Genomic DNA, 57671 nt, shown 5'->3' with positions numbered 1-57671 from the left:
CCGTAAAACACGTTGTCTTGCTGTTCAAGATTTCCTTGAACCAAGGTTTCTTCAAGCCAATTCCCCCAAAGGTTATATGGATCTTCCACAAAAGGTAATGCTTGATTACTCCCCCCTGGTTGAAAAAGGCGCATTAATGCCTGTTCTCGAACCTGCCCGGCACCGCCCTCTTCACTCAGAGAAATTCGCATTTGATGACTCAAAAAGCGGTAACGATGCTCAATGGCCACACTCAAATAACGCTCTATGTGAGTTTCATCTACAGGGCCTGGAGAAACATGCCAATATTGATTTTTATCTACCCAAGAGGCTAATGATAATGCGGCTTTTCGCACCTCTAAATCGTCTTCATTTAACACGGCAAGCAATACTGAATCCCCTATCAAAGAATGCACTTGGGATTGAGCCTGAGACACAATTTCGGTTTGCGCATCTCGTGGAGCCAACTCGGTGAAATTACTATTTAGATGAAAACCAGAAGGTGTTTGCACAATAACAGCAAAAAAAAGTAAGAGACTGTACGCAATAAACAAAGCGCGACTTGCTTTTATGACAGGCTTAATATTCTCCATTTAATACTCTCTCCGTGTAACACTAGCAAACTAATTGCATTGCAAGAAATCAATGAGACGACATCGCACAAGGAAGTGCTGGAGATGAAGAAAAATAGGCGCAGTAATCACCGGGCAAATTATCATGGTGTGTTAATTGATCAAACTTAATAATGGTCTGATCTCCACTAGCACTGACAACCTTAATATGCTGAACAAAATCCCGGCCCGACAAGTGAATTTCAGAAAGCACTTTTTTTACGACAATTTGGGAGGGCTGCAAAATCAATTGCCACTGATTTTCTTGTTTTGTTTCTTCAATGGTAAATTGTTTTTCCAGTATTGATCTATTACCAGACAATAACGCCATAATGATTTCACTGATGCGACGCTCCATCATATCCGGCTTCTGAGCACTTTCTAGGGTTCCATCGGGTTTCCAAGTCAATGTTTGATCAGCCAGATACGTCACAGACCGAACAAAGGGCTTTTGGGCCTGCCATAACACCCCCTTTTCTTTTAAATAGGCAAATGTACCCTCGGTTTGGATAGGGAAAGAAAAGCCTTTTAAATGCTTCTCTTGCTGAAAACGCCCTTGGATAAATTCATCCATCACAGTATGCTCTTGCGACGCTACCGAAAAAGTCAGCGCCCAAAGTCCAAGCAGAAAGACAAACCTATTCATGATCATGAATATAATGATTCACCATGTTAATCAGTGTTTGTGGTGACTCAAATAATGTTTCACCAGATTCAATATCCACCACCATTTGCGTTGTTTGGGCTTTACTCAGCACCTCACCCGACTCGGCATCCATAATTCGATAATTCACCCGCAGTCGATTTTCCCATTCCACCAAACTGGCCTCGACGATTAACCTTTGCATAAAAACCGCAGGCCGAATAAATTTTGTTCGCATCTCAACAATGGGCCACATGTGCCCCGTCTTTTCCATTACCCTGTAATCGTAACCCAACGCTTCAAGCAGTCGGCATCGAGCAATTTCCAGGTACTTGGCATAGTGTCCATGCCATACCACACGTAATGAATCTACATCGTGAAATTCAACCACCACTTCTGTAGAAATTGTCACCACACCCATTTTATTGCTTTTCAAAGCTTATTCCCCTAACGAAGTTTTCGTATAATTAACCGAGGGATTCGTAATAACATTCCAAAAAATAATCGTGTATGCATCCAAGAGATACGAAGGTTGTCATTTAATAAATCGAAGTGAGACGCGATGTCGTCGTCATACTCTACCTGCGTTGGAATATGCCGAATTTCCAAACCCGACCAATACAGCCGTACTAAAATATCGGTATCAAACTCCATTCGACGACCAACAGCGTAGTGCTTCAGTAACGTCATCGTTTCAGCCAACGGATACAAACGATAGCCACACATGGAATCCTTTATTTGTCGAGACCAAGTATGAATCCAAACCCATACATCCGTAACCATACGCCCGTAACGCCGGTTAGCAGGCAATGATTCATAAGCGCGGTGCCCTGAGATCACATCACAAGGATGCGCCTCTGCTAAAGACATAAACAACGGTAAATCGTTAAGATCATGCTGGCCATCTGCATCCACCTGAAGTGCATGGGTAAAACCTTTTTCATAGGCAATGGCTAAACCATCACACACTACCGCCCCCTTGCCTCGATTTTGATCAAAGCGCGTCAGGCTAACATTCTGATTTGTTTGTGCTAATGACTGTAACACCTGCTGGCAAGTTTTATCACTACCATCATCCAATACAATACACGGATATCCTAACGACGTAATTACCTCAACAACGTCTTTAATCTTTAAATGGTGATTGTAAACAGGAATAATGACGCAAGGATGATAAGACTTCACGATAAGAACATCACTCTGCCGGAAGCAAACTCACCATCATCATTAAGGATGAAAAACTTGGCAAAATCAGGAGACACCATCAAGCGTATTTGAAGCTCTTCATCAGGGCGGATAGGTCGAGAGAACTTCAATCGTTCAAACCCGGTGAACTGGTCACTAACACCACACTCGTGCAGCAAATGCATTACCCAATCCAATTGAGCAACACCAGGTAAAATTTGAAAACCCTCAAAGTGTCCATTAAACCACTTAAGGCAAGAAGGCACTTTACATTGAAAAGTGGCCGATAAATGCAACGCTTGTTGACGCTCTATCTGTGAATCAATAATTTCTGGCAGTAATTGAGATGGATTGTTATAAGAAACAGAATTGATCATAAGACTCCCTAGGTCGTAAAGCCCGATACTTTAAATGACCTGGCATCCCTTACGATAATGGAAATACGCGATAGAAACAGATAAAAACCCAATATAAAAAAGGCTCAAATAGTAAAGAGCCTTCAGCAGTTAGGCCTCGCTGACCATCAGGTCATAAACAACATCCACAACATTTTGCACCGTTCGGACACTCTTAAACTCGGATGGTTCAAACCGTTTTCCAGTTAGTTGTTTCAGTTTAACGATCATGTCTACAGCATCAATGCTGTCAATGTCCAAATCACCGTACAATTCTGACTCAGGCTTAACGTCCTCTGGGGAAATTTCAAATAACTCTTCTAAAATTTCCGCCAACTGTTGAAAAATCGCGTCTTTATTTTGCATCAATTTCTTTAAATCCCATTTCTTGAGTGCCCTCTGTTCAATTATAGACAGACTGTAAAATTATAGACAGACCGTAAAACAATGACAGAAAGACACTAAAATTATCGATACGTATTTAGCTTACCAAGCATAATTCTGGCAAACACAATGTTAATCAGATCGAAAGGCGCTGCAGGTGCCATAGCTGTATGCTAATAAAATAGGCGCGCATTCTAACAAAACACTGCCATGCATTCTATATTAGTGACTTAAAAGATTGCGATAAAAATCTTCTAAGTATTGCGTCAATTTACGTGCCTGGGCGCTCGGCATTAGGTCATCATTTAGAAAGGGCTTTATTGAGATCGGCGGCAATGCATGAAACACAAAGTGAGGAGGCTGAGCCGGAATATCGTACCATTTCTGATTTTTTAGTAAGGTCGCAGGCCGACATTCAATCAGTATTGGCGTAATATCGCACTTTGCATGAACTGCAATGTTGGCCGCTCCCCGTAAAAACTTCAGAGGCTCACCTGCGCGAGTCCGAGTACCTTCCGGGAAAATGATAATCGAACTACATGCCTGCAAACTCTCCGCTGACTTGTCCAAAAACTGTGCATCAGAATTAGAAATATAACCAGCTGCCCTAATGGGGGGTAACGTAAAAAGATTGTGAAATAAACTTTCTTTCACAATACAATTTGCGTTTCGAATAATCGAGAATAAAAAAACGACATCCAATAACGATGGATGATTGGCAATAACCAAATTGCCTGGTGTTTGAAAACGCTCAGGCTCAATGATTTCATAGGTCAGTAAACCGACCAATTTCATAAAACCAATATACAGTTTAAAGGTATATCGTAATATAAAACGAGCCAATTCGTACTTTTTATGCTTATCCTGAGGAATTAAGGCATAAAAAAGATAAATCAGAGAGATTAACGCAGCAACGATTGGCCCACCCAACCCAAACAGCGCAAAAGATAAACCGGTTGCAGCAATGCGCCAGCCTCGATCAATACGTCCCCTTCCAAGGCTCGGCATAATAAGCATTGCCCCACACTGTTTCCAATTTGTCGGCGGGCATCACGGTCGTACTCGCCTGAGATAAAATCAATTGAATATTAAAGGTGAATTGAACCTACACCTTCAATCTCCACATCCAACTCTTGTCGACAAACATCCGCTTGTAAATACAATGCTGGAATATGTCCGTATTGTTCCTCTAGCTTTTTTCGAATAAGAGGGTAGTCCGCTTGATGACGAATGTAAACTTTCAACAAATCAAGTCCAAATCGAGCGTCTATTTTTTCCATTGGGTCAATCTCATTGACTTGATCAACCAATGCACTGATGTTCTCCAGGGTGAGCGCCAATTGCGCTAAAACATCCCCTTGGTGCTGACTCTCATACCCCACAATACTCGCCGTGCCTGAAATATACATATCCGCCGAGCGGGCCCAGCTTTTGTATGCAGCGCGAGCAAAAGAAGGAGCCCTTAGGCCATATTGACGAGGGTAGTGATAAGCACTGACTTGACGAGCATTCTCAACTTGAACCGACTTTTCTTTGGAGGCGATCATATAGACAATCAACTCTCCCTCATGACAGCCCAATGCTGATGCGGCGGGGAAATAACGATCTAGATATTCATGCTCAATTAACGCATTGTGGCGTCCTAAGCAAAATTGCTTATATCGCTCTTCATCCCCCTCCCCTTTATTTATATCCTTAAAGTAATTCCAAGCGCGAACCACATTGGGATAACCCCGTGAAGAAATAAAATCGAGTAATCGACTATAAGCCTGATAGGATAACTCCGTCATATCGGTGCCGGGTGTTTCGGACATTTTTACGGAAACCCAAAGTATTTCCTCATTGCACGACCAGCCAAGCCCTGTTGACTCATCAACACCGTACTCTACAGGCGTATCACTTAACCAGGCTTCACAACAATATTCATCATCAATCCGTATTAATGAGGTGGACGCAACACGAGGGTCATCGCCACAGTATTGGCCTGGCAAAAAGCTGACGACACCAAGCACACGATCGGAGCGCAATACCTCCGCTACAGATTCTTGGCGATACTCACAACGAAGTGACATAGGAATTGAAATCAAGTTAAGACCATTATCAGTAGTGAATAAAATAAGTAGTGGATAAAATAATGAATAGGTTCAAGGCGCGCCATACTACCCTTATCAAAAGAGGGATTCAATTTACTCAAACGCTACACGCTTCCAAGCACTGACGGAAAAAGTTCACTTTGAAAGCGTGTGACTTTTCTTGCGCCAAACACCGTCCTTGCTTTAACATTCGGCGTTTTTTAACCGGGTCAAATTCATGAAGGAATCATTGAAGTCGTCGTCTGAAAACGATCGCATCGCACCACACCCTGTGCTTTCTGACTACTACGAAGACGAACAGAGTCGAAGAAAGCGAGTCGATGACATGTTCGACTCCTCCGCAGAGCATTATGACTGGATTTGCAACGTCATGAGTTTTGGCTCGGGCGGCTGGTATCGCAAACAAGCATTATTGCGAAATGGATTAAAATCCGGCATGAATATTCTCGATGTCGGGGCAGGAACCGGTGAAGTCTCCCTCCTTTCCCAAGAGATTGTCGGCCAAAATGGCAGTGTAATTGCCCTTGATCCCAGTAAAGGAATGCTCACCCAGGCCAAAACCAATGGTGTCAACGTCGCCACGATGGGGCTTGGTGAAGCATTGCCCTTTCCAGATGACACCTTTGATATGTTAACCATGGGATTTGCACTGCGCCATGTGGCCGATCTCAACAAAACCTTTAATGAGTACCGACGTGTACTTAAACCCGGTGGAAAAGTGTTATTACTTGAAATTTCGCGTCCAGACTCCGCCATCCAAACTCGCTTATTAAAAGCGTATATGAAAGGTATTGTACCACTGGCCACCCGTATTTTTCGACGCAGCGCGGATGCACAAGAACTGATGCGTTATTACTGGGATACCATAGAACACTGTGTGCCACCCAACACCATCGTCGAAGCACTCCAAGCCACGGGCTGGAAAGCATCAAAGCGACATGCCGTAATGGGCATCTTTAGTGAATACACTGGTATAAAGTAATTTTTTATCGCAATTTGCAGACAGGCAAACACTTATGACTCAAGGCGCTATTACCGAACTTGAACTCGCCAACATTATTGTTGATGTATTGGATCTCGAAGACATTGAACCAGAAGAAATTGAGCCCAAAGCCGCCTTATTCGGCTCTCAAGACCCCAACGGACTTGGGTTGGACTCTATCGATGCTTTGGAAATCGCTCTCGCCATTGCTCAGAATTACAACATTCAATTAAAAGCGGACGATGAAAATAATCATGCCATTTTTAACAGCCTTTCATCGTTAACGGAGTATATCAACGCTCATCGATAAATGAGAAAAAGTGAGTTAACAGCGCAATTTCAACGACCTATATTTCAAAGGTATATGTTATAACGCGCCTTGTAATACAAATACCGCGATAAAAAGAGAGCCAGTAATGCCTTCCATTTTATTAATTGCTGGTTACCCGATTTTATCACACCTCTCGATCACGCTTGCCTATCCCATTTTGGGCTTTGTCGCATTTTTTTTGCTGATCAGCGGAATATTTTTACCACTGATTCAGCAAAAGCGCCCTGTGGCCATCGTAATTTACATCGCCTTGTTATGCATTGGTTTTGTTTGCTTTAAGGCAGGCATTCTCCATTACATTCTTTCAATACCAGCGATGGTCATTCCCATCTCGTTATTCATTGTATTTGGGCAAACCTTACTTCCCCGTCAAGTTCCCTTAGTGACCGCCGTTGGAGAATCTGCACGAGGGCCACTGACCGAATCCATGCGCCGTTACACGCGCAGAGTGACACAACTTTGGGTTGTTGTATTGGGCTCCATGGCCATATCAACAGGCGCATTCATGCTGTTTGCATCACCTAACACCTTGTCTGTGATGACCAACATTGTGAACTATCTTATAGTCAGTGGGGTCTTTGTGGGTGAATTCTATTATCGCAAGTATCGCTTTAAAGATCATAACCACCCAACGTTTTCTGAATATTTAAAGATTATTGTTCGCTACAACCCAAGAAAAGCCAAACTCCACAAATCCGGCTCAAATAGCAATAGATAACTAAGCAACGAAATTCATTTAAAAAACAACGAACCATGTCTGACGACACTATTCCACTGATTTTCGATTACACACCTGAGCAAATCATTTTGCAGCAAGGCAGTAATGTATTAACGCAAAAAAACTTGCTCGAAAAAGCATACGCACTTGCACAACAATTACCTCACAACAGTTATGCTGTGAATGTGTGCAAAAACCGAGGTAATTTTTTGTTGGGGTTTATGGCAACACTGATCGCTGGCAAAACCAGTTTGCTCCCGCCCAACTCCAATGCCTCGACCATAGAAGAAATGGCAGGAGACTATCCAGACAGCCTTCTTCTTTGTGATGAAGGGTTCGATGCACTGTCGATAAAACACAAACTCGTCACGGTGAATGCTTGGGCTACAGATCAACTTGAGCAACATTCAGGCTTTATCGAACAACCCAAAATCCCCAGTGACCACCTTGCAGTCATTGCATTTACCTCTGGCAGCACAGGAAAACCCACCGCCAATGCTAAGCATTGGCAAAAACTGGCCGGTACTGCACGCCGGTTAAGTCATCGTTTTCAATTCACTCCCCAAACCACTCTGGTAGCCACAGTGCCCTCACAGCATATGTACGGTTTGGAAATGACGATTTTGCAAGCATTACAAGGCAGGTGTCGACTCCGCGCCGAGCACCCTTTTTTTCCGCAAGATATCGTGCAACTGTTACACGACGTTAACTCTAAGGACGTGAACTCTAAGAGAGAAGGACGAACATCAAATCAACCATCAAATCAACCACTAGAACAATCATTAAAACTACGAGAGGCTGTTTTAGTATCTACTCCAATTCATTTACGCTCACTGCTGTCTATTACGGCCAAGCACATTGGGGTAAAAAAAGTCGTCTCAGCAACCGCGCCACTGTCAACTTCACTCTCTAATGAGATCGAAGCCCACCTCTCCACTGAGATTCATGAGATTTTTGGGTGCACCGAAGCAGGCAGTATTGCCACACGACACACCGTCAGTACCGATCAGTGGCAAATGTTAGATCAGCTCACCATTTCTCATCATAACGATCATGCACAGGTGGATGCCCCCTACATACCCAAGCCCATCCCCCTTACTGATCAAATCGAGATTATTACCCCTCAACACTTTCGTTTTGTCGGCCGATGTGGTGACATTTTAAACGTTGGGGGCAAGCGCCTATCATTGGCAGATTTAAATGTGAAATTATTGGAAATTCCGGGTATTTCAGACGGCTTTGCCTTCCTGCCAGACCACCAAAAAACCGGTATCGGGCGTCCCAGTGCACTGATTGTTAGCGAACTTTCGGAAGCAGAAATTCGTCAGCGCCTAGCAAAGAAAATCGATTCGGTATTTTTGCCACGCCCGATAAAAAAAGTCGATAAGATACCTCGAAACGCCACAGGAAAACCGCTTAAACACGCCATTGAGGCATTAATCACTAAGGAAAAATAATGGAAACCAGCGGCTCACTTACACTGCCCATTCCCCCAGCGCACCCCTGCTTTGCATCGCATTTTCCCGGCGACCCTTTAGTGCCCGGTGCTCTGCTTATTGAATGGATTAAAGCACAACTTACCCCCCTGCTCGAAAGGCACATTATTAACGGCATTCAAACTGTAAAATTTTTGATGCCAGTTCGACCTAACGACAAATGGGAGCTGAGCTACACCATCAAGTGGGAAAAACAACTCATCGCAATTTCCCTCTCACGCAATGAAGCCCCTACACTCAATACGGCACCACTCAATACGGCACCACTCAATACGGCACCACTCAACACGGTACCACTTAACACAATATCTGCACTGAAAGGCAATTTACGAATCAAGGAGTGTTTGCGTGGCTAACCCCGCCCCTCCCAACCGAGAGCAACAGTGGGAACAACAAGCAGAACGCAGCAACCCCTTTATGCTCAAATTATTGGTAAAAATTGCCCTGTTATTTGGGCGTTCCTTTACCAAGGTTATTCTCGCAGGCACCGCCACCTATTTTTTGTGGTTTGGGGGCGAAGCCAAGCAACACTCTAAACAGTTTTTGCAAAAGATATTACCGCGCCCTATCCACTGGAAAGACATCTGGCAACATTTTTACGCCTTTGCGCAAGTCTCTGTGGATCGACTGTATTTTCTCTCTGGCCGGCTCAAACAATTTCATGTTGAGGTTATCGGTGAAGACATCATTCGCCAACACATTGAATCACAGCAAGGTGGATTATTGTTTATCGCCCACATAGGCAGCTTTGATGCTTTACGCGCCTGTGGCGAATCCCAACAACGCTTTCCATTGTCCATTCTTCTGGATAAACAACACAACCAAACGGCAATGGAACTCATTAATACGCTGAACCCTGCCATGGCTGAGCAGATTATTGATGCACGACTGCCAGCGCCAGAGCTGGCGTTAACCATTAACGAGCGTCTACAAAAAGGTCAACTTATTGGCATTATGGCCGACCGCGCCGCCAGCGGTGATAAAACACTACCTTGCCATTTCTTGGGGGCACAAACCATGCTGCCGCAAGGGCCATGGCAACTTGCCCTGATGCTCAAAACGCCAGTCATTATGTGCACGGGTTTATTTTTAGGCAAAAACCGCTATCAATTGCATTTTCAAACATTGTGGGACGGCAGCCCTGTTCCAAGAAAAGAACGAGCAAGCAAACTGACTGAGCTCATACAACACTACGCAAACCAGCTAGAACATTATGTTAAGCTGGCACCTTATAACTGGTTTAACTTTTACGATTTTTGGTCCAATGACTCCTCTCAAAATCACTGACTATACGTTGACTACGGCTTTAGGCCGGGGAAAACAGGAAAACATAAACGCCCTTCAACAAGGAAAAACCGGGCTATCGCCCTGCCACTTCTACGATATTAAAGACCTCAACACCTGGGTGGGTGAGGTAAACGAGGTAGAATCAACAGAGCTGCCTACACATTTAAGGGCATTTACGTGCCGAAATAACCAACTCTCCGCCCTGACTTTATCGCAAGATCACTTCGCTCATCGTGTTCAAGAAAAAATCAGCCAATACGGATCACATCGTATCGGCGTATTTATCGGCACCAGTACTTCCGGTATTCATGACACCGAAAAGGCCTACTTAGAAAACGAAAATAACGGAGTCTCATTACCCGAGTGGTACAACTACTCCGGGTCACACAATATTTATTCTTGCGCGGAATTTATTCGGCAATACTTTGCGTTGAATGGGTATTCCACCGCCATATCAACGGCTTGCTCGTCATCCGCTAAAGTCTTTGCCAGCGCAGAACGAGCCATCGCCAGTGGTTTGTGCGATGCCGCCATCGTGGGTGGAGTGGATACCTTATGCCTCACCACACTCTACGGATTTAACGCACTGCAAGTGGTATCACCGGACATTTGCAAACCCTCTAATCTTAATCGACTTGGCATTAATATTGGCGAAGCCGCCGGTTTTGCATTTATTGAACCCGCCACCGAAGATGACGACGGTTTTGGAGTGTTAGGGTATGGAGAAAGCAGCGATGCCTACCACATGTCGACTCCACACCCAGAAGGAAAAGGCGCAGCACTAGCAATGCAAAAGGCGTTAAATAAAGCGCAGTTATCCGCAGCCGACATCGACTACATTAATTTGCATGGCACCGGAACACCCGCCAACGATTTATCCGAATCTAAAGCCATCGTCTCTGTCTTTGGCAGCCAAACCCCTTGCAGTTCTACCAAAGGCTGGACGGGCCACACATTGGGCGCTGCCGGTATAATCGAAGCCTTATTCAGCCTATTCACCTTGGAAAATCAATGGATTCCCGCCAGCTTAAACACCGATAACATCGACCCGGACATTATGGCGAACATCAACACACTAAGTCGTGATACTCGTGTGCAATACACACTGTCGAATTCGTTTGGGTTTGGGGGAAGTAATTGCAGTTTAGTGTTGGGGGCTGTCAATCGATGAACGTGTTTATTAATCAAGTTGCTGTCGCCACACCTGGATTACACAACTGGGAAGTGGCTAAAAACGTCTTTAATAGCAACACACCCTTTGAGCCTGCGCCGCTCGAAAAATACAAACCGCAATTGCTCCCTCCTAATGAAAGACGGCGGGCCACGTCCCTCGTTCGATTGGCTTTTCAAGTCTGCGAAGCAATCGCAGACCACACTGACAACAACCTTGGTCAAACTCAGACTGTCTTTGCCTCTTCCGGCGGCGACTACCAAATTATTGACCAAATATGTCGAGCGTTATGCAAACCAGAACGCATGGTATCGCCTACACAATTTCATAATTCGGTGCACAATTCTGCAGCCGGATATTGGGGCATCGCCACACACTCACCGGCACCCTCCACCAGTATTTCGTCTCATGATTTCAGTTTTGCAGCAGGCTTACTCGAAGCCGCCGCCATTACCTGTTCAGAAAACAGCGATACCCTCCTGGTTGTATACGATACACAACCGCCGGAGCCCATTATTTTTAAACGGCCAATCACTCTGCCTTTTGCCACCGCGCTCTTATTCTCACCTACGCAATGCGACAACACGATTGCCAAGGTGGAACTTTCTCTTTCGCCCGAAAAAAATGACCCTACCCCTTGCAAACACCCAGAGGTCGAACTGTTAAGATCACAGAATCCAGCAGCACGGAGCCTGCCATTATTGGAATCGTTAGCCACCCTGCAGCAAGGGAGCCACCAAATAATCAAACTTGCCATGATGGGCGAACAAACACTGGCCCTTCACTGCGAGAAACTGTGATGACCTCAAGCGATAATCAACCTCATTCACAATCACCTTTAACCCGAGAAGCCATTGCGGCATTGTTGCCGCACGGGAATGAGATGAGTTTAATTGATCGTATTTTGCAATGGGATCACCACCGTATCGTCTGTTGCACAACCAGTCATTTACGATCAGATAACCCTTTATTAACCGACGGCAATACCCTAAAGACCTCTATATTAATGGAATATGCCGCGCAAGCTGCTGCTGTTCATGCGGGGCTTATTAATTCCAACCTTGGATTAACTCGCCCGGCTTACATTGGCGCAATAAAAAATGTGGAATGGCATTACGATGAAGTACCCAATGAACCCAACGGGGTTTTAGAAATTGCTGTAAACACCGAGCTTTGTAATGCAACGGGTGCAATTTATGATTGCACCATTCACTATGGCCTCGCCCAGAAAAAAACGGATGAAAAGGATGCCCCAAACACGGAAAATAGCGCACCCGATTTAATGGAAAACACAATACCAATAGAGAATAAAACACTTCTCTTAACTGGTCGCCTGGTATTGGTAATTCCACCACAGTAATTGACCACCTTCATTTTTTACACAGCTCATACTCTAAACGCGAGCAGCCAGCCGATCTATCCACCACACCTAATTGCGAATACATCGGCTTTAAGTCACTTTTGCGCACAAAAGTGACCGCTCAATAGCCTAAAGTGGCTCTTCCTCTAATACCTTTGTACTTTTGTTATAGCGATAAACCGTGTCGCCCAGAATTAAGCCGGGGAATTGATCCGAATTACCAAAATCCCATATGGTCTCATCCCAATCTTCATACAACACACCCACATTACACACCGCATTTGGGCTTTGAGGGTATTTCAAGTCAACATACCGTGCACCAAAAACAGACTGCTCAGTAATGGCAGCCGGGCCATCCATTTCACCAATACCTGGAAATACGCCCCTTTGGTTGAAATGATAATTACCAGAAAAAAATGCCTCCGGCGGGCTTAAGTCATCACGCCACATTAACGAGCCAAAAAACCCGCCCACTTTTTTACCCAATGTGGCGGTATTCGTCCGCACTGCGGTCAACGATAAGTTATTCAGGAGAGCATCATTCGTTATAAAACTTTCACTAATAAAACGCCCAATAAATCCGCCGATGTATTCCTCACCGATGACTTTACCTGCCACCATATTATTTTGAATACGGGTGTGCAAAATATTCTCTACAAAAAACCGACCGATAAGGCCGCCCACACCCGTTTTCCCTCCCCTAACATCTCCTATAGCAATGTTTTTTTCGATAACGGCAGGAACCGGCTCAATACCCACCGCATTATAACAACCGGCAATGCCTCCTGTTGCCGAATGACCGGAGATTGATCCGTAACTAATGTTCTCTTGCCATTGTGTATGCAGATACGCCCCCTCAGCAAAGTGCCCTCCAATGATTCCTCCTGAACAGCTTCCTCGCGAGTGTACATCCGTGAAAATTCGATTATTAACGGCTGAGAAAAAACCTTCCACCATAAAGCTCCAACCGACTAAGCCACCAGAAGAGCCACCACGAGCCAAAACAGAGCCCATCACCTGATTGTTATTCAGTTTCAAAGACGCGGCAAAACCGAGCCCCTCTCCAACAATCCCACCTGCACTGAAGCCCGCTTCTAAATCGACATTCACAATATTATCTCTAATTTCAACTCGACCACCTTCCGAATTAAAATCATAAAAATAACCGATCATTCCGCCCACTATACCGCCACCTGAGGCAGTCACATCAATATCGTTATTGTTAATCTGTACCAGCAAAGCATGGTCATTGCGAATGGAACCAATAATACCCGCCGCATTGTCCAATTCACTGGTTACCGAAACGTTTATTCGGCTGCGTGTAATAGACACATAATTTCGAGCCACATACCAAGGATCGATAGTTATTTCACCAATAACCCCTCCGGTATTCAGCCCCCCATTGACAACCGTCATCAAGTCCAGCTCATCCAATTGAATGGCAACACGATTTAAATAAAAACTGCCTTTTAAATCCACTTTACCAATTAACGCACCCACATTAGTTTCACCACTCACGCCTTTATCATCCGTGCTAACAGAGAGGTTGCGAATAAACCGATGAATATCTCCTCCCATCACTATCTCACCAGACTCACCGATGGTGGTGACCACACCCAATAAACCAATATTTTTTCCTTGCGTTTCTACATCATCACTTTTTCGATGAATGTATAAGCCAGATATACGGTGACCATTCCCCTCAAAACTGGCTTGAAATCCATTGTCTTGCGTACCAATAGGTAACCACCCATTGTTGGAGCCATCTCCATCATAATCGTAATAATCATCCTCTGATGAAATAATGCCATCGTTATTCGTATCAAAGGATAAGTCGGCCACCAATTCGTACCCAAAACACCCGGAGCTCGGGCACCCCTGCTGATAGCGATTCCCTGAAAAATCCACCAACGCCGTGCCCAACATGTCATTTCTCATCCAATCCAATTGCTCTAAGGTGGCGATCTCGATTAAGCCATCACCATCACTGTCTACGGTGAGATTACTGTGCGATGCATAAACCAAACCACTCAAAAAAACAAAAGAAGCCACAACAAAAATAAACTTAAGAAAAGAAAGCGTGCGCTTTTTTACACTTATAAACATGATTAATTTCCTTATTTAAAGCGAAAGACCATTTCAAATATCACTGTCGCTATTGCTACACCACACTCTAATCAGCCAGACTGAAAGCAATAACAAAGAGACAATAAATTCGAACCTAAAAACGCCATTATCAAAATTACGTTTAAAAAATGAAATGAGGGATCTAAACCTACATCATCTCCTCTTCCAATGTTTTTATTTTTTTATTGTAGCGATAAACAACTCCATCAATAATCAAACCTGGGAATTGATCCGAGCGCCCAAAACTCCATACCTTTTCATCCCAGCTTTCATACAACACACCAGCATCACACCAAGCATTTGGGCCTTCTGGGTATTTTAAATCTACATATCTTGCACCAAATACAGACTGCTCTGTGATAGCCTCTGTGACAGTACCTAAGCCGGGGGCATTAAGCTCTCCAACACTGGGCAAGAACCCTCTTTGATTGAAATGATAATTGCCAGAGAGAAAAACTTCTGGTGTACTCACATCATCACGCCACTGCAATAGCCCAAAGAATCCACCGGCGCGTTCACTCGCTTTAATCCTCACAGCCATTAACGATAAATTATTAACAAAAACGTCTTTTATAGACGATTCTCGGATGACAAAACTCCCAACAAATCCACCAACAGCTTGTTTTCCAATAATAAAATCATGAATGACTTTTTTCTCAAAAACCCTCCCTGCCACCATATTATTATGAATACGAACCCGCAAAAAAGTATCCTCATAGGAACCTTCTTCAGAATAATCCCCCTCCAAAAAACTCCCCATAAATCCACCCACGCGATGCTCGCCCCTGACATTTCCTACAACGATATTCCTCTCCATAATCGAAGAAGCAACAGGCTCTGTATGATATGCCTTGTAACACCCGACAAGGCCACCGGTGGAAGAACCACCAGAGACGGTTCCATAACTTATGTTTTCTTTCCAATGCGTGTGTACGTCTGCTCCTAAAGCAATATGATCCCCCACTATCCCCCCAGAACAACCTAGTTGGGCGTATATATCACTGAATACTCGATTTTGATAAGCATCGAACCTACCCTCTAGTAAGTAACTCCATCCAATGAGCCCTCCTGCGCTACTCAATGCGGTTACAGAACCCATAACGATATTTCTGCCCAACTCAAGATTCGCCGCAAAACCCACGCCCTCCCCAATCACTCCACCTGCAATTCGCTTCGAATCCAAATGCCCATAGAGGGTATTGTCAATAATTTCTATTTTTCCACCCGCCGATTGATAATCATCAAAATAACCAATCACACCACCTGCAGACCCATTCCCCAAAGCAGCTACTTCAGCCTCAATATCATTATTTTTAATCAACGCGGTCAAACGATGATCATTGCGAAGCAATCCAATCATACCCGCCGCATTACCTATCGTACTGTTTAAGGCAATCGAAATCTGACTTTCTGTAATGAATAAAAAATTATTTGCGACATACCATGGCTCAATAAGCACCTCACCAATAATGCCGCCAACATCCACTTCACCATTCACAAACCCGATAATATTTATGTTCTCTAAGTCAACCAGAGCCGTCGTTGAATCGTCACTGCCTTCAAAATTCACTTTTCCAATTAACACACCCACATTGCTTACACCACTCACGCCCTTTTTAGCTGTACTCACGGAAAGGTTCCGAACAAACCGGTTTATACTGGCGCCCGGTAATCCACTGTCAGAATTGGCTTTCGTCGTTACCACACCAAATAAACCAATATTTTTCCCTTGCGTCTCTACATCATCGTTTTGACGGTGAATATACAAACCTGAAATGCGATGACCATTGCCTTCAAAATGAGCTTGAAACCCATTCTCTAATGTACCAATAGGCAACCAGCCACTGTTGGAACCATCACCGTCATAGTCGTAATATTCATCTTCTGGAGAAATCACACCATCATCATTGGTGTCAAACGATAGATCAGCCATTAATTCATACCCAAAACACCCTGTGCCTGGGCAACCTTCTTCATAACGATTTCCAGAAAAGTCCACCAATGCGGTTCCGAAAACATTATTTCTCATCCAATCTAACTGCTCCAAGGTAGTAATATCGATCAAGCCGTCACCATCGCTATCTACAATAATGTTATCAACGACAATTTTATCAACAACAATGTTATCAACAACAGTGTTATCAACAACAATCTCACTGTGCGCAGCACTCATAAAACAACCAAAAGGAGACAAAAATACGGAAAGAAAAAAAACAGAAAAGAGAGGGCGGGCAGTATTTTTCACACAGAGAAACATGGCTCACTTCCTTATTTCATACAAAAGAACATCCTAAAGACAACGATGACTTCAGTTGCCATCCCCTTCTTTCAGCAGCCCAACTCAAAGAAATAACAAAGGGACAATACTATTCGAGCTCAACAACCTGTATTGCACAGGAAGACGTGTTGTGCCGGTAGGCGATAATAACACAACAAACAAAATAAAATGTTTTTCTAAATGACAATACTCTCACGACTCAAATAACAAATCAGAATTTGAATAGAGCAAAAAAGTCGGCATGTCCACTACGAAACGTAAGAACACGCCAACCCATTCAACAACCCTTCTTCATGTGAAGTTATTTTTTAAAATCTACATCGCCTCTTCTTCCAATACATTTGTGCTTTTATTGTAGCGATAAATCACACCCTCTATAATCAACCCTGGAAATTGATCTGAACTTCCAAAACTCCATATATCTTCATCCCAATCTTCATACAGCAAACCAGCATGAGACATTGAATTAGGAGACTGAGGGTATTTCAACTCCACATATCGAGCCCCCAAAATAGACTCTTCTGTAATGGGAAAAGAACCATCAACAACCCCAATACTCGGCAATCCCTCTCGTTGATTAAAATGATAATTACCAGAAAAGAAACCTGCAGGATCATAATCCAAATACTCGTCTCGCCAAGTTATCAATCCCAAAAAGCCACCAACCTCATTGCTACCTGAAACACCCTGATGCTTCACCACGCCCAAAGACAAATTATTCGAAAAATACCCGAAAGGTAAAATATTCTTGTTAAAAAACTGCCCCACAACCCCCCCGACATTTTCCGCACCACGGATTTTGCCTGCAACCAAATTGTTCCTAATGAAGGTATACGTGTTCGCCAAATCGAATGCAGAGGAACCAAAGGAACCAAAAGAGCCGATAAGCCCTCCCGCATCGCCCTTTCCGATCACATTGCCTACCGAAATATTTTTCTCGATAACAGACTCTGTTGTATATTCATCAAAAATGTTAAAGCAACCAGCCATGCCTCCTGTTGCTGCCCCACCAAAAACCGAACCATAGATAATATTTTCCCTAATATCAGAATGTAACCCCCCAAAACCCTGTACTATATGTTTACCAAAAATACCACCTGCACAGTCTTTTCTTGCAAAAGTATCCGCAAATACGCGATTACCACGAACAGCAACCAAGCCCTCACTTACATTATCCGACCCAAGTAACCCACCAGAGTGTTTGCGCCCTGTGACCACTCCCGAAACCACATTATCATTAAGTATCAAATAGGTACTAGTACCCCCCATTTCACCAACAATTCCTCCTGCAACCCCCATGCTTCTCACATTGACCTCAAGCTGATTTTTCTCAATATCAACAGTACCATCCTCACCCTCAAAATCGCCCAACAAGCCAATAAAGCCTCCGGATGCTCCCACACTCAGGTTATTCACTGCGGCAGCAACCTTATTATTATTGATCGATATACTTAAGGCGCTATCGTCGCGAACCTTACCGATAATGCCACCCACATTACCGGTTTTCCCTATTACCGATACATCCATATTACTATTGGAGTAGGTGAATACTTTTGGAGTAAATTCATACGTATTTATCACTATCGACCCAACAACACCTCCCGTATTTTCCTCTCCCGTTACGGCAGCTATTATATGTACTTGATCTAAGTGAATATGGACAGAACGCCAATCTAAGAAACCTTTAAAGTCTATTTCACCAATCAATGTGCCAACATTCCGATGACCTTTTACACCCTGACCATCAGTGTAAACCTCAATATTTTGAATAGACTGAGTTCTGGCCCCCTCTATCAATATTTCATTACTGTCATCGGGTATCGTCACCACACCGAACAAACCAATATTTTCGCCTTGTGTTTCTATATCATCTTGTAAACGATGAATATAGACACCAGAAATACGGTGGCCATTACCTTCAAAGCTAGCTCGAAATCCATTTTCTTTCGTACCAATAGGCAACCAACCATTATTTGAGCCATCCCCGTCGTAATCATAATATTGATCAGCGGAAGAAATCACACCATCACCATTAGTATCAAACGATAAATCCGACACTAATTCATAACCATAGCAACCGGAAAGCGGGCAACCTTTTTCATATCGGTTTCCTGAAAAATCCACCAATGCCGTTCCCAGCATGTTGTTTCTAATCCAGTCCAGATGTTCAAGGCTTTGTATTTCGATAAGGCCGTCATGATCACTGTCTACAATGACATCATTCTGACCCGCCACCGATGCAGCTGAAACCACACTAGCCATAAGGAAAGTAAGAACTAAAAAAACGACAAAATAAGGAAATGAAAATCTTTTTATATTGGAAATCATGGCAAATACCTTTGCATAATAGGAGGGAATATCTCAAACACCACAAGCCTCATACTGCATACACTCAAGCTTGAAGCAGACCAAATACAAAAAATATAACGCTAAAACCAGAAGATAATCACAAAATACAAAATTACCTTATCATAAAATTACCAGAATAATATTTTATAGGTGCCAAAAAAAACACACAGCAATAAAAAAGAACTTCAACAAAAAAAGCCGACATACCACTACAAAGCAATGGCAGTCGACTTCTTTAAATTAAAAAAAGTTTCACATAGGTAAGCAATTTCCTGAGGAACCTACATCAACTCTTTCTCCAATACTCTTGCGCCTTTATTATAACGATAAATTATCTCTTCTATTATTAATCCTAGAAATTAATCCGAGGTTCCAAAATCCCACACCTCTTCACCCTAATCATTCATCCTGATTTTGATACAATACTCCCGCACCACATAATGAGCCAGGGCCTTCCGGGTTTTAAATAGCGGAATAACCTGCAGTCCAGCTCCTTAATAACTACAGATTCATAATGTTAGAATGAGATCTGAAGGTGAGTCTTGATGATTTGCGACATATTTTTAGAAATTACATTCATGACTCAAGCTCAGGTATATTACCTGCAACATTACCCAAAGGGACATCGCCCGATGATTTTATCGCACCAAGGATTTGATTATTATTTACCTCAACAACCGATGTATCTGTGTTATAAATTGCACCAGAAATGCCTTCGGCATTGCGACTAAATTTTTCACATCAAAACTTTTCACATCAAACCGAATGGTATTATCACTCAAAATAAGGAATTAAAAACCGTCTTCAAAATAGATAAATGTATAAAAATTCGAATTCATATTGGCACGTAAAAAATCAGAGGGCGCTTATTTCTACACCAATCGCTTTAAGCTTCAAACTAGAAGCCCAAATTCGAATAACACTAAAAATCGAACAAAGATAAAATATTGAACAACACTAAAAGAAGGACTGCAAAGAAAGGAGTATAAATTTTAAAAATCCAGACAAAATAATAAACATAAAGAATTAATCATACCGTTTATTGGGGCTATTCTCGTCCAACGATTTTAAATACTTCAATTTTTCCGAGATTTTTGCCTCCAATCCTCGGCTTGTTGGAAAATAATACTGTCGGTCTTTTAATGCTTCTGGAAAATAATTTTCACCCGCTGCGTAAGCCTCTGGCTCATCGTGAGCGTAGCGATATTCTGCTCCGTAATCTAACGATTTCATTAATTGAGTGGGGGCATTTCTAAGATGTAACGGCACGTCAAAACTGGGCAACTCTGAGACATCTTTTCTCACTTGCTTAAAGGCAGAGTAGACTGCATTACTTTTCGGGGCAGAGGCCAAATACACGACCGCTTGCGCAATGGCCAACTCACCCTCCGGGCTGCCCAATCGTTCGTGAGTTTCCCAGGCATTAATGGCCAATTGCAATGCTCTTGGGTCTGCATTACCAATGTCTTCCACTGCCATACGCACCACTCGGCGTGCAACATAAAAAGGATCACATCCGCCATCCATCATGCGCATACACCAGTAAAGTGCCGCATCAGGGTGACTACCACGTACTGATTTATGCAAAGCGGATATTTGATCGTAAAATTGATCGCCACCTTTATCAAAACGACGCACATCCGCCACCATCACTTCGCGAACCACTGCTTCTGTAATGATTCTTGCACCATCAGCGCCCTCCTGTGTATCACTCCCTTTTAAATCGCTCTCCTCTGCAAGGTCGACACAAAGTTCCAATAGATTAAGCAATTTACGACCATCGCCATCGGCACCTTTAATTAATAATTGCCGTACTTCTTCCGTTATGTGAATGTTCTCTTCGCCATAACCTCGCTCAGGCACACTTAATGCTCGCTGTAACAACACTTGCAAATCAGCCTCATCCAAGGCTTTTAAAACATAAACCCGACAACGGGACAGCAATGCATTATTTAATTCAAAAGAAGGATTTTCTGTAGTGGCACCAATAAAAATAATCGTGCCATCTTCAACAAAAGGCAAAAAGGCGTCTTGTTGAGATTTATTGAAGCGATGCACCTCATCCACAAACAAAACCGTTTTTCTGTTTTGCTGCCAGCTCACTTGCTGTGCCTCTGCTACTGCCGCTCGAATTTCTTTAACACCCGCCAATACCGCCGACAGCGTTTGAAAATGAGCGTGAGTCAATTCGGCAATGGTTTTTGCTAACGAGGTTTTACCCACACCCGGCGGCCCCCAGAAAATCATGGAGTGCAATGCATCGCGCTCTATGGCTTCTCGCAATGGCTTCCCTTCTGCTAATAAATGACGCTGCCCACAATATTCATTCAAGGTAAGCGGGCGCAAACGAGAAGCCAATGGTTGAAAACGCAGAGGGGCACCGTGCTGAAAGGCATCAACACCCTGAGGTTGACGTTGAGATTGATGTTGCGATAACCCCGCTCTCAATGCAGTGTTGTTAGCGGCGCCATCACCAAATAAATCATCAGTCATGAAAATTAATCACTTTTCAGCAACCCGACACAAAGTCATTCTCTACAACAACATCATTCCCTACAACACAGTCATTCCCTATAAAAAAGTTATGGGGCATCTTCATGAAAAACATCAGTGCCTTTCGGGATGGTGAAATGAAAATCCTCATCGTTTAATTTCGCGGCGGTATTCATGTCCGAAAACGCAAATTCCGTGGTATTCGATGAGGCATCCAAAGCACTCATTTCAATAAGCTGATCGCCAGCAAAGGTGACACTGATCGCGGAATATTCAGAGGCGCCTGTGGGCACCAATTCATATCGACGCTTAACAGGAAAACTCTCCATGGTAATCAATTGTGATACCAGGTAGTTATCTGTCAGTGCTTTTTGATCACCACTGATTAAACGCATGGGGGTTTGGTCATTCTGCGGTGTGATTTTTTTGACCGTGACTTGCTCTAGGTCAGGGTCGTACAACCATAATGTATCGCCATCTGACATCAACACTTGCTCAAACGGAGCGAGAGTATGCCAACGAAACTGACTGGGCTGCTGCAATGCAAAATTGCCTTCAGAAGATTGTAAAAGCTCCCCCTCTTTTGAGAGCAAACGCTGCGTAAATTTACCCGTGACAGACTGCAAAGACTTCAAGCGTTTCGCCAATTCTCGTGTAAAGGCTTGGTGAATATCCTGTTTTTTATTAGCAGGCTGTTGAACCTCTTTCTGTTGAGCCTCTTTCTGTTGAGCCACTGTTTTTTGATCGGTTGTCTCTTGAGCAACGGTCTTTTGAGTGACAGTCTTTTGAGCAACTGTCGTCTCATAGGGCTCTGTACCCCCACCCATGGCGGATGAGGCGATGGCCGATGACATCAACAATACGCCAGTAACGCCCACCGCTATCTTTCGCACTGAAGACAAGACTTGGCGACGCTCACCTGGAAAAAATATATTCATTGGCAACACCCTTATTGCTCTTCTACATTGTTCTTCTACAAAAAATGTTCTTCTACAAAATTTTTCTTCTACAAACTGTTTAACACCAAGGTCACATCAGTCTTTTGGAGGCGGAGGCGCTAGCACCTCACGGTTACCATTGTGCCCCATGGCACTCACAACGCCAGCGGCCTCCATGGTTTCAATCAGTCGTGCTGCTCGGTTATACCCTACCCGCAGCTTACGCTGTACCGAGGAAATTGAGGCTTTGCGACTTTGAGTGACAAATTCCACCGCCTCATCATAGAGTGGGTCAGACTCATCGTTGTCGCCCTCTTCCCCTTCTGTGGCCAGCCCAGGTACCGCAATGGTGTTAACGCTTTCGTCAGTAATTTCTTCAAGATAATCCGGCTCACCCCGACGCTTCCAATCAGCAACGACGGCGTGCACTTCATGATCATCCACAAAAGCACCATGCACACGCTGAGTCACACTGCTGCCCGGCGGCATGTACAGCATATCGCCATGGCCGAGCAATTGCTCGGCACCGCCTTGGTCGATGATGGTTCGAGAGTCAATTTTAGAAGACACCTGAAACGCAATGCGTGTGGGTACGTTCGCTTTGATCAAACCCGTAATCACATCCACCGAGGGTCGCTGGGTTGCCAAAATCAAATGTATACCCGCAGCTCGCGCCTTCTGGGCAATTCGAGCAATCAACTGCTCCACCTTCTTACCCACAATCATCATCATATCGGCGAATTCATCAATCACCACGACAATGGCCGGTAATGTGGTCAATTCCGGGGCGGGCGCTTCCTCCATTCCAGGTTCGTAGTGTTCACTGGCCACCCATAACGGGTCCTGAATAGGCTCACCGGACTTTTCCGCATCGCGAATCTTGCGGTTGTAACCGGTAAGGTTTCGTACTCCCAAGGCCGCCATGAGTTTGTATCGGCGCTCCATCTCACCCACACACCAACGCAAGCCGTTGGCAGCATCGTTCATGTCTGTAATAACTGGGGTTAATAGGTGTGGAATACCTTCGTATACCGACAACTCCAACATTTTTGGATCAACGAGGATTAATCGAACCTCTTCTGGCGTGGATTTGTACAGCAAGCTCAGCAGCATGGCATTCACGCCAACGGATTTACCTGATCCGGTCGTCCCTGCCACCAACAGATGGGGCATTTTGGCCAAATCAGCAATGACAGGCTCGCCACCAATATCATGACCAAGGGCCAAGGTTAAGGCAGATTTCGATTTATCGTAGGTAGGTGTGGACAGCACTTCACTCAGCATCACCATTTGCCGGTGCTCGTTGGGAATTTCAATGCCCATCACTGATTTACCGGGGATGACTTCCACCACCCGCACACTGATGACCGCCAGTGAACGTGCCAAATCCTTAGCAAGGTTGGTAATACGGCTGGCTTTGACACCCGGCGCGGGTTGAATTTCAAAGCGAGTGACCACAGGCCCAGGCAGCACCGAAACCACCTCTACCGTGATGCCGAAATCCTGAAGCTTCAACTCCAGCAGTCGACTCATGGCCTCTAACGATTCTTGCGAGAATCCTTTCTTCTCCTTACCTGAGGGCTGATCCAGCAAGTTAAGGGGTGGCAATTCGCCCGTTACCGGAGTCTCATCAAATAAGCGCGTTTGCTTTTCCTTTTGGGCTCGCTCACTGACCGGTTTCGGCTTATCGGGCAATGCCTTGATGGTTGGAGGTTCTCGCTTAGGTGTGAGTTTTTCGCGCGCTTCTCGACGAGTTTGGCGCTCTTCAATGGCCGACTGAGCCAATGCGTCCTCTTGTTTTTCGGCCTCTGCACGCGCTTTACGCGCTTGCCACCACTGCCCTAATGCCAACACGCGCCCGCCAATGGCATCCATCAACCCAAGCCAAGAAAGATCGGTAAAGACCGTAATACCAAACAGAAATAATGCCGTTAGAATCAACGTACCGCCGACATAAGAGAACGCCCCTTCCATTGCCACTGCAACAGATGCCCCGAGAATACCGCCATTCGAAGCCGGCAACGCACTTGCCTCAGCACCATATTTCAACGCGATCAACCCAGTACCGGCGACCATTACCAAGACGAACCCCACCAACCTCAACGCAATCAAAACCCAATCAAACGTCGGCGCCTCAGGTGTATTATGGCGTCCGAGAAACACACTCACCGCGCGTAAGGCAAGCAGCACTGGAAAGAAATAGGCGAGATACCCAAAGCCTGTGAAAAACACATCGGCCAGCCAAGCACCGGCAGCACCACCTGAATTATGAATGACAGAGCCCGTGCCGGTACTGGACCAACCGGGGTCACGAGGGTCATAGGAAATTAACGACATGAATAAGTAAAGACACATCACGGAGAAGCCAATAAGGGCCCCTTCACGCACATATTTCATAAGTTTGCCGGTCGTTGGTACCGACACTTGCTCTGCTGGGCTATCTGACAAAACTTCCCCCAAGAAACCAAGGCATCACTTCACAGCAAAGCACTGTAAGAGCAAATCACCTTATAAAAGCGCCACTTTGATAGTTGTAAAACATCAAGTCGTCGCCACCTTATCTTTTATACTTTACACAGAGTCGCTACCCACTGGGTTTGCGCACCTGAACATTGTAAAATTGTATACTATTCAATTATTTACAGAGAAAACTGATCAACCTTCTCTTTTTGACCTGCGCACTCTTTTTAGTCTAAGCACCGTTCGTTAACGTGCCGAACCTCTGATCGATGTTCTCAAAGACTGAAAACAAAGCCAATGAAAACAAAGAGTTAGATTGTAAATCTCTATAATTAACACAGACTGAAGTCTCTTTAAAGGATCTCGAGGTAATGAGCGAACATCAACATCACCCATTGATTATATTAGGCTCCGGCCCCGCCGGATATACCGCAGCCATCTATGCTGCACGGGCAAATTTAAAACCCGTGGTGATTACCGGCATGCAGCAAGGGGGGCAATTAACCACCACCACAGATGTGGAGAACTGGCCTGGCGGTGTTGCTGAATTGCAAGGCCCAGACCTGATGATGCAAATGCAAGCCCATGCAGAGCGCTTCGATACGGAAGTGATTTTCGACCACATCGAAAAAGCCGATCTCTCACAACGCCCCTTCATTATCGAAGGCACCAACAAGTACTCTTGTGACGCCTTGATTATCTGCACGGGCGCCTCAGCTCAATACCTTGGCTTACCTTCGGAAGAAGCCTTTGCCGGTAAGGGTGTGAGCGCCTGTGCTACTTGCGACGGCTTTTTCTACCGCGATCAAAAAGTCGCCGTCGTCGGCGGGGGTAATACCGCTGTTGAAGAGGCCCTTTACCTTTCCAATATCTGTAGCGAAGTCACCTTGATCCACCGCCGTGACACGCTTCGTGCGGAAAAAATTCTTCAAGACAAGCTCTTCAAAAAAGCCGAAACCGGCAACATACGACTTGAATGGAATCACACCCTGGAGGAAGTCCTCGGTGATGATCAGGGCGTGAACGGATTGCGCGTTAAGAGCACAGAAAGCGGCGAAGAAAAGCAATTGGATGTCGCCGGCGTCTTTATCGCCATCGGTCATAAACCGAACACTGGGCTATTCGAAGGTCAGCTGGCAATGGAAAACGGCTACATTACCGTAAAAAGCGGCACCGAAGGCTTCGCCACCAGTACCAGTATACCCGGAGTGTTTGCTGCAGGAGACGTGGCAGACCAAGTGTATCGTCAAGCCATTACCTCTGCCGGTGCAGGTTGCCAAGCCGCGCTGGATGCCGAAAAGTTTCTTGACGATCAAGAATGATCTGAACGTGTAAATTTATAATCGCCTAAAGAAGAGCGTCGGCAAACACCCGGCCTCTCCTTTATGGATTCATCGCTTTGAATGGACTCATCAATTTATAAACAAGCACAGACTCTCACCAGTTAAACGCCGGAGACGGTTCCAACCTCTATGAGTTACATCCCTTGGCTCGATATACATCAAGACGACTTCCCTCCCACTCATCAAGCGCTCGACGATCCTAACGGCCTACTGGCCGCCGGTGGTGATCTATCGCCCGCTCGACTGGTACACGCCTACTCTCTCGGCATTTTTCCCTGGTTCAGTGAGGGTGAACCTTTATTGTGGTGGAGCCCTAGCCCCCGCTGCGTTCTCTATCCTGATCAAGTTCACACCTCCAAAAGCCTCAAGAAGCTGATGCGAAAAGGGCTGTTTACCGTGACCATTGATCAACAGTTCGAGCAAGTGATTCAACACTGTGGTGATACTCGACAACACGAAGGCACCTGGATCACAGAAGAATTATCAGAGGCTTTTATCAACCTTCATCATCAGGGCTATGCCCATAGCGTCGAATGCTGGCAGGAGGGGGAATTGGTAGGAGGGCTCTACGGGATGACCATCAACCGAGTTTTCTTTGGGGAATCCATGTTTAGCCTGAAAGCCAATGCCTCAAAAGTGGCACTGGTCTTTTTATGCGAACGCTTAAATGCTCTCGGCTATTCTCTTCTGGATTGCCAAGTCAAAACAGACCATTTGGTTTCTATGGGCGCAATCGAAATACCACGTGAAGATTTTGAATCCGTGTTGTATGCCAACCGCGAAAAAGGCATAACGCCTGGCAAAGTGAAGCTGGATAGAATGGAGCTGGATAAGGATTAGAATCTGGCTAAAAAACAATCCAATTTCATCTATTCGTTGAGCATAAGACGGGCGATGACTTTACGGGCACTCTTGCGCTATGCTTTTCGGCTATTCTTACTTTAGTGCAGCGCTGTATTACTCGGAAACAACAGACAGAACATTGATGACGACAACCATGATCAACCCATGGCAGCATAGACATAACCGCGTAGAGAGGCATTAACGTGGCCAATCTGAGACTTTTCGCCACCCACCCCCACGACTGCAGCTATCTTCCCGACCGGATCGCGACAACGGTTTTTGTCGACCCTCAAGCTCACATTGATCAAGATGTTTACAGCCGGTTGTCTGAAATTGGCTTTCGCCGAAGTGGCCAACACCTGTATAAACCACAGTGCAAGGCCTGTCGCCAGTGCATTCCAGCGCGAATCCCTGTTCATCAATTTCAGCCGAACCGACAACAACGACGATGCCTAAAACGCAATGCCGACCTCACCGTGGATACTGTGGACTCCATTGATTCAGAGGAGTATTTCGAGCTTTATGAAAAATACATCAACGCTCGCCACCAAGACGGCGACATGTACCCGCCTTCTCGCAAGCAATACGATTCATTTTTAACCAGCGAATGGGGCGTTACTCGTTTTATCACCTTCAGGCTCAACGATAAATTGGTTTCTGTCGCCGTCATCGATGTGCTGGATAATGGCCTCTCTGCGGTATACACCTTTTACGACCCCGATTATCCCAAGCGCAGTTTCGGTACCTTTGCCATTCTTTGCCAAATTGAACAGGCCAAAGCCCTCGATTTGGACTCTGTCTATCTGGGGTACTGGATCCGCGAATGCATCAAAATGAATTACAAAACCCGCTTTCAACCCTTAGAACTCTACATTGAAGGCACTTGGGCGCCGGAAGATCCGCAATAATTTCCTTCAATTCGGTTAATGACCATCCAATAGCAAAAGTTTTTCGTGTTTTGCCGCAATATACCCTTGGCGCTGCACGGCATTTAGTGCACAATTCACGCCTATTTTTTAAGCCCCAACCGTAAGACGATTAAACACTGAGGAATGCATTGAATGGCGAAAGAAGACCACATTGAAATGGAAGGCGAAGTCGTAGACACCCTCCCGAATACGACCTTCCGCGTCAAGTTGGAAAACGGCCATATGGTTACTGCCCACATTTCCGGGAAAATGCGTAAAAACTACATTCGCATTCTAACTGGCGATAAAGTCAAAGTAGAACTGACGCCTTACGACTTGAGCAAAGCCAGAATCACTTATCGCGCACGCTAAACAGCACGCCGAAAGGTAAACGATTCTCACAAAAAAGCCCGCCTGCTGAATGCAACAGGCGGGCTTTTTTGTTTCTGCTATTCATTTCATTTAACCCACTAACACTTAGTCCACTAATACTTTGCCCACTAAGGCCAGTAAGACTCATTGCTGCTTTTTAACGCCACTGTTTTTGCAGCTAACAACTCAACCAGAAAGAAAAGGCGGCGTTTACGCCACCTCCTCCACTTCCAACTCAATACTCAAGTCATCGTCATCAACGGTAACATGCACCTCACCACCAGAGCTTAGCTCCCCAAAGAGCACCAACTCCGCCAATGGCTTTTTGAGCTTCTCTTTAATTAAACGAGCCATCGGGCGGGCGCCCATTTTTTCATCATAACCATTGGTTGCCAGCCACAATCGTGCTTCCTCTTCAACGTGCAATACCACACGTTTGTCATCAAGCTGAGCTTGCAGTTCTACCAAGAATTTATCCACTACGGTTTTCACTACATCTAGGCTTAAGGCACCAAACTGAATGATGGAATCTAAGCGGTTACGAAATTCTGGGGTAAAGAGCTTTTTAATGGCTTCCATACCGTCAGTAGAGTGATCTTGCTGGGTGAAACCAAAGGAGTTACGCCCCATGTCTTCGGCACCGGCATTGGTGGTCATGATCAAGATAACATTCCGGAAGTCCGCTTTACGCCCATTATTGTCAGTCAGTGTGCCGTGATCCATCACCTGCAACAGCAAGTTGAAGACTTCAGGATGAGCTTTTTCAATTTCATCCAACAGCACCACGCAATGGGGGTGTTTGGTGACGGCTTCTGTCAATAACCCCCCCTGGTCAAAACCAACATAACCTGGAGGCGCACCAATCAAGCGAGAAACCGTATGACGCTCCATATACTCAGACATATCAAAGCGCAATAGCTCAATACCCATGGAAGAAGCCAATTGACGACACAACTCAGTTTTCCCTACGCCCGTTGGCCCGGCAAAGAGGAACGACCCTACTGGCTTATCCGGCGAACCCAAACCGGCACGCGACAGCTTAATGGAGGTGGTTAGCGCTTCAATCGCCACGTTTTGACCGAATACGGTCAACTTCAATTGATCATCCAATTTCTGAAGCTGCTCTTTGTCTGAGGCAGACACGCTTTTGGGAGGAATTCGAGCGATTTTAGCAACAATCTTCTCGATATCTCCCACACCAATTTGACGCTTACGCTTGGTGGTCGGCTGCAGCTGCTGATAGGCACCCGCTTCATCAATCACATCAATGGCTTTATCAGGCATAAAGCGTTCAGTGATGTATTTCGAGGCCAACTCAGACGCGGCCTTAAGCGCAGCATCGGTATATTTCAGACCATGATGCGATTCGAAGCGTGATTTTAAACCTCGCAAAATATGGTAAGTGTCATCGACGGACGGCTCATTCACGTCAATTTTCTGGAATCGACGAGAGAGCGCCCGATCCTTATCGAAAATACCGCGATACTCTTGGAACGTGGTGGAACCTACACAACGGATTTCACCGGACGTCAATAACGGTTTCAGTAGGTTTGAGGCATCCATAACGCCACCAGATGCCGCACCAGCACCAATGATGGTGTGGATTTCATCGATAAACAGAATGGCTTTTTCTTGCTTTTTCAGCTCCGCCAAGAGGCCTTTAAAGCGCTTCTCAAAATCGCCCCGGTATTTTGTACCTGCCAAGAGCGACCCTAAATCAAGCGAATAAACAACACTGTCGAGAAGGATATCGGGCACATCACCATCGACGATGCGCTTAGCCAAGCCTTCTGCAATGGCGGTTTTACCAACACCAGACTCACCTACCAACAGCGGATTATTTTTTCGACGACGAGCCAACACCTGGCTGACCCGCTCTAACTCCTGGTCACGCCCAACCAAAGGGTCAATACGGCCCAACATGGCCTCTTCATTTAGATTCGTGGCAAACGACTCTAGAGGGCTGGAAGAGCTGGACTCACCAGTACCTAGACCTTCTTCTTCTTGGCTTTCTTGGGAAGAGTCAACACTGTGATCGGATTGCCCAGCCACTTTGGAAATACCGTGGGTGATAAAATTGACGGCATCAATACGAGCAATACTTTGCTGTTTAAGGTAATAGACAGCTTGGCTTTCCTGTTCACTGAAGATCGCCACCAACACGTTGGCACCAGTGACTTCTTTTTTACCGGAAGATTGCACATGAAAGACAGCCCGTTGCAGAACCCGCTGAAAACCTAAAGTAGGCTGAGTTTCTCGCTCACTGTCATTTTCTGGAATTAATGGCGTGGTAGAGTCCACGAACTCGACCAACTCTTTGCGCAAACTGTTGAGGTCTGCACCGCAGGCTTTCAACACCGCCGCTGCGGATTCATTATCAATTAACGCCAACAAGAGGTGTTCAACCGTCATAAACTCATGGCGTTTACTCCGGGCTCCCTTGAAGGCCAGATTTAGGGTCACTTCCAAATCCTTGCTCAACATTGATTCAACCTCAAACTTTCAAATTCACGATCAGGTTATTCATCCTCGCCAGCTGCTTCAATTTCGCACAGCAGCGGATGTTGATTTTCTCTAGCATATTGATTCACTTGAGCGGCTTTAGTTTCTGCCACATCTCGCGTGAACACCCCGCACACGGCTCGACCCTCTGTATGTACCGTTAACATAATTTGCGTTGCTTTTTCACGATGCATGGAAAAGAAACGCTCCAAAACATCAACCACAAATTCCATTGGTGTGTAGTCGTCGTTTAACATTACCACTTTATACAACGACGGTCGTTTGAGTTTTGGCTTTTCTTCCGCAACTGCCAAACCACTGTCATTACTGTCGTGAGTGTCTTCACTACTTAATGTTAGTCGATGATAATCGAAATTACCCATAGTCTCGCAAAACCCTTTAATGCGCTGTATCGTTACCTTTTCGGGCATTCTACCCCATATTGCAACGCAATATCTCGCGCCGGGCCCAACGGCTTGACAACGACTTAACGTTCGTACGAGTATAAAGCTATTGATGGATCCTTATTTGTAAGAATTCAACAAACAAATCAGTAAAAAACCAGAAAAATTAGAATAATAAGATGGTGACATTCAAAAATGAGCAGTCAGTGGCCTCAACGTAGGATTAATACCAAAATATCTCTCGACAGTAATAATGTTAATGTTTGAAAGTTCAGCGGTCAGAAATTGAGAAGTTAAGTAACACAGACTCACTATTTGGTATTACGCCGATATTCAATAATCTGCTCTCAGGGATCGTTACCCATAATCTATATAGATATTTAACCCAAGCCAAAAAATATAACTCCTTTTTATAAGAATAAATCGACTTCTAACAATAATAACGACGTCACCCTCCCCTCATTAATCTATGGGTTGGGCCAACAAAAAGAAGGAAATAGCATCATGCCAACTGGTACTGTAAAGTGGTTTAACAACGCAAAAGGTTACGGTTTTATTCTTCCTGAAGGCGGTGGTGGTGATTTATTTGCCCACTATTCCGTCATTGAAATGGAGGGCTATAAAACACTCAAGGCAGGTCAGCCTGTGACTTTTGATGTTGTCGATGGAAACAAAGGGCGCCATGCCGTACACATCAAACCCCTTGTGGATGCTTTGGGGCAACACAATGATTTTCAAAAAAGTGGCCTTCATGCTACACCACTAGAGCCACACGCCATGCAAACCCATCATTAGTGATCCCAAATTATTGATACCCAAAGCGCAAGCGCTATGGCGCTTGCGCGTTACCCAATATGGGCTAAGCCACCTGCTGCATAGCTTGAATAATGCACTCGCCAAATCGTGAACTGGGCACCTCTTCGGCTGCATTCATTAACCGTGCAAAATCATAGGTGACGGTCTTTCTACCTATGGCCGCTTCCATACCTTGGACAATCAATTCCGAAGCCTCTCCCCAGCCCATGTGATCCAGCATCATCGTTGCTGATAACAATAAACTGCCCGGATTCACTTTGTCTTGACCCGCGTACTTAGGTGCGGTGCCATGGGTGGCCTCAAAAATAGCAATGGAGTCCGACAAATTCGCACCAGGCGCAATACCAATACCGCCAACTTGCGCCGCAAGGGCGTCAGACAAGTAGTCACCATTGAGATTCAATGTGGCAATTACACTGTAATCAGAGGGTCGCAATAGAACCTGTTGCAACATCGCATCGGCAATAACATCTTTGATGATGATGTCTCCTCCGGTTTTTGGGTTTTTGATAACCACCCAAGGCCCACCTTCATAAAGTTGGGCGTCGAACTCTTGCTGGGCTAATTCATATCCCCAATCTCTGAAGGCGCCTTCAGTGAACTTCATGATATTGCCTTTATGGACCATGGTTACAGAAGGCATATTGTGCTCAATGGCATACAGGATGGCTTTACGAATTAAACGCTTTGAGCCCTCCTCAGACACCGGCTTAATACCCACACCGGTAGCGTCTGGCCATCGAATTTTAGTGACCCCCAGTTCTTTTTGCATAAACTGGACTAACTTTCGGGCCTCTTCACTGCCGGCTTTCCATTCAATGCCCGCATAAATGTCTTCTGAGTTTTCTCGAAAAATCACCATATTCACATTTTCAGGATGCTTTACCGGAGAAGGAACACCATGAAACCATCGCACAGGGCGCTGACATACGTACAAATCCAATTCCTGACGTAAGGCCACATTCAAAGAGCGAAACCCACCTCCCACTGGAGTGGTTAACGGCCCTTTTATGGCCACTAAATGTTCTTTAATGGCTTCTAGCGTCTCACTGGGAAACCACTCTCCATCGTATAACTGCGCCGCTTTCTCTCCACAAAAGACTTCCATCCAGGCAATTTTTCGCTTACCACCGTAAGCTTGCTTTACCGCAACATCGACAACTTTACGCATCACCGGTGTAATATCCACACCAATACCGTCCCCTTCAATAAAGGGAATAATGGGACAATCTGGTACATCAAGGATGGGGCGACTCCCATTATGCTGCACCGTAATCTTTGCGCCCTCTGAAGGCACAGAAATATGTTGGTAAACCATAGGACCTCTCTTGTTGTAGTTATGCTGTAGTTAGATGGCTTTTATGAACACCTTATTTATTAAAGGCTGTTATTAATAATGGCTATTTATGATCCTTATGAATACTTACTGAAAAATAGCCGAGTAACGAGTCTGTCACAACTCTTTAGAACGCCAAGACAAGGATTTCAGCGGCAAGTTATTTAATAGATTTTTTTCGAATGGGGAATTCAAAGATTGAGTAATGCAAAGACTGAACACTGAGCGTTGGAATGTTAGCATCCTTACCACTTTGATTAACAATGGGCGCCCTCCCATTTGCTTTTATTAATACTACGATTTCTTTTAAACGAGGAGACTCAGTGGCAAAACTGATTTTGCTGAATAAACCGTTTGATGTACTCACGCAATTTACAGACGGTGAGCAACGGAAAACATTAAAAGACTTTATTAACGTGCCAAACGTTTACCCCGCTGGGAGATTAGACAGAGATTCCGAAGGCCTCTTGCTGCTGACCGATAATGGCCGCTTACAACATGCAATCACACACCCCTCCCATAAACTCCCCAAAACGTACTGGGTGCAAGTAGATGGCGACATCACCGAAGCAGCATTAAACCAACTGCAACACGGCCTTGAGTTAAAAGACGGCCCCACTCTACCGGCTAAAGCTCAGCGAATAGATGCCCCTTCCGTTTGGCCACGAACGCCTCCGGTACGGTTTCGCAAAAACATACCCACTTCATGGATCGCCATCACCATTACCGAAGGTCGTAACCGTCAAGTCAGAAGAATGACTGCTGCTGTGGGCTTCCCCACCCTGCGCTTGATTCGCCATCAAATTGGCCCATGGTCATTAGGTCAACTTCAACCTGGTGACTCTTGTACAGTAGAAGTGAATATGGCTGAGCATTTCCCCCACTTAAAACAGCAATCCACTGTTGCGCCCGGCCCATCCAAAACCAAGAGCCGCCGTTCCAATGTCCATACAACCAAAAATGTACGTACTACCAAAAATGTACGTACTACCAAAAATGTACGTACTACCAAAAATGCCCGTACTACCAATAGTGCCCGTACTACCAAAAAAGTCGGGACAACACGACACAAACGTTCCCGTTAGGATCACCCCATGAAAAACCCTGTATCCGATCATCGAACCTTCCTTCCACACGTCACAGTGGCAACGGTGGTGTTCAACGACGGAAAATATTTATTAGTAAAAGAGCGCAATAAAGAGGCCCCCTCGCCAAACACTGCCGAGTTTGTGATTAACCAACCTGCTGGCCACCTGGAAGCCAATGAAAGCCTACAAAACGCCGCCACTCGCGAAACACTGGAAGAAACCGGCTGGCAAGTTGAATTAACCCATTTCATTGGCGTTTCTCTCTACAATGCTCCCAACGGAGTCACCTATGTACGGCACACCTTCGTTGCCCGCCCGGTAGCATTTAAACCAGAACTCCCCCTTGATGAAGGCATTCTCTCTGCACAATGGTATTCCTTAGACGACGTACGCGCTCACGTCACGCAGCTTCGCAGCCCGCTGGTACTGGAAGATATTGAGCGCCACCAACAAGGCGCACTTTACCCCTTGGCGATCGTTGCCGAACCCAAGTAGAATCGCCTCCTTTTAATCCATTGAGACCGGCATAGCGATCAAAGTAGCGCCAACCCAACTAACATTTAGCCAGGCCGATCTTTAAATAAGCAAAAGGCGTGACCAAAGCCTACGTTCGATTGACATCATTCGTTCACTGGGCATGATTGAACAGGAACCGAACCATGACTGATTTTTCCTCTTTTACTCCTAAGCCCGAAAATGAAGGAGTAAAAGTTATTGTCGGGATGTCCGGCGGGGTCGACTCTTCTGTGTCTGCCCTATTACTTCAACGATTAGGCTATACCGTTGAAGGGCTGTTCATGAAAAATTGGGATGAAGACGATGGCACCGAATACTGCACCGCCAAAACCGATTTAGCCGATGCACAAGCCGTCTGCGATAAGCTAGGCATAAAACTGCATACGGCTAATTTTGCCGCTGAATATTGGGATAATGTGTTCGAACATTTTCTAAAAGAATACAAAGCCGGCCGCACTCCTAACCCAGACATACTTTGCAACCGAGAAATTAAATTTAAAGTCTTCTTAGAATACGCCGAAGTGCTTGGTGCTGAGCGTATCGCCACCGGTCACTACGTACGTCGCGTAGATGACAGCGGACACACCTACCTAGCCAAAGGCCTCGATAACAACAAAGACCAAAGCTATTTCTTGCATGCAGTGGGTGAAGAGGAATTTCGCAAATCACTCTTCCCCGTAGGCGACCTGGACAAGCCCGTTGTGCGCGCCATTGCCGAAGAACACGATTTAATCACGCACAACAAAAAAGACAGCACCGGGATTTGCTTTATTGGTGAACGCCGTTTTAAAGACTTTTTAGAACAATATCTTCCTGCCCAACCGGGCTCTATTGTCACCGAAGACGGTAACGTCATCGGCGAACATGCCGGCTTGATGTACCACACCATTGGTCAACGCCAAGGCTTAGGCATTGGGGGAGTGAAAGGCGCCTCTGAAGAGCCTTGGTTTGTGGCCGAAAAAGACTTAAAACGTAATGAATTATTGGTGGTGCAAGGGAAAAATCACCCAAGGCTATTTAAAGAATATCTAATCGCCAATGAATGCCATTGGATCAATCCTCATCATCACACCACCCCACAAGGGGGTTTACGTGTCATGGCGAAAACACGCTATCGCCAACCTGATCAAGCCGCCACACTGATCCCACTGAGCAATGGACGCGTTCGTGTTAACTTTGATGAACCTCAACGAGCCATCACACCCGGACAATCTGTCGTCTTTTATGACAAAGACATTTGCTTAGGTGGTGCCGTCATCGAAGCAGGGCTCAATCACCATGATGATAATAAGGAAGCCCTTTAATGAATAAATGGCAACAGCAGGCCATCGCGTTAGGCGGCATGTTTCAAGCAGCGGCATTGGTCGAGCAATTGGCTCGCCAAGGCAGCGCGCCAAAAATGTTCATCGAACACTCCTTAGAAAGCCTATTTGTGACCAACCCCCAGCAAACTCTGGATGTGTATACAGGTCAAATTCAGCATGTCGAATTGGGTTTAAGAGCATTAATTGAAACCTTCGCCCAGCGTCGCGCCAAAAGCTATCCACACGCCATGCGCTATGTGCTGGGCATGATGCATTTGCAAAAAAAACTCCATAAACATCCAAGTATGTTATCGATCATTGCCAACCGCCTCGATCGGGCAGAACAACAACGACAACATTTCGATCTCACCCATGAAAACATCATCGGTAATTTAGCGACGGTGTACACAGATACCATCAGTACTTTTTCTTACCGAATTCAGGTACTGGGTGACTTTAATTATTTGCAACAACCTCGTATTGCCAACCAAATTCGCGCTCTCTTGTTCTCCGGCATTCGCGCTACCATGCTATGGCGTCAAGTGGGCGGCAGTCGTTTTCATTTAATTGTCAACAAGCGTCATATCGAATCCGCCACGAAACGACTTTACGATCAAGCATCAAATGGCACTCCACGTTAATGGCAATCTTCACACAATGTTTAATAGGGGCTTGTTTAATTGACGCTTGTTTAATTGACGCTTGTTTAATAGACGCTTGTTTAATAAATGCTTGTTCAATAACACCGTTTTAAAAACACACATTCTTAGGGTTTTAATCAGTAAAGGGCTTATTACATGAACGACACAGCACCGACTTTACCACTTTCTTCTTTAACGGCCGTGTCTCCAATCGACGGCCGCTATGGCCGCCACACCACTACATTGCGCTCCATTTTCAGCGAATATGGCTTAATTAAATGCCGAGTGGAAGTAGAAATTCGCTGGCTACAAATTTTGTCGCAACATTCCGACATTGAAGAGGTTCCACCTTTCAGTGACAGCACCAACACCCTGCTCAATAGCATTGTTTCCGACTTTTCTGAAGCCTCAGCCCAACGCATCAAAGACATTGAAAAAACCACCAACCATGACGTCAAAGCCGTAGAGTATTTTATTAAAGAGCAATTTGCCGGTAATGAAGAATTAGAAGCCATCAGCGAATTTGTTCACTTTGCCTGTACCTCGGAAGACATTAATAATTTGTCTCACGGCTTAATGTTGAAACAAGGTCGCGAACTGATCATTGAGCAAATGCAAGCCACCGTTGATGCGATTTCGACACTGGCTCAGAACTTTGCTGACATCCCGATGCTTTCTCGCACCCACGGCCAAACGGCCTCCCCCACCACAGTGGGAAAAGAAATGGCAAACGTAGTGGCGCGATTAAAGCGTCAATTACAACTGATTAACGCCGTAGAATTATTGGGTAAAATTAACGGTGCCGTGGGCAACTATAACGCACACCTGTCTGCCTACCCCTCTACTGACTGGGCTGCGAATGCCAAGCAATTTGTGGAAAGCTTAGGCCTGACTTGGAACCCCTACACCACACAAATAGAACCCCACGATTACATTGCAGAATTGTTTGATGCGATGGCTCGTTTTAATACGATCTTGATTGATTTTGACCGAGATATTTGGGGCTATATTTCATTAGGGTATTTCAAACAAAAAACCGTTGCCGGGGAAATCGGCTCCTCCACCATGCCACATAAAGTCAACCCGATTGATTTTGAAAACTCAGAAGGCAACTTAGGCATTGCCAATGCCCTCTTCGGGCATTTAGCCGCTAAATTACCCATTTCTCGTTGGCAGCGTGATTTAACCGACTCTACTGTTTTACGTAATATGGGCGTGGGCTTCGGGTACACAGCCATCGCACTCGCTTCCGTATTAAAAGGAATAGGTAAATTAGAAATTAATACCCCACGCCTTGAAGAAGACCTAAACAATAGCTGGGAAGTCTTGGCCGAACCGATTCAAACCATTATGCGTCGCTACCAAGTACCTGAAGCGTACGAGAAATTAAAAGCCCTAACGCGCGGACAAGATATCTCGAAAGACACCATCTTAGCGTTTGTGGAGACACTGGACATTCCAGAAGAAGCCAAACAAACCATGCGTGAATTAACACCAGCGAATTACATAGGCAATGCGGTAGAACAAGCGAAAAACATCTGAGCATTTTCTATTTCATCCACGCTTAGCGTAAGCGTACTTACGCTAAGCGTGACTTAATCTTGTAGATTTAATTGCCTTTTTTCTTCTCAAGCATCACCTAGCCCCCCCTTTCTTCAGAGACGGATCATGAGTATTTTGCAACAACTTGGCCATTTAACGGTTAATGAGTTTTTAGAAAGTTACTGGCAACAAAAACCCGTTTTATTACGGGGCGTCTTTCCTGAATTTCAATCTCCCGATTTTAAACCACTCATCACAGCCAATGAACTAGCGGGCCTAGCACTGGAAGAAGACATAGAATCTCGAATCATTCTTGAAAAAGGCAACCTTAAACAAACGGGGTCCGAGAAAAATAAAAGCACCCCTTGGGCATTGCATTGCGGACCTTTTGAAGAATCCATCTTCGCCCAACTCCCCGAATCTCATTGGACACTGCTGGTACAAGCGGTGGATCATTACTCTTCTGACATTGCCCAATTACTGGAACGGTTTCATTTTATTCCTAGCTGGCGCCTAGACGACATGATGATCAGCTACGCTGCCGATGGTGGCAGTGTTGGCCCACATTACGACCAATACGATGTATTTTTACTTCAAGCAGAAGGCAAACGTCGTTGGAAAATTGGCCCCACTTACGATGAACATGCCCCCAAGGTAGACAATACCCCCCTGCATATTCTGAAAGACTTTCAGGTTGATGAGGAATGGCTCGTGGAACCGGGCGATGTCTTATACGTCCCACCACAATATGGTCACTGGGGCGTTGCCGAAGGTGAATGCCTCACCTACTCCGTGGGCTTTCGTGCGCCCAGTGCAGAAGAAATTCTTGCCGGGCTAGGTGATCACATCGGAGCCTCACTGTCGGAATCGCAACGTTTCTCCGATGCCAAACGTCCAGCCACGCAAACCCCAGGCGTAATAACCAGTGAAGACGTACAACGCATTCAACAATTAGCGCTGAAGCTCATCAATAATCCTGAGGCCATTGCTCAGTGGCTTGGGTATGAAATGACCCACCCCAAATATGGCGCCCCTGAAATCACTCAAGATTATCAAGAACAGGATATCTTGGAGCTCATTTTAAATGGAAACCTCGAGAAAAATACGGCGGCACGCTTTGCGTACCTTGAAGATGAGTTAACGAGTGATCAAGTTTCATCGGCTGGATTAGCGTCATTATTTGTCGACGGCGAATCTTACACATGCAGCAAAGTCTTAGCACAGCTATTATGTGACCTCCCTTTCACTCAGCTTTCTATTGAGCTCCAAAACAATGCTGAGCGATTAAGCCGAGATGACTTTCATGTGCTTAGCCAGTTACTTAACACCGGCGCCTTAATGGAAAGCTAATACCATAAAGGCAGCTGCCAATTAATTGGCTTCGTTGACCAAAATAACTTTACGATGAGGAAAAGGAATTTCAATACCAGCCTCGTCTAAGGCTTTTTTAATCTGCTCAGGCACGGAATATAAAATGTCAAAATAATGAACGCCCTGACAAAAAGGTCGCACCAAAAAATCCACCGAGCTTTCATTTAAGGTTTCAACCTCAACAAATGGCGCCGGATCTTTTAACACATGAGGGTGGCTTTCCAAAATTTTATCAATCACCGCTCTAGCCGCATCAATATTTTCCCCGTAAGCAATCCCAAAATGCATATCCACACCCCGAACTTCATAGTGGGAGTGATTGATGATTTGCTGCCCCCAAATCTGGCTATTGGGAATAATCACTTGTTGATTATCAAACGTTTGCAAAATTGTAGTAAACATATCAATTTCTGTTACTTTTCCAAAACGACCTGCGGAATCAATAAAGTCCCCCACTTTATAAGGACGAAAAATCAATAGCATCACTCCTGCCGCCAAATTCGACATAGCCCCTTGCAACGCCAAGCCAATCGCCAACCCGGCCGCACCTAACAATGCCACGATAGACGCTGTTTGCACCCCAAAGCGATTTAGCACGGCAATACCGACAAACGCCATTACGGTATAGCGCGCCACACTGCCTAAAAATCGAAATAAAGTACTGTCTAATTTATCGTATTTTTCACCCAAATTACGAACCAGCTTATCAACACGACCTGCAATCCATAGGCCAATCAATAAAATGACAATAGCCAAGAGAATATTCGTAGCCCAAGCAATGGCACTGGGCAGATATTGATTAATATCTAAGTTATTAATAAATTCTTGCATTAGTCTCATCCATTATGGTTTCAGCAAAGACACTTTACTCTCAAATAAAAATTATTGTATTTCAACAGAACACGACGTTCCTACCCGGAAGGATAGTTCATAATTTGCCTACTGGGCATCACCCAAACCCGGCATGGACTTTATTGACGCCAGAAAATTTAGTACTCATTGAGAGATGTCACAAATAGTCAAGACGAAAAACCAGAATTCATTTTACCCTCAAAAATCTGCAGATATTGAAGATAAAAACTGCAGGCCTTCCCTCTATTTAACAATGACACAATAAAAACAATAGGAATGTTAAAATATGAAATCACTCTCAAACACCATCTTTAATAAAAAGATTCCAACCATTTTGGCGACATTCTCTACATTGCTACTATCAAGCCAGTTATCATTGGCTGTGACTGAAATCTATCTCCCAGAAACACAAACCCAGCATCAACTGAATATCGATGTCGATGACAATGTCATCATCTATGTCAGCAAAGATGCTATTTTAGAAGGCTTCATCAAAACTGACTTTTCAATTGATATTGTTGCAAAAGATATAGACCCCAGCACAGAGCCTTCCCAAGCCCCCAAGGTTACGTTAAGCCAAACACTAACGATCAGCGGTAAAGAAAATGAGTACGCCAACAACCTCAATTTTGAAAGTGTTGGAAACACTTACATTCACACCCCTTTAACGCTCTCTGGAAATATTCGGTTTAACAACGTGGCTGACGCCATTATTGAAATAAACAATAATATTAATGCTTTTAACGTTAGTGGCCCCTATTGGCCTGAAGAAGGAGGCATCATACGCAATACCGGAGTCTATGTTAAAGGTGGCACAACCGTTGATATTAACTCTTGGAGTACCAATCTCGGTAACAACCAATTTTACTTATCCGGTGGTGCCGTACTTAACGTACAAAACTACCTATCACTCATTAGTGATAACAACATAATATTTTCTGGTGAAGTGTCAGCCGGAGGCGGCACGATTGAAGGATTACAACTTAAAGTCAACAAAATAAATATTTCTTCCGGAGGGGCCAACTGCAGCTTCGTGTGTACTCATCTCAACCTTCGAGGAGGTGTGATTGACATCTATAATGACATTATTACCGATGTCTACCTGTTCAACATTCAAGCCAGTGAAATTAACCTTTATGGCGCCACTATTACAGCCCTTGATAATGGCCGTACTACCTACTTGAACATCGGTGAAAATTACCCTGAGTTTAGGCCATCTCGTTTTAATGCCTACGGTGGGCGTATTCAAGCGGAAAACATCTCGATAGAGACGGATTTATTCAATAATTATGGAATAAGTTTGGAAGGGCAAGAAGTCACCGTACCTTTAAACCCATAGAAGCTAATATACTCAAAGCCAAGCTTTCTGTTTTCTAGGGCCTGTTAACGCTAACTCCGTTAAAATTAGTATTAACAGGCCCTTAATTTTCTTTAATGGAGGACATGAGTCTCAATTCGATTTTTTGCCGCCACTCTTCAGATAACGCACGAAGATGGCTCGCAGAGGTGAGCACATATAAACTTCTCTCATATTTCTTGTCAAAATAAGCTTGAAATAATTCTCCAACACTGACGAGCACTTCAGGGCTAGAAAGTTTCTCCATTCTGTCACCAAGCGTCACCGCTCCCTCTTGAACCACTCTAAAATAAACACCGGTTCGATACCGTTGAGTAAAACGTTTAGGTGCCTGAACATTTTCTAAGGCAATACCCAATTTAAAACACGGCACGCGCGGCTGAGACACTTCCAGAATGCATTCTCCAACTTGAAAACGCTCACCGATGTAAGTCGCATATTCATCCAAATTTTCAATTGTGAGATTTTCACCAAACGCGCCCGAAGAAAGCGAAGGTAGATTTAACGCCTCACGCCAATAAGCATATTCGCTGTTTGAAAAACCATAAACCGCTTTGTCGGCCCCACCATGATTAATCAAGTCTGCCTGCGCATCGCCACTTAAACCTGAAACCGAAATAAAAACATCCTCATTAGTGGGTCGTTTAAAAATACCGGTTTGAATTTTTTCACCGTTGTATTCAACAGATTGAACACGTGATTGATTAATGGAGATTATTTTCATGTTTATTTTTTACAATATTTAAGGAAATAAAAGGCGCGAGATCATAAGGCCGGTTCTTTCCCGCCTAATTGATAGGCCAGTGCAATGATATGAGCAACGGCAATGTACAACGATTCAGGAATTTCTTCCCCCAATTCCAACTCCAGTAATAAATCAATTAGCGCCGGGTTATCGCAAAGTGGAATGTTGTGTTCTGCGGCAATATCCATGATTTCTTGAGCTGCATCACCAATACCTTTTGCGGTTACCGTAGGCGCAGAGCTGCCATCATAAAATAACGCAACGGCTTTTTTTAGTTCATCAACCGTGGGTAAAATGGGAGAGGTGTTTTCAGTCATCATACTCAGTCATCATACTCAGTCATTCAAAGTGGCGTTTATTTACGTTTTTACATCAATAATAGAATAGCCAAGGCCCATATCCGTATCAGGCGGTTTACCCGATAAATAAGCAATATGATCCACAACGACACCCTCTGACCAAAGCCCCTGCTTCAACCCTTCTGCACACTGTCTCACTTTATCCAACAACGGTGGCTTTTCAGACCAAAATTTGGTGGAAATATGTTCTTCCACCGCAATCACTTCCGCGTATAACGTGCCCTGCTCGTCCAAATTAAAATCCAACATTAATCGCCATTGTTTGTGCTTGCCCGTTTTAGCGCGGCGCTCAGGTGTGGCGTCTTCTTCACCATACCAACGAACCCTCAAGGTTTGCGTTTCATTCCCCCAGGGCAGTGGCAGCTCAATAGGGATGTGGGGCGATAAACGCTGCTCATGGGGAATAAGGTGCTCGCTGAGCCCCAGTTGCTGATTTAATTGAATTTTCGCCAACGCCTGATCGACCGCGTTTTTTAATGTGGTTTGCAATTCTTGTATCGCACGAGCACCGTCACGGCTTTGAGACCCCGAATGCTTCAAACGACCCAATAACAGCATTAGCCAAGCCGATGGGTTCGACGGCAATTGCATTGTCGGCTCGACACCGCCTGCTTTTGCTGCCGGCAGCCCTGCAGAAAGCCCTTGGCTCAGTTGACTCAACTGCCATTTCATATCGGCTAAATGCAGTGGCTTTTCGCCACCCACCGAACGGTTACCCTCCCCTTGTGTAGAAGAATGTTGAGAGGATAACTGACGAGATAATATTGTTGATAACAACTGGCGCTCTGCAAAGACGCCACTGTTAAGCAACGCCGAGCGAACCCCTTGCGAGCTTTGCAAAGACGGCTGCTGAAATAACTGAGTCGCTAACGATGGCGTATTGGCGGGTAACGATTTCATTAGTGATGCGTTTTCCGGTTTCAGCAGATGACTGAGGAGCGAAAATACATCGCTGATTGAACCCTGCTTGGGGAAACTCTGTTGCAACGCATGTTGTAAAATGGACACCGTGGCCGCTTTAATGGGTAACAGGCGCAAGTGCCCATCTGCATTTGCCGCAACCACCACTTGCGCCCCCACGTTGAGTGTCTGATTCGTCAACGCCCATTGTTGGGATGCCGATGGAACTGAAGCCATCAACGGGTTCTGGCTCGAGGGCAACGCCAACAAAACAGCCAGTGTCGCCCCTTTAAAGGCTGCAACCTCTTCTGCACCTGCCGGTAACGTTAATTGCGAAAGTGGCACACTGGATAAAACGGTAGCAACGGTAGGTGCGCGAGGCAGCGTAGCGCTGGAAGGCGAGCCAATACGCTCATGAGATGTTGTCGATGAGCGCGCACTAGACGCACCCGTATCGGTTTGCCCCACTGACGCACCGAGACCTTCAGAGCGCTGAGGGGCCTTCCTGTCTGGCGGTAAGGTTTGAATAACTCGTTGCAAATCAGTAGGAATCGACATACGTTCTCTATGTTTTCCTTATATGCTCTTTTTTAATACTGTCCTGAAACCGTGTTTTACTACTATTGCTCAATAAATATCGCTCAATAAATATCGCTCAATAAATATTGCTTAATAAGTATTGCCGAATAAATTATGGACGAGCCATAACGGTTGACTCTGTCAACGTCGACTTGCTTATTGGCCTCGATCAATAAGTATGCGCTTTGACGTGTATAGTGCCTACCCCGTTACAGAATGCCGAATTCCTTGCAATAAACACAGAAGAATCTTTACTCGTATCGTGCATTTACGAAGGGGGTGAGTATAATCCTGCGAGAATTACGGTTTACTGATAAACGTCTTTGCGCCGCACATCATTGTTCGGCGCTCTGAAGTAAATCTTCAGCCAAACCAACGTCAACAACACAGGGTGAGGACTTTTTAGGCGTGATGCCAAACTCATTAACACTTGAATTAAAAGACCTCTGTTGTGATCGAGATGAACGTCGCTTATTTTCTCATCTCAACGCTCAGATCGAGTCGGGGCAAGTGGTGCAAGTCGCCGGCCCCAATGGCAGTGGTAAAACCACCCTGCTTCGATTACTCACTGGCATCTCTCACGATTACGACGGCGATATTCTCTGGCAAGGCCAATCTATTCAACGCCACCGCGCTTTGTACCTTAGCCAAATGTTGTATTTAGGTCACTTACCGGGCACAAAAAAAGCGTTAACCCCTCAGGAGAATCTGCGCTGGTATGCAGGCATGTCCACGGCAGGCAAAACCGTCACCGATACCACAATAAACGATACAACCATCAATAGCGCCTTGTCTAAAGTTGGCCTCTATGGCTTTGAGGATGTGCCATGCTATCAACTTTCTGCCGGCCAGCAGCGTCGTGTTGCCTTAGCGCGCCTTTACCTTACCCCTGCACCGCTGTGGATTTTGGATGAACCCTTTACTGCCATTGACAAACGCGGCGTCGCAGAGCTCGAACAGGCCATCGCCAACCACGCTGAACGCGGCGGCATCGTCATTCTCACCACGCACCAAGACCTAGACACTCAACATTTTAAAAACATCGGACTGAGAACCATTGACCTTACGGATTTTGCAGGGGCCATCGAGTATGACGAGTGATTCACTATCGACGGCACCTGCCACAGACACCGCCCCGCTAGAAATACCAGACATCAATTTGTGGTCAGGCTTTGCTGCCACGTTTAAGCGAGACATTACCGTCGCTTTTCGCAGTCGGGGCGACATTGCCAACCCTCTGATCTTTTTCTTAATCGTGATTACCATGGTGCCACTGGGCATTTCTCCTGAGCGAGACACCTTGGCGTTATTGGCGCCAGGCATGATTTGGGTGGTGGCACTTTTGGCAACATTGTTAAGCCTAGATGGGCTTTTTCGTACCGACTATGAAGATGGCTCCCTTGAACAGTTACTCATCTCACCCCACCCGTTATATTTTATCGTCATATCAAAAGTACTCGTGCATTGGCTGATGACTGGACTCCCACTGACCATCACAGCGCCTATTTTAGGTGTGATGCTGTCACTCCCCAACCAAGGCTATATGCCTCTCATTGCGAGCCTTGCCATAGGTACCGGAGTGTTGAGCCTTATTGGCGCGATCGGATCTGCGCTCACAGTAGGGTTACGTAAAGGGGGCTTACTGTTGTCGTTAATTATCATGCCACTGTATGTTCCAGTGCTCATTTTTGGTGCCAGCGCCGTCAGTAGCGCCAGCGAGGGGTTTCCTTTTGTGGGTCAACTTGCCATATTGGGGGCGTTTCTTGCCATGGCCATGATTCTCGCCCCCTTCGCCGCCGCAGGAGCATTAAGAATCAGTGTCAACGGCTGAGTATCGTTAACAAATTGTGATAACTCATCACCAATGAATGCAGAAACACGTTGTCTCAGTATAAAGACAGACACGATGCCGCCAAGGTAAGACGGCATCAGCACATTATTCATGTTTAACACTTACAACAAAGCAAGGATTACACCGTGGACTGGACATGGTTTCACCGCTTGGGCTCTCCCCGATGGTTTTACGAAAAATCTTCCGTATGGCTACCCTATTTATGGGTTCTCACCGCCAGCCTACTGATTGCAGGTAGCGTGTGGGGATTGGCTTTTTCACCTGCCGACGCCAAGCAAGGCAACAGTTACCGTATCATTTATATCCACGTTCCCGCCGCGTTTCTGGCCTTAGCCGGTTATTATGTTATGGCCATTAGCGGTGCAGTTGGCCTTATTTGGCGAATCAAAGTGGCGGAACTCACCATGCGCGCCGCCGCACCGATTGGTGCAGTGCTGACGTTTGTTTCTTTATTCACCGGCGCGGTGTGGGGCAAACCCACCTGGGGTACGTGGTGGGTATGGGACGCACGCATTACCTCCATGCTCATCCTGTTCTTTTTGTACTTGGGCGTTATGGCGCTGCATAACGCGTTTACTCACGAAGAAACGGCCAATAAAGCCAGCGCTATCTTGGCATTGGTCGGCACAGTGAACATTCCAATTATTTACAAGTCTGTAGATTGGTGGTTTACGCTGCATCAGCCTGCCACCATTAAATTTACGTCTGAGAGCACCATCGACCCATCCATGCTGTACCCATTACTCATTATGGTAATTGGGTTTTATGCTTTGTACGCCTTGGCACTCATTTTACGAACGCGTGTCGAGATTTTAAAACGCGAAAGACGCACAAAATGGGTGAAAGCACTGGCCTTGGGCTCAGCGTAAGCCGTATTGACACCTGAATTATCGACATGCGCAATAACAAAAATGAAAAGAAAGTTGAGCGCAACACAGCAAGCGGATATGGATTATGACATTTCAATTTGAATCTTTTGCCGATTTCTTTTCCATGGCAGGGCACGGGCCTTATGTTTGGGCCTGTTATTTAGTGACTGCCTTGGGTATAGCCTATTTACTCTTCTCGCCACTCATGGCAAAAAAACAGTTGCTGAAGCAACAAAAGCAAACCTTAAAACGGGAAGAGGCATCAAAGAAAGCCGCAGCGCCGAGTAGCGCATCAGAACAACCTGCCACACCGGCAAGCTAAACTAACAACCAAACAATCTTAATAAAAACTAATTAAAAAATCGTAATTTGATACCCTGATCTGGATAAAGAGCAACTGTAACAAGAGAGGCTGCAAATGCACCCCGTTCGAAAGCAACGTTTGATTTTTGTCGTTTTTGTGGTGGTCTTTGCCACCGTGGCCATCGGCCTGATGGTTTTCGCCCTTCGTGAAAACATGAATTTATTCTACCCACCGTCAAAAATTGCCGCCGGTGAAGCGCCTGTCGACAAAAGTATTCGGGCGGGCGGCTGCGTAATGCCGGGCACGGTGAAACGTTCGGGTGAAAACCTGGATGTGAATTTTTTAATTACCGATGGCTCTGCTGACGTTAAAGTTTTTTACAGCGGTATTCTGCCCGACCTCTTCGCCGAGGGCGAAGCCGTTGTGGTGAACGGCAAGCTCTCAGAGAGTGGCGATTTTAATGCCACAGAAGTGCTGGCCAAGCACGATGAAAACTACATGCCACCCGAAGTTGCCGACGCCATGGCTGCGGCAGGCAACGCGGGAGACGGTGCTCAACACCAAAAGACCTGTGAGGTAATCTCTTATGATTCCTGAGCTAGGCCACTTTTGTCTGATACTGGCGCTTTTTCTCTGCGCCATACTCAGTACAGTTCCCATTATTGGTAGCTTTACAGGGCAAGTCGCGCTCATGCAATCGGCACGCTCTTTGGCGACGGGTTTTTTTGTATTCACCGCCCTCGCCTTTGCCTGCCTCACCTACGCCTTTCTGAATGATGACTTCACCGTGCGCTACGTCGCCACCAACTCCAATAGCTTACTGCCGAGTTACTACAAAGTCAGCGCGGTCTGGGGTGGGCACGAAGGCTCTTTACTCCTTTGGGTACTGATACTCTCCATATGGACGTTCTCTGTCGCCATTTTTAGCCGCAATCTGCCCCTTGAAATGCTGGCAAGAGTATTGGCAGTGATGGGCGTGATTGGGGTAGGTTTTCTGCTCTTTACCTTACTGACCTCCAATCCTTTTGATCGACTACTGCCCACCTCTCCCGCCGACGGCAATGATTTGAACCCACTGTTGCAAGACCCCGGCTTAATCATTCACCCCCCTATGTTGTACATGGGCTATGTGGGGTTTTCGGTTGCCTTTGCCTTTGCGATCGCGGCACTCATTGGCGGACGACTCGATAGCGCTTGGGCGCGCTGGTCACGCCCTTGGACGACCACCGCCTGGTCTTTTCTAACCCTCGGCATCGCCTTGGGCAGCTGGTGGGCCTATTACGAATTGGGCTGGGGAGGCTGGTGGTTCTGGGACCCGGTTGAAAACGCCTCTTTTATGCCATGGCTTGTGGGCACAGCCCTTATTCATTCATTAGCGGTTACCGAAAAGCGCGGCGTGTTTAAAAGCTGGACCATTCTCCTCGCGATATTCGCGTTTTCGCTAAGCTTATTGGGCACTTTTTTGGTTCGTTCGGGCGTCATTACCTCCGTCCATGCCTTCGCCTCAGACCCAGAACGAGGCGTGTTTATTCTCCTCTTTTTACTGTTTGTGGTGGGTGGATCATTGCTGTTATACGCCTTTCGCGTGCCAGAAGTGAAAGCCTATAGCCGCTTTGATTGGCTCAGCCGCGAAACTTTTTTACTGGGCAATAACGTCTTACTGGTCGTCATCACCGCCACCGTCCTTCTGGGTACACTCTACCCACTTATCGCAGACGCCCTCGGTTGGGGCCGTATTTCTGTCGGCCCACCCTACTTCAATTTCTTTTTCACTCCCTTAACGGGTCTGCTGTGCCTTTTAATGGGCATAGGCCCGATTCTGGTGTGGAAGAAAACGAAAAAAGCACGTCTCATCGATTTGCTGAAAAAACCGATCATCGTGAGCACGTTAATCGCGCTCGTATTTCCTGCGGTGTACGGCGCCATGACTGAAAGTGCGCCCGCCTACTCCATTGGGGCCACACTAACGGTATTTGTCGGTGCCTGGATTCTTTCCACAATGGCCTCCGACTTACTGCACAAAACACGCAATGCCGCCTCATTCGCCCAAGGGCTGAAAAAGCTCACGCCCAGTTATTACGGAATGATTATCGCCCATGTAGGCGTTGCCTTCTGTGCCATGGGCGCCTGCCTGAATACCATTTACAGTGATCAACGCGACCTCAGAATGGAATCAGGCAATCAAGTTGAAGTTGGAGGTTTAACCTATCACTTCGACGGCGTCGAGCAAATCAGAGGCCCCAACTACGTCGCAGACCGAGGCACAATTCGGGTCATGAATGGAGATAGTTTACAGTCCACGTTATTCCCAGAAAAACGTCGCTATTTCTCCGGTGGCAACACCATGACAGAAGCCTCTATTGATGCTGGCTTTTTCCGAGATTTATACGTAGCGTTGGGTGAACCCCTAGATGACAAAGCGTGGGCTGTGCGTGTGCACTTTAAACCCTTTGTTCGCTGGATATGGTTGGGGGCAATTTTCATGGGTTTAGGTGGCATTTTAGCCATTGTGGATAAACGCTATCGCGCCAGTGCGCGCAAAAAAGTACAAGCAGCTCAACACGCTGAAACCACAACCCAGGCTGAAACCACAATCGAAAATAATGCACCCCCTGAGGCCACAAATTAACCTCAAGATCAGTTGGCTTTCCGTATTTACCGCCGGTACAACGCATTTATTTCACGTTTTACCGGCGTATAGGACAAACATGAAACGCTTAAAATTATTTATTCCTTTCGCCATTTTCGCTGTACTGGCGATTTTATTTTATCGAGGCCTCTCCCTCGACCCTACCCATATGCCATCGGCACTGCTTGATAAACCCGTGCCCGCTTTTTCGTTACCGAAACTCAAAGCCCCCTCATCCCTAGTCACCGAAAAAGAATTATTGGGTGAACCCTACTTGTTGAACGTATGGGGCTCTTGGTGTGTAACCTGCCGAGTAGAGCACCCCTATTTATTGGAATTAGCCAACAACGGCGTGAATATTTATGGCGTAAATTACAAAGACGATACCACCGAAGCAGTCAACTGGCTTGCCCAACTCGGCGACCCATACAAATTCAGCATTGTCGATGAAGAAGGCCGTCTAGGTATTGACCTTGGCGTATTTGGCGCCCCTGAAACCTATATTGTCGATCGCAAAGGCGTAGTGCGTTATAAGCATGTGGGCATGGTATCTGATCAAGTATGGCAAGAGACCCTAGCGCCGATTTATCGGTCTTTACTTTAACTCCTAAGGCAACTGGCACCCTGTACCCGTTGCCTACATACCGTTAGGCAATTAAGTACCATTACCTAAATTAAGTGCAATTACCTAAACTAACCGATTTTATTGGTTGACTTCATGACCTGCGCATCGACGCAAGGAACCGCCATGAATGATATGATTGTAAACCTTTACCACACGCCTTCTCAGAGTATCGCGCAAGAAAAACAAGCGGCTCTAAAAAAACAAAAGATCTACATTCAACGCGCCTTGCCTATCGATAAACAATCCATCTGTGAATTTGTACGCTCACATTTTTTTTCAATCTGCCCGGGCTGGGAAGACGAATGCGCCACCAGCCTCTACCGACAACCCACGAGCTGCTTTGTGGCCATTCACAATCGCGAAGTGATTGGATTTGCTTGTTACGATGGCAGTGCCAAAGGTGTCATTGGCCCCATTGGCGTTGCAGAGCCCTTTCGTAAACAGTACATCGCCACGGTTTTACTGCACCACTGTTTAACCGCAATGAAAATGGAAGGCTACGCTTATGCGGTAATCACCTGCGCGTTCTCAACAGAATTTTATCAGCGCACCTGTAATGCACACCTCCTGCCCGTACCCGAAAAAACACCGGACATCTACCAACGTCTAATCCACAATAACCCTTCAGCACCGCCTTCCCACTCCGCTCTAATAAAATAACAAACAACGTACTGTAAAACCTGTTACAACCACTCTACCTAAAAATAATGATGCACTTGAGAGTTAAATCTAAGCCACTTGAACGGCGCACAGGGCTGCCTAAATATGAATCTATTGTTGCCTGATTGTAGTGGGTGTCTTGATCGATTCGATCAATAAAGTAATCGACGACAATTCCATGTAAAAATTTGAACCAGATCACAAAAATCATTTAAAGAGGGCCTGCACATTTGATAGGATTTTAATCTTAATCAAACGCGCTGATTGTCAATGAATTACCTTACTCTCTACGCTCACTTCTAATCTGGCAAAGGACGTCATCGGTAATTTTATGATCAAACTCAACAATGATATTCCTGCCAACCTGTATATTTACCTCTAAACTATCTTATTTAACCCACTAACCACGACCCAGCAAAGGATGTGTTCAATGAGTCAAGCAACTCCTGCAAGCGAAAACCAAGATCAATATAAGCAGATTCTTGGCGCGAGCGCCGGTAAGAAAGTATTTTTGATCAAATCCAAGTTACACCTTTGGAATAACGTTAAAAAAGAAATCAAAAAAGCGGGGCCGAACTACACGGCGGTGACGATTTTTCAAGTAGTACAAAATTTACTCTCTACGCCGCCTGCCAGCAAATTCTCACTTCACAACTTATTCAATCGAGTGCATCGTTACAAAGATCGTGGATTCTCTCTTCAATACAACCATCGTGAGAACGGCGATGTGTATATTATGGAGTTGGAGATGGATAATGAGGCTGAGTTAGATAGTTGGTTTTATGAAGTTAAGGTAAACGATTCAAAAGACTTAGAAATTAACGCTGTTAATAACTCTTTAACAATACTTTCTAAAGGTACTTCTAAACCTCCAACTCACATAGCCGTATCTGCAGGAGGATCTAATAAACCTGAAGAAATTGCACAACATGCTCTTTCGGCTGTTAACCGTGGACATGAAAATTTTGAATTGAAAGAGAAAAACTCATTTTATTTAATGTCTATCCCTAATGAAGGAAACCCATTAAGTTTTCGTCGCATTACAGGCAGAGATGAGAAAGCCGCAGCCCATGAGTTAGCCCAAGTCATTGGTGCAACGTCGACAAAAACGAATAAGTTTATTGCACAGCAGAGCATTAAAGAGCAACCTAATCTGACTACCTCTGGGCGCAAAGATTACAGTAAAGAAGTGAAAAAGTCGGGCTCAGCCGCTGAAACCAAAGCCCATAATATGCTCAAGAAGGCCGAAGTTTTGCCTGCACCGGTCATATGCTGGACGACGTTAGGAAAGGGAGTAAAAGTTTTTGTTGAAGGCGTCAAAAGAGCAGAGAAGAACTATCAATTAGACTTTAAAAAGCGACAGCATGTGTACGTTTCTGGTCCTGTGGGCGTCGGTGTCAATACAGTGGATAAGGCCATTCAATCGGTCGGTATGGAATGGTCAGAAAAAGCTTATGATATAAACCGCTTAAACTTGCGACAATTAAAAAGCAATTTCTTTCAAGAGAATGCCCTGCTTAAGCGCCGGCTTGAAGTACAAGAAGTGCTAAAAGACGAAAAAATCATCAACCCCATTCACCCTAAATTTGAAGTACAAACCAAAACCGATGCGTTAGTGGCCAAAGGGAAGGTCAGTGGCGGCAAAGCCATCGCCAATACAGCGTACAAAGGTTTAAAAACAGGGGCCAAACTTGGGGCGGGTGGTTATGCCGCCGCGCAAGGTATGGCCACATTAGCCGGCGCGGGCAGTATTGGCGGCACCGGGGAAATGGCGTATAAATACCTCACGCAACTGGCCACAGACCTTGCAACCACCTACCCCGATTATGCTTTGCATATTCAGTCTGTGATTACCCAAAATAGCACCTTAACCCCCGAACTGGTTACCCAGTTACTGATTGGCGCCTCGGTAGCGTTTGCTGGCGGAACCATGGCTTATCTAAACCGAGGCAGTTACGCCCAAAAATGGGCAAATGCTCGTTATATGGCGGCATCACTCTTTGATGATACGGCGAATATGATTGACCCATCCCTTGGGGCAGCCGAAGCCCTTAAAACTTTAAAACCTTAAATCAAATTTAGAAGGCTTAGATGTAATGCTATTTGGTACGTTCAAAAATCCTAAGGGGCCTTCTTGGGAAGATCCAGAAACTACAGTGCTTCATTTGTCGGGCACTGTGGTCGAATTTTCTTTGCCAAGAAGTAATTATACCGCCCCAAGCTATGCAATGGGTGGAACTATAGAGCGTAGTAAAGAAGACTATTCTATCGATATCAGTAAATACAAGCCCACCAAAATTAATAATTGCGCAAAAAATGAATTAATTTACGATGTGCAATTGAAAAGAATCTTTAACTTTAACGGACTCCCTCTGCTTGGCACCTCTATGGGAGCATTAAATTTTACACTTTCAATTTGCTCAAATGCTTGCAATGAGTTTAGGAATAACTTTTTTGATTGTTTCTTTCAAAGGTTGGAAAAACTTCATGGAAAGAAAGAAACTGATGGTTACCTATATCGCCTTTACCCTATTAACTGGTCGCTTATTGACATTAATGAAGTGTCGTTTTTGAATTATGGAGTGGAAGATTTTCTTTTCCACCCGAAAGGGATTAGCACTTTTAGAATGGAGTTCGTCTGCCCAATTAATTCAAACACTGCATTAGATTTTAAGTTTCATTTTGATGGAATACCCTTAAAAAGCGGCGGAATAAAGTTGGCCCATGAGTTAATTAAAAAAATAATGCAAACATGCAAAGTGATTTATACACCTGAGCACAAACAGCAAGTTGATGCTTTAGATCTGAAGGAAAAATTCAAACCAATTAAGCCGGTAATCTGGGAGAATTACAAAAAAGCGCCGCGTGTGGATTATAGTATTTTGGAAAAATACCTTTAATAGTTATGTTTTTTGGCACATTCAAAAAACCCAAGGGCCCTTCTTGGAGAGAAACAGAAAAAGTAGTGCTGGATTTATCTGGCACTATCGCGGAGTTATTTCTCCCCAAGAGCAATTTTATTCCGCCTGAGTATTCTATAGGTGATTCTCCAGAAGTTATTAAGGGGGATTATCATTTAGATATTGAAAATACTGCTAAAAAATATGAACAAAATATACAGGATAGCGATAATAATGAAGCAAACAAAATAGTTTATGATGTTCAATTGAGGCGTATATTTAATTTTTGTGGTCTACCTTTGATAGGTGTTGACGTAGGCGCTGTTAACTTTACCCTTTCAACGTGTTATACATTCCACAATTCAAATAATAACTATTATGAAAGCTTTCTAAAAGATCTTGAAAAAATGCATGGAAAACATGCTACGAAAGGTTATCTATATCGCTTGTATCCTATTAATTGGTCTTTAGTTTCTCTTAACAATAATTATGTGCTCACCTATGGTGTGGAAGATTTTGTTTTTCACCCAAAAGGTATCAGCGCTTTTGCATTGGAATTTTATTGTCCTATAAGTGCAAATGTATCGCTAAATTTCAGGTTTAAATTTGATGGCATACCCCTTGAAAGCGGTGGGATAAGCTTAGCCCATGAATTAATCCAAGAAATAATGAAAACATACAAGGTAAGATATAAATCCGAGCACAAGCAGCAGGTAGAGGCTTTGGATTTGATAGGAAACTTTGAAATAGTTAAGCCGGTAATTTGGGAAAATTACAAAAAAATGCCTCGTGTAGATTATAGCGTTTTGGAGAAATATCTTTAATGGGCCTATTGTTTGGCACGTTCAAAAACCCTAAGGGGCCGTCTTGGAAAAAACCTGAATTGATAGTATTTGATTTGTCCGGAACTTTGGTGGAACTACAGTTACCTAAAAGCAATTATAGGCCTCCACCAGAGGCTATGGGAGGTAAATTTGAATTTGGAAAGAGCCAATATTTTTTAGATATTGACAATACTGTAAGTGGTAAGAGATCAGAAAATTTAAACACCGACTCTAATGGAAAGCTCGTTTTTGAGCATCAATTGCGGCGTGCATTTAATTTAAAAGGATTTCCTTTGCTTGGGCAGTCCGCTGGATGTTTGCATCTTCTAATTTCTATCTGCTACAACTCTGAGGTTTCCTTTAAAAACTGCTTTTATGAGGAGTTTTTACGAGAATTGGATGAACTGCATGGAAAAGAAGCAACAGAAGGTTATTTAAATCGCTTGTATCCGATTGATTGGTCACTTATTAACATCCATAATGCAAAATTTTTAAGCTATGGAGTAGAGGACTTTATTGTTCAAAGCCGAAGGAAAAGTGCATTTAGGATAGAGTTTGTTTGTCCGATTAGTAAAGATGTTGCCATGTCCTTCAAATTTAAGTTTGGTTCGATTCCGATTGATAGTGGGGGCGTCAAACTTGCTAACAATCTAATTCAAGAGGTTATGCAAACTTTTAAAATTTCTTATAAATCAGAGCATAAGAAGCAGGTTGAGGATTTGGATTTGGAGGGAAAATTTGAGCCAGTGAAGCCGGTAATCTGGGAGAATTTTAAAAAAGTGCCACGTGTAGATTACAGTGTTTTGGAAAAATATCTTTAGTGGACATGCCATTTGGAACCTTCAAAAATCCAAAAGGGCCGTCCTGGACGGCCCCTGATACGGTTAAATTAGACTTATCTGGCACATCGATAAGCTTTTTATTACCCAAAAGCAATTATAACGAAACGAATTATGCTGATAGTAATAAATTACAATACAGCAAAAGCATGTATGAAATAGATATCGAAAAAAAAGTAAAGCAGTTTACGTCATCTAGCAACAACAAAAAATCCACTACAACCAAATTAGAATATGATTATTTTCTGAAACGAATATATGATTTCAAAGGCATTCCATTTATTGGTGCTGCCACAGGCGGATTAACATTTAGGTTAGCCGCTATTTACAATACCCAAAGTAATTTTGCTGAAGATTGTTTTTTCAAGTGTATTTTAGATCGAATGGAAAAACTACATGGTAAACAAGCAACAAGAAATAGTTTGCTACGCCTCTACCCCATCAATTGGTCTCTACTCGAAATAGACGGATGTATTTTCCTTAGCTATGGTGTCGAGGATTTATTAGCTCAACCAAGAAACGTAAGTGCTTTTCGATTTCACTTCACACTTCCTATAAATAATTACATAGCCCTTGACTTTCAGTTCGATTTTGATGACATACCAAAAAAAAGTGGTGGAATAGATGTTGCAAACACTCAAATTAATAAAATTATGCAATCTATCAAAATAAACTATAAATCTGAGCACGACGCACAAGTATCTGCTTTGAATCTGCAAGATAAATTCAAACCCACCAAACCTATAGTATGGGAGAATTTTAAGAAAGCTCCTAAAGTAGACTATAGGGCACCTCTAAAAATAGCCCAACTTTGATATAATCTCACTGTTCAAAAATTTCAAGAGTTTCCTTCTATGTCTCAGCCCGGCTTTTTTGATTTAGATGACAGGTATCGCAAGTTAGATGAAAAAGATCCATTAGTTCATCTCAACAAACTGATATTTTGGGAAGCCTTTCGTCCGACCTTAAAGGAAATACGAAAGTCAAACCGAAAAAGCAATGCGGGTCGTAAAGCCTATGACGAGCTACTGATGTTCAAAGTACTCGTACTTCAGCACTTATACAATGTATCCGATGATCAGATAGAGTACCAAATACGGGACCGCTATTC

General features: G+C 44.9%; 56 protein-coding genes and 1 pseudogene (1 of these 57 running past the window's edge). 35 read left to right on the top strand and 22 right to left on the bottom strand.

Features of this window, described 5'->3' with window-relative positions; genetic code table 11:
* The 8 genes from LU351_RS15645 to LU351_RS15610 all read right to left on the bottom strand — a co-directional run.
* Positions 1-572, bottom strand: the start of a protein-coding gene (locus LU351_RS15645; RefSeq protein ID WP_232595025.1) for an MMPL family transporter. The gene continues 1825 nt to the left of window position 1, outside the view; the window shows 572 of its 2397 coding nt (coding positions 1-572); its start codon is at positions 570-572; the stop codon falls past the left edge of the window.
* Between the two features lie 49 nt (positions 573-621).
* Complete coding sequence (locus tag LU351_RS15640) at positions 622-1242, bottom strand: outer membrane lipoprotein carrier protein LolA (protein WP_232595024.1); 621 nt, start codon at positions 1240-1242, stop codon at positions 622-624.
* Positions 1229-1669, bottom strand: a complete 441-nt coding sequence (locus LU351_RS15635) for an acyl-CoA thioesterase (RefSeq protein WP_232595023.1) — start codon at positions 1667-1669, stop codon at positions 1229-1231. Before LU351_RS15635 ends, LU351_RS15640 begins: the two co-directional genes overlap by 14 nt.
* 11 nt (positions 1670-1680) lie before the next feature.
* Positions 1681-2418 (bottom strand): glycosyltransferase family 2 protein, encoded by a 738-nt coding sequence (locus LU351_RS15630; RefSeq protein ID WP_232595022.1) that lies wholly within the window; start codon positions 2416-2418, stop codon positions 1681-1683.
* Positions 2415-2795 carry an ApeI family dehydratase gene (locus tag LU351_RS15625; RefSeq protein WP_232595021.1) on the bottom strand — a complete coding sequence of 127 codons (381 nt, stop codon included), beginning with the start codon at positions 2793-2795 and terminating at the stop codon, positions 2415-2417. The genes LU351_RS15630 and LU351_RS15625 overlap by 4 nt, the downstream gene beginning before the upstream one ends.
* 129 nt (positions 2796-2924) lie before the next feature.
* Complete coding sequence (locus LU351_RS15620) at positions 2925-3179, bottom strand: acyl carrier protein (protein WP_232595020.1); 255 nt, start codon at positions 3177-3179, stop codon at positions 2925-2927.
* 240 nt (positions 3180-3419) lie between these two features.
* Positions 3420-4205 (bottom strand): lysophospholipid acyltransferase family protein, encoded by a 786-nt coding sequence (locus LU351_RS15615; protein ID WP_232595019.1) that lies wholly within the window; start codon positions 4203-4205, stop codon positions 3420-3422.
* 80 nt (positions 4206-4285) lie between these two features.
* A complete protein-coding gene (locus LU351_RS15610; protein ID WP_232595018.1) occupies positions 4286-5269 on the bottom strand; it encodes a chorismate transformation FkbO/Hyg5 family protein in 984 nt (327 codons plus the stop codon).
* Between the two features lie 238 nt (positions 5270-5507).
* Here LU351_RS15610 and LU351_RS15605 point away from each other — a divergent pair, with 238 nt between their 5' ends.
* The 5 genes and pseudogenes from LU351_RS15605 to LU351_RS21065 all read left to right on the top strand — a co-directional run.
* Entirely contained in the window at positions 5508-6272 is a 765-nt protein-coding gene (locus tag LU351_RS15605; protein WP_232595017.1) for a class I SAM-dependent methyltransferase, read from the top strand.
* Positions 6273-6306: 34 nt separating this feature from the next.
* Positions 6307-6582, top strand: a complete 276-nt coding sequence (locus LU351_RS15600; protein ID WP_232595016.1) for a phosphopantetheine-binding protein — start codon at positions 6307-6309, stop codon at positions 6580-6582.
* 106 nt (positions 6583-6688) lie between these two features.
* Positions 6689-7321: a COG4648 family protein gene (locus LU351_RS15595; protein WP_232595015.1), complete on the top strand. Its 633-nt coding sequence runs from the start codon at positions 6689-6691 to the stop codon at positions 7319-7321.
* Between the two features lie 35 nt (positions 7322-7356).
* Positions 7357-8778 (top strand): AMP-binding protein, encoded by a 1422-nt coding sequence (locus tag LU351_RS15590; protein WP_232595014.1) that lies wholly within the window; start codon positions 7357-7359, stop codon positions 8776-8778.
* Positions 8778-9011 (top strand): annotated as a pseudogene (locus LU351_RS21065) (ApeI family dehydratase); the annotation flags it as partial. The gene LU351_RS15590 and the pseudogene LU351_RS21065, both read left to right, overlap by 1 nt.
* On the opposite strand, the gene LU351_RS21060 reads toward LU351_RS21065, so the two are convergent.
* Positions 8990-9106 (bottom strand): hypothetical protein, encoded by a 117-nt coding sequence (locus tag LU351_RS21060; protein WP_416053966.1) that lies wholly within the window; start codon positions 9104-9106, stop codon positions 8990-8992. The pseudogene LU351_RS21065 and the gene LU351_RS21060 sit on opposite strands and share 22 nt — an antisense overlap.
* Before the next feature lie 59 nt (positions 9107-9165).
* Here LU351_RS21060 and LU351_RS15580 point away from each other — a divergent pair, with 59 nt between their 5' ends.
* From LU351_RS15580 to LU351_RS15565, 4 genes are read left to right on the top strand one after another with little or no spacing between them, the layout of a single operon-like run.
* Entirely contained in the window at positions 9166-10104 is a 939-nt protein-coding gene (locus LU351_RS15580; RefSeq protein ID WP_232595012.1) for an LpxL/LpxP family acyltransferase, read from the top strand.
* A complete protein-coding gene (locus LU351_RS15575; RefSeq protein WP_232595011.1) occupies positions 10082-11275 on the top strand; it encodes a beta-ketoacyl-[acyl-carrier-protein] synthase family protein in 1194 nt (397 codons plus the stop codon). The genes LU351_RS15580 and LU351_RS15575 overlap by 23 nt, the downstream gene beginning before the upstream one ends.
* Complete coding sequence (locus tag LU351_RS15570) at positions 11272-12075, top strand: beta-ketoacyl synthase chain length factor (protein WP_232595010.1); 804 nt, start codon at positions 11272-11274, stop codon at positions 12073-12075. Before LU351_RS15575 ends, LU351_RS15570 begins: the two co-directional genes overlap by 4 nt.
* Complete coding sequence (locus LU351_RS15565; protein WP_232595009.1) at positions 12075-12635, top strand: hypothetical protein; 561 nt, start codon at positions 12075-12077, stop codon at positions 12633-12635. The genes LU351_RS15570 and LU351_RS15565 overlap by 1 nt, the downstream gene beginning before the upstream one ends.
* Positions 12636-12764: 129 nt before the next feature.
* Here the strand turns inward: LU351_RS15565 and LU351_RS15560 are convergent, their stop codons facing one another.
* From LU351_RS15560 to LU351_RS15535, 6 genes are all read right to left on the bottom strand, one after another.
* A complete protein-coding gene (locus LU351_RS15560; protein WP_232595008.1) occupies positions 12765-14741 on the bottom strand; it encodes a hypothetical protein in 1977 nt (658 codons plus the stop codon).
* Positions 14742-14910: 169 nt separating this feature from the next.
* Positions 14911-16935 (bottom strand): hypothetical protein, encoded by a 2025-nt coding sequence (locus LU351_RS15555; protein WP_232595007.1) that lies wholly within the window; start codon positions 16933-16935, stop codon positions 14911-14913.
* A gap of 420 nt (positions 16936-17355) precedes the next feature.
* Positions 17356-19302 (bottom strand): hypothetical protein, encoded by a 1947-nt coding sequence (locus LU351_RS15550; protein WP_232595006.1) that lies wholly within the window; start codon positions 19300-19302, stop codon positions 17356-17358.
* Between the two features lie 1113 nt (positions 19303-20415).
* Entirely contained in the window at positions 20416-21882 is a 1467-nt protein-coding gene (locus LU351_RS15545) for a replication-associated recombination protein A (RefSeq protein ID WP_232595005.1), read from the bottom strand.
* Positions 21883-21971: 89 nt separating this feature from the next.
* Positions 21972-22820, bottom strand: a complete 849-nt coding sequence (gene lolA / locus LU351_RS15540; RefSeq protein WP_232595004.1) for an outer membrane lipoprotein periplasmic chaperone LolA — start codon at positions 22818-22820, stop codon at positions 21972-21974.
* A gap of 96 nt (positions 22821-22916) precedes the next feature.
* Positions 22917-25217, bottom strand: coding sequence for a DNA translocase FtsK (locus tag LU351_RS15535; protein WP_232595036.1), 2301 nt, complete (start codon positions 25215-25217; stop codon positions 22917-22919).
* A 434-nt stretch (positions 25218-25651) separates the two neighbouring features.
* On the opposite strand from LU351_RS15535, the gene trxB reads away from it, so the two are divergent.
* The 4 genes from trxB to infA all read left to right on the top strand — a co-directional run bounded on the left by trxB (position 25652) and on the right by infA (position 28746).
* Entirely contained in the window at positions 25652-26602 is a 951-nt protein-coding gene (gene trxB, locus LU351_RS15530; protein WP_232595003.1) for a thioredoxin-disulfide reductase, read from the top strand.
* Positions 26603-26752: 150 nt separating this feature from the next.
* Positions 26753-27463: a leucyl/phenylalanyl-tRNA--protein transferase gene (gene aat, locus LU351_RS15525; RefSeq protein ID WP_232595002.1), complete on the top strand. Its 711-nt coding sequence runs from the start codon at positions 26753-26755 to the stop codon at positions 27461-27463.
* 206 nt (positions 27464-27669) lie between these two features.
* Positions 27670-28374, top strand: coding sequence for an arginyltransferase (locus LU351_RS15520; RefSeq protein WP_416053964.1), 705 nt, complete (start codon positions 27670-27672; stop codon positions 28372-28374).
* 153 nt (positions 28375-28527) lie between these two features.
* Positions 28528-28746 (top strand): translation initiation factor IF-1, encoded by a 219-nt coding sequence (gene infA, locus LU351_RS15515; RefSeq protein WP_232595001.1) that lies wholly within the window; start codon positions 28528-28530, stop codon positions 28744-28746.
* Positions 28747-28956: 210 nt separating this feature from the next.
* Here the strand turns inward: infA and clpA are convergent, their stop codons facing one another.
* Together clpA and clpS are read right to left on the bottom strand one after the other, a co-directional pair.
* The gene (clpA, locus tag LU351_RS15510) at positions 28957-31230 is read right to left on the bottom strand and encodes an ATP-dependent Clp protease ATP-binding subunit ClpA (protein ID WP_232595000.1); all 2274 of its coding nucleotides are present in this window, start codon (positions 31228-31230) and stop codon (positions 28957-28959) included.
* 35 nt (positions 31231-31265) lie between these two features.
* A complete protein-coding gene (clpS, locus tag LU351_RS15505) occupies positions 31266-31631 on the bottom strand; it encodes an ATP-dependent Clp protease adapter ClpS (protein ID WP_232595034.1) in 366 nt (121 codons plus the stop codon).
* A 525-nt stretch (positions 31632-32156) separates the two neighbouring features.
* On the opposite strand from clpS, the gene cspD reads away from it, so the two are divergent.
* Positions 32157-32447: a cold shock domain-containing protein CspD gene (cspD, locus tag LU351_RS15500; protein WP_269783489.1), complete on the top strand. Its 291-nt coding sequence runs from the start codon at positions 32157-32159 to the stop codon at positions 32445-32447.
* Between the two features lie 64 nt (positions 32448-32511).
* Here cspD and icd read toward each other — a convergent pair whose 3' ends face one another.
* Positions 32512-33786, bottom strand: coding sequence for an NADP-dependent isocitrate dehydrogenase (icd, locus tag LU351_RS15495; protein WP_232594999.1), 1275 nt, complete (start codon positions 33784-33786; stop codon positions 32512-32514).
* Positions 33787-34127: 341 nt separating this feature from the next.
* Between icd and LU351_RS15490 the strand changes: the two genes are divergently transcribed.
* The 6 genes from LU351_RS15490 to LU351_RS15465 all read left to right on the top strand — a co-directional run bounded on the left by LU351_RS15490 (position 34128) and on the right by LU351_RS15465 (position 40245).
* A complete protein-coding gene (locus LU351_RS15490) occupies positions 34128-34889 on the top strand; it encodes an rRNA large subunit pseudouridine synthase E (protein ID WP_232594998.1) in 762 nt (253 codons plus the stop codon).
* A gap of 9 nt (positions 34890-34898) precedes the next feature.
* Positions 34899-35387, top strand: coding sequence for an NUDIX hydrolase (locus tag LU351_RS15485; protein ID WP_232594997.1), 489 nt, complete (start codon positions 34899-34901; stop codon positions 35385-35387).
* 164 nt (positions 35388-35551) lie between these two features.
* Positions 35552-36712 (top strand): tRNA 2-thiouridine(34) synthase MnmA, encoded by a 1161-nt coding sequence (mnmA, locus tag LU351_RS15480; protein ID WP_232594996.1) that lies wholly within the window; start codon positions 35552-35554, stop codon positions 36710-36712.
* On the top strand, positions 36712-37353 hold the full coding sequence (hflD, locus tag LU351_RS15475; RefSeq protein ID WP_232594995.1) for a high frequency lysogenization protein HflD: 642 nt from the start codon (positions 36712-36714) through the stop codon (positions 37351-37353). Before mnmA ends, hflD begins: the two co-directional genes overlap by 1 nt.
* 156 nt (positions 37354-37509) lie before the next feature.
* Positions 37510-38895, top strand: a complete 1386-nt coding sequence (gene purB / locus LU351_RS15470) for an adenylosuccinate lyase (protein ID WP_232594994.1) — start codon at positions 37510-37512, stop codon at positions 38893-38895.
* A gap of 126 nt (positions 38896-39021) precedes the next feature.
* Positions 39022-40245 carry a cupin domain-containing protein gene (locus tag LU351_RS15465; protein WP_232594993.1) on the top strand — a complete coding sequence of 408 codons (1224 nt, stop codon included), beginning with the start codon at positions 39022-39024 and terminating at the stop codon, positions 40243-40245.
* A gap of 21 nt (positions 40246-40266) precedes the next feature.
* Here the strand turns inward: LU351_RS15465 and LU351_RS15460 are convergent, their stop codons facing one another.
* Positions 40267-41097, bottom strand: a complete 831-nt coding sequence (locus LU351_RS15460) for a mechanosensitive ion channel family protein (protein ID WP_232594992.1) — start codon at positions 41095-41097, stop codon at positions 40267-40269.
* Positions 41098-41404: 307 nt separating this feature from the next.
* Here LU351_RS15460 and LU351_RS15455 point away from each other — a divergent pair, with 307 nt between their 5' ends.
* Positions 41405-42457, top strand: a complete 1053-nt coding sequence (locus LU351_RS15455) for a hypothetical protein (protein WP_232594991.1) — start codon at positions 41405-41407, stop codon at positions 42455-42457.
* A gap of 82 nt (positions 42458-42539) precedes the next feature.
* Here the strand turns inward: LU351_RS15455 and LU351_RS15450 are convergent, their stop codons facing one another.
* The 3 genes from LU351_RS15450 to LU351_RS15440 are packed head-to-tail and all read right to left on the bottom strand — an operon-like array spanning position 42540 to position 45037.
* Positions 42540-43199, bottom strand: a complete 660-nt coding sequence (locus tag LU351_RS15450; RefSeq protein ID WP_232594990.1) for an MOSC domain-containing protein — start codon at positions 43197-43199, stop codon at positions 42540-42542.
* A gap of 41 nt (positions 43200-43240) precedes the next feature.
* Complete coding sequence (locus tag LU351_RS15445) at positions 43241-43540, bottom strand: EscU/YscU/HrcU family type III secretion system export apparatus switch protein (protein WP_232594989.1); 300 nt, start codon at positions 43538-43540, stop codon at positions 43241-43243.
* A gap of 39 nt (positions 43541-43579) precedes the next feature.
* Entirely contained in the window at positions 43580-45037 is a 1458-nt protein-coding gene (locus LU351_RS15440) for a hypothetical protein (protein ID WP_232594988.1), read from the bottom strand.
* 432 nt (positions 45038-45469) lie between these two features.
* On the opposite strand from LU351_RS15440, the gene ccmA reads away from it, so the two are divergent.
* The 14 genes from ccmA to LU351_RS15370 form a co-directional block, all read left to right on the top strand.
* Entirely contained in the window at positions 45470-46159 is a 690-nt protein-coding gene (gene ccmA, locus LU351_RS15435) for a cytochrome c biogenesis heme-transporting ATPase CcmA (protein ID WP_232594987.1), read from the top strand.
* Positions 46149-46889 carry a heme exporter protein CcmB gene (gene ccmB, locus LU351_RS15430; RefSeq protein ID WP_232594986.1) on the top strand — a complete coding sequence of 247 codons (741 nt, stop codon included), beginning with the start codon at positions 46149-46151 and terminating at the stop codon, positions 46887-46889. Before ccmA ends, ccmB begins: the two co-directional genes overlap by 11 nt.
* A gap of 146 nt (positions 46890-47035) precedes the next feature.
* The gene (locus LU351_RS15425; protein WP_284285449.1) at positions 47036-47779 is read left to right on the top strand and encodes a heme ABC transporter permease; all 744 of its coding nucleotides are present in this window, start codon (positions 47036-47038) and stop codon (positions 47777-47779) included.
* Between the two features lie 85 nt (positions 47780-47864).
* Positions 47865-48101, top strand: a complete 237-nt coding sequence (gene ccmD, locus LU351_RS15420; RefSeq protein WP_232594985.1) for a heme exporter protein CcmD — start codon at positions 47865-47867, stop codon at positions 48099-48101.
* 96 nt (positions 48102-48197) lie between these two features.
* Positions 48198-48680: a cytochrome c maturation protein CcmE gene (gene ccmE, locus LU351_RS15415; RefSeq protein ID WP_232594984.1), complete on the top strand. Its 483-nt coding sequence runs from the start codon at positions 48198-48200 to the stop codon at positions 48678-48680.
* Positions 48670-50712, top strand: coding sequence for a heme lyase CcmF/NrfE family subunit (locus tag LU351_RS15410; RefSeq protein ID WP_232594983.1), 2043 nt, complete (start codon positions 48670-48672; stop codon positions 50710-50712). Before ccmE ends, LU351_RS15410 begins: the two co-directional genes overlap by 11 nt.
* 79 nt (positions 50713-50791) lie before the next feature.
* Positions 50792-51316 carry a DsbE family thiol:disulfide interchange protein gene (locus LU351_RS15405; protein WP_232594982.1) on the top strand — a complete coding sequence of 175 codons (525 nt, stop codon included), beginning with the start codon at positions 50792-50794 and terminating at the stop codon, positions 51314-51316.
* A 114-nt stretch (positions 51317-51430) separates the two neighbouring features.
* Positions 51431-51997 (top strand): GNAT family N-acetyltransferase, encoded by a 567-nt coding sequence (locus LU351_RS15400; RefSeq protein ID WP_232594981.1) that lies wholly within the window; start codon positions 51431-51433, stop codon positions 51995-51997.
* 430 nt (positions 51998-52427) lie between these two features.
* Entirely contained in the window at positions 52428-54068 is a 1641-nt protein-coding gene (locus tag LU351_RS15395; RefSeq protein ID WP_232594980.1) for a hypothetical protein, read from the top strand.
* A 25-nt stretch (positions 54069-54093) separates the two neighbouring features.
* Complete coding sequence (locus LU351_RS15390) at positions 54094-54897, top strand: hypothetical protein (protein ID WP_232594979.1); 804 nt, start codon at positions 54094-54096, stop codon at positions 54895-54897.
* Positions 54898-54962: 65 nt separating this feature from the next.
* On the top strand, positions 54963-55721 hold the full coding sequence (locus LU351_RS15385) for a hypothetical protein (protein WP_232594978.1): 759 nt from the start codon (positions 54963-54965) through the stop codon (positions 55719-55721).
* Positions 55721-56542, top strand: a complete 822-nt coding sequence (locus LU351_RS15380) for a hypothetical protein (RefSeq protein WP_232594977.1) — start codon at positions 55721-55723, stop codon at positions 56540-56542. Before LU351_RS15385 ends, LU351_RS15380 begins: the two co-directional genes overlap by 1 nt.
* Positions 56542-57375 (top strand): hypothetical protein, encoded by an 834-nt coding sequence (locus LU351_RS15375; RefSeq protein ID WP_232594976.1) that lies wholly within the window; start codon positions 56542-56544, stop codon positions 57373-57375. Before LU351_RS15380 ends, LU351_RS15375 begins: the two co-directional genes overlap by 1 nt.
* A 39-nt stretch (positions 57376-57414) precedes the next feature.
* A partial coding sequence (locus LU351_RS15370; protein ID WP_232593637.1) for a transposase occupies positions 57415-57671 on the top strand: 257 nt, incomplete at its 3' end.

It is taken from the genome of Marinibactrum halimedae, assembly GCF_021234875.1.
GTDB lineage: Bacteria > Pseudomonadota > Gammaproteobacteria > Pseudomonadales > Cellvibrionaceae > Marinibactrum > Marinibactrum halimedae.
This window is presented reverse-complemented; position numbering and strand designations above follow the sequence as displayed.

What these genes read in the sequence shown, in the direction of transcription:
- LU351_RS15570 (WP_232595010.1), top strand. Translation starts at nt 11,272, where the DNA reads ATGAACGTGTTTATTAATCAAGTTGCTGTCGCCACACCTGGATTACAC.
- ccmB (WP_232594986.1), top strand. Translation starts at nt 46,149, where the DNA reads ATGACGAGTGATTCACTATCGACGGCACCTGCCACAGACACCGCCCCG.
- mnmA (WP_232594996.1), top strand. Translation starts at nt 35,552, where the DNA reads ATGACTGATTTTTCCTCTTTTACTCCTAAGCCCGAAAATGAAGGAGTA.
- LU351_RS15455 (WP_232594991.1), top strand. Translation starts at nt 41,405, where the DNA reads ATGAAATCACTCTCAAACACCATCTTTAATAAAAAGATTCCAACCATT.
- LU351_RS15560 (WP_232595008.1), bottom strand. Translation starts at nt 14,741, where the DNA reads ATGTTTATAAGTGTAAAAAAGCGCACGCTTTCTTTTCTTAAGTTTATT.
- LU351_RS15450 (WP_232594990.1), bottom strand. Translation starts at nt 43,199, where the DNA reads ATGAAAATAATCTCCATTAATCAATCACGTGTTCAATCTGTTGAATAC.
- trxB (WP_232595003.1), top strand. Translation starts at nt 25,652, where the DNA reads ATGAGCGAACATCAACATCACCCATTGATTATATTAGGCTCCGGCCCC.
- cspD (WP_269783489.1), top strand. Translation starts at nt 32,157, where the DNA reads ATGCCAACTGGTACTGTAAAGTGGTTTAACAACGCAAAAGGTTACGGT.
- infA (WP_232595001.1), top strand. Translation starts at nt 28,528, where the DNA reads ATGGCGAAAGAAGACCACATTGAAATGGAAGGCGAAGTCGTAGACACC.
- LU351_RS15445 (WP_232594989.1), bottom strand. Translation starts at nt 43,540, where the DNA reads ATGATGACTGAAAACACCTCTCCCATTTTACCCACGGTTGATGAACTA.
- LU351_RS15390 (WP_232594979.1), top strand. Translation starts at nt 54,094, where the DNA reads ATGCTATTTGGTACGTTCAAAAATCCTAAGGGGCCTTCTTGGGAAGAT.
- LU351_RS15575 (WP_232595011.1), top strand. Translation starts at nt 10,082, where the DNA reads ATGACTCCTCTCAAAATCACTGACTATACGTTGACTACGGCTTTAGGC.
- LU351_RS15565 (WP_232595009.1), top strand. Translation starts at nt 12,075, where the DNA reads ATGACCTCAAGCGATAATCAACCTCATTCACAATCACCTTTAACCCGA.
- clpS (WP_232595034.1), bottom strand. Translation starts at nt 31,631, where the DNA reads ATGGGTAATTTCGATTATCATCGACTAACATTAAGTAGTGAAGACACT.
- LU351_RS15590 (WP_232595014.1), top strand. Translation starts at nt 7,357, where the DNA reads ATGTCTGACGACACTATTCCACTGATTTTCGATTACACACCTGAGCAA.
- LU351_RS15555 (WP_232595007.1), bottom strand. Translation starts at nt 16,935, where the DNA reads ATGAGTGCTGCGCACAGTGAGATTGTTGTTGATAACACTGTTGTTGAT.
- LU351_RS15625 (WP_232595021.1), bottom strand. Translation starts at nt 2,795, where the DNA reads ATGATCAATTCTGTTTCTTATAACAATCCATCTCAATTACTGCCAGAA.
- LU351_RS15440 (WP_232594988.1), bottom strand. Translation starts at nt 45,037, where the DNA reads ATGTCGATTCCTACTGATTTGCAACGAGTTATTCAAACCTTACCGCCA.
- LU351_RS15465 (WP_232594993.1), top strand. Translation starts at nt 39,022, where the DNA reads ATGAGTATTTTGCAACAACTTGGCCATTTAACGGTTAATGAGTTTTTA.
- LU351_RS15595 (WP_232595015.1), top strand. Translation starts at nt 6,689, where the DNA reads ATGCCTTCCATTTTATTAATTGCTGGTTACCCGATTTTATCACACCTC.
- LU351_RS15600 (WP_232595016.1), top strand. Translation starts at nt 6,307, where the DNA reads ATGACTCAAGGCGCTATTACCGAACTTGAACTCGCCAACATTATTGTT.
- LU351_RS15395 (WP_232594980.1), top strand. Translation starts at nt 52,428, where the DNA reads ATGAGTCAAGCAACTCCTGCAAGCGAAAACCAAGATCAATATAAGCAG.
- LU351_RS15410 (WP_232594983.1), top strand. Translation starts at nt 48,670, where the DNA reads ATGATTCCTGAGCTAGGCCACTTTTGTCTGATACTGGCGCTTTTTCTC.
- purB (WP_232594994.1), top strand. Translation starts at nt 37,510, where the DNA reads ATGAACGACACAGCACCGACTTTACCACTTTCTTCTTTAACGGCCGTG.
- ccmE (WP_232594984.1), top strand. Translation starts at nt 48,198, where the DNA reads ATGCACCCCGTTCGAAAGCAACGTTTGATTTTTGTCGTTTTTGTGGTG.
- LU351_RS15535 (WP_232595036.1), bottom strand. Translation starts at nt 25,217, where the DNA reads ATGAAATATGTGCGTGAAGGGGCCCTTATTGGCTTCTCCGTGATGTGT.
- hflD (WP_232594995.1), top strand. Translation starts at nt 36,712, where the DNA reads ATGAATAAATGGCAACAGCAGGCCATCGCGTTAGGCGGCATGTTTCAA.
- LU351_RS15640 (WP_232595024.1), bottom strand. Translation starts at nt 1,242, where the DNA reads ATGATCATGAATAGGTTTGTCTTTCTGCTTGGACTTTGGGCGCTGACT.
- LU351_RS15605 (WP_232595017.1), top strand. Translation starts at nt 5,508, where the DNA reads ATGAAGGAATCATTGAAGTCGTCGTCTGAAAACGATCGCATCGCACCA.
- aat (WP_232595002.1), top strand. Translation starts at nt 26,753, where the DNA reads ATGAGTTACATCCCTTGGCTCGATATACATCAAGACGACTTCCCTCCC.
- LU351_RS15615 (WP_232595019.1), bottom strand. Translation starts at nt 4,205, where the DNA reads ATGCCGAGCCTTGGAAGGGGACGTATTGATCGAGGCTGGCGCATTGCT.
- LU351_RS15400 (WP_232594981.1), top strand. Translation starts at nt 51,431, where the DNA reads ATGACCTGCGCATCGACGCAAGGAACCGCCATGAATGATATGATTGTA.
- ccmD (WP_232594985.1), top strand. Translation starts at nt 47,865, where the DNA reads ATGACATTTCAATTTGAATCTTTTGCCGATTTCTTTTCCATGGCAGGG.
- LU351_RS15545 (WP_232595005.1), bottom strand. Translation starts at nt 21,882, where the DNA reads ATGACTGATGATTTATTTGGTGATGGCGCCGCTAACAACACTGCATTG.
- LU351_RS15610 (WP_232595018.1), bottom strand. Translation starts at nt 5,269, where the DNA reads ATGTCACTTCGTTGTGAGTATCGCCAAGAATCTGTAGCGGAGGTATTG.
- LU351_RS15485 (WP_232594997.1), top strand. Translation starts at nt 34,899, where the DNA reads ATGAAAAACCCTGTATCCGATCATCGAACCTTCCTTCCACACGTCACA.
- LU351_RS15380 (WP_232594977.1), top strand. Translation starts at nt 55,721, where the DNA reads ATGGGCCTATTGTTTGGCACGTTCAAAAACCCTAAGGGGCCGTCTTGG.
- ccmA (WP_232594987.1), top strand. Translation starts at nt 45,470, where the DNA reads ATGCCAAACTCATTAACACTTGAATTAAAAGACCTCTGTTGTGATCGA.
- lolA (WP_232595004.1), bottom strand. Translation starts at nt 22,820, where the DNA reads ATGAATATATTTTTTCCAGGTGAGCGTCGCCAAGTCTTGTCTTCAGTG.
- LU351_RS15620 (WP_232595020.1), bottom strand. Translation starts at nt 3,179, where the DNA reads ATGCAAAATAAAGACGCGATTTTTCAACAGTTGGCGGAAATTTTAGAA.
- icd (WP_232594999.1), bottom strand. Translation starts at nt 33,786, where the DNA reads ATGGTTTACCAACATATTTCTGTGCCTTCAGAGGGCGCAAAGATTACG.
- LU351_RS15550 (WP_232595006.1), bottom strand. Translation starts at nt 19,302, where the DNA reads ATGGCTAGTGTGGTTTCAGCTGCATCGGTGGCGGGTCAGAATGATGTC.
- clpA (WP_232595000.1), bottom strand. Translation starts at nt 31,230, where the DNA reads ATGTTGAGCAAGGATTTGGAAGTGACCCTAAATCTGGCCTTCAAGGGA.
- LU351_RS15405 (WP_232594982.1), top strand. Translation starts at nt 50,792, where the DNA reads ATGAAACGCTTAAAATTATTTATTCCTTTCGCCATTTTCGCTGTACTG.
- LU351_RS15460 (WP_232594992.1), bottom strand. Translation starts at nt 41,097, where the DNA reads ATGCAAGAATTTATTAATAACTTAGATATTAATCAATATCTGCCCAGT.